The organism is Mesobacillus zeae, from assembly GCF_003570705.1.
In the GTDB taxonomy this organism is placed as follows: domain Bacteria; phylum Bacillota; class Bacilli; order Bacillales; family Cytobacillaceae; genus Mesobacillus_C; species Mesobacillus_C zeae.
In genome coordinates, this window is sequence record NZ_QWVT01000023.1 from 1 (window position 1) to 57,671 (window position 57,671).

The 57,671-nt window shown below is 43.6% G+C and carries 61 protein-coding genes and 1 pseudogene (1 of these 62 running past the window's edge); 10 read left to right on the forward strand and 52 right to left on the reverse strand.

What is annotated here, in order from left to right:
- The first annotated feature begins 385 nt into the window (after nt 1-385).
- Entirely contained in the window at nt 386-520 is a 135-nt protein-coding gene (locus D1970_RS23040) for a hypothetical protein (RefSeq protein WP_259339670.1), read from the forward strand.
- Between the two features lie 40 nt (nt 521-560).
- Here the strand turns inward: D1970_RS23040 and D1970_RS13405 are convergent, their stop codons facing one another.
- From D1970_RS13405 to D1970_RS13455, 11 genes are all read right to left on the reverse strand, one after another.
- The gene (locus D1970_RS13405; protein WP_119113383.1) at nt 561-899 is read right to left on the reverse strand and encodes a hypothetical protein; all 339 of its coding nucleotides are present in this window, start codon (nt 897-899) and stop codon (nt 561-563) included.
- Between the two features lie 179 nt (nt 900-1,078).
- Nucleotides 1,079-1,360: a YokU family protein gene (locus D1970_RS13410; RefSeq protein WP_119113485.1), complete on the reverse strand. Its 282-nt coding sequence runs from the start codon at nt 1,358-1,360 to the stop codon at nt 1,079-1,081.
- A gap of 10 nt (nt 1,361-1,370) precedes the next feature.
- Entirely contained in the window at nt 1,371-2,801 is a 1,431-nt protein-coding gene (gene kamA, locus D1970_RS13415; RefSeq protein ID WP_119113384.1) for a lysine 2,3-aminomutase, read from the reverse strand.
- A 181-nt stretch (nt 2,802-2,982) separates the two neighbouring features.
- Nucleotides 2,983-4,359, reverse strand: a complete 1,377-nt coding sequence (locus D1970_RS13420; protein WP_119113385.1) for a sigma-54 interaction domain-containing protein — start codon at nt 4,357-4,359, stop codon at nt 2,983-2,985.
- 48 nt (nt 4,360-4,407) lie between these two features.
- Nucleotides 4,408-5,280: a putative beta-lysine N-acetyltransferase gene (gene ablB / locus D1970_RS13425; RefSeq protein WP_119113386.1), complete on the reverse strand. Its 873-nt coding sequence runs from the start codon at nt 5,278-5,280 to the stop codon at nt 4,408-4,410.
- A 292-nt stretch (nt 5,281-5,572) separates the two neighbouring features.
- On the reverse strand, nt 5,573-6,844 hold the full coding sequence (locus D1970_RS13430) for a peptidase (protein ID WP_119113387.1): 1,272 nt from the start codon (nt 6,842-6,844) through the stop codon (nt 5,573-5,575).
- A 35-nt stretch (nt 6,845-6,879) separates the two neighbouring features.
- The gene (locus D1970_RS13435) at nt 6,880-7,545 is read right to left on the reverse strand and encodes a 3-oxoacid CoA-transferase subunit B (protein WP_119113388.1); all 666 of its coding nucleotides are present in this window, start codon (nt 7,543-7,545) and stop codon (nt 6,880-6,882) included.
- On the reverse strand, nt 7,530-8,222 hold the full coding sequence (locus tag D1970_RS13440) for a CoA transferase subunit A (protein WP_119113389.1): 693 nt from the start codon (nt 8,220-8,222) through the stop codon (nt 7,530-7,532). Before D1970_RS13440 ends, D1970_RS13435 begins: the two co-directional genes overlap by 16 nt.
- A complete protein-coding gene (locus tag D1970_RS13445) occupies nt 8,215-9,576 on the reverse strand; it encodes an aspartate aminotransferase family protein (protein WP_119113486.1) in 1,362 nt (453 codons plus the stop codon). Before D1970_RS13445 ends, D1970_RS13440 begins: the two co-directional genes overlap by 8 nt.
- A gap of 141 nt (nt 9,577-9,717) precedes the next feature.
- Nucleotides 9,718-10,698, reverse strand: coding sequence for a S66 peptidase family protein (locus D1970_RS13450; RefSeq protein ID WP_119113390.1), 981 nt, complete (start codon nt 10,696-10,698; stop codon nt 9,718-9,720).
- A 96-nt stretch (nt 10,699-10,794) separates the two neighbouring features.
- Nucleotides 10,795-12,261 (reverse strand): NAD(P)/FAD-dependent oxidoreductase, encoded by a 1,467-nt coding sequence (locus D1970_RS13455; protein ID WP_119113391.1) that lies wholly within the window; start codon nt 12,259-12,261, stop codon nt 10,795-10,797.
- A 253-nt stretch (nt 12,262-12,514) separates the two neighbouring features.
- On the opposite strand from D1970_RS13455, the gene D1970_RS13460 reads away from it, so the two are divergent.
- Together D1970_RS13460 and D1970_RS13465 are read left to right on the forward strand one after the other, a co-directional pair.
- Nucleotides 12,515-13,609: an SGNH/GDSL hydrolase family protein gene (locus D1970_RS13460; RefSeq protein ID WP_119113392.1), complete on the forward strand. Its 1,095-nt coding sequence runs from the start codon at nt 12,515-12,517 to the stop codon at nt 13,607-13,609.
- A 56-nt stretch (nt 13,610-13,665) separates the two neighbouring features.
- On the forward strand, nt 13,666-14,262 hold the full coding sequence (locus D1970_RS13465; RefSeq protein ID WP_119113393.1) for a DUF502 domain-containing protein: 597 nt from the start codon (nt 13,666-13,668) through the stop codon (nt 14,260-14,262).
- 40 nt (nt 14,263-14,302) lie between these two features.
- On the opposite strand, the gene D1970_RS13470 is transcribed toward D1970_RS13465, so the two are convergent.
- From D1970_RS13470 to D1970_RS13595, 26 genes are all read right to left on the reverse strand, one after another.
- Nucleotides 14,303-14,803, reverse strand: coding sequence for a PTS sugar transporter subunit IIA (locus tag D1970_RS13470; RefSeq protein ID WP_119113487.1), 501 nt, complete (start codon nt 14,801-14,803; stop codon nt 14,303-14,305).
- Nucleotides 14,804-14,828: 25 nt separating this feature from the next.
- Entirely contained in the window at nt 14,829-15,263 is a 435-nt protein-coding gene (msrB, locus tag D1970_RS13475; protein ID WP_119113394.1) for a peptide-methionine (R)-S-oxide reductase MsrB, read from the reverse strand.
- Nucleotides 15,253-15,798 carry a peptide-methionine (S)-S-oxide reductase MsrA gene (msrA, locus tag D1970_RS13480; protein WP_119113395.1) on the reverse strand — a complete coding sequence of 182 codons (546 nt, stop codon included), beginning with the start codon at nt 15,796-15,798 and terminating at the stop codon, nt 15,253-15,255. The genes msrB and msrA overlap by 11 nt, the downstream gene beginning before the upstream one ends.
- Nucleotides 15,799-16,015: 217 nt before the next feature.
- A complete protein-coding gene (locus D1970_RS13485) occupies nt 16,016-16,612 on the reverse strand; it encodes a YpmS family protein (protein WP_119113396.1) in 597 nt (198 codons plus the stop codon).
- Nucleotides 16,613-16,615: 3 nt separating this feature from the next.
- Complete coding sequence (locus D1970_RS13490) at nt 16,616-17,449, reverse strand: SGNH/GDSL hydrolase family protein (RefSeq protein ID WP_119113397.1); 834 nt, start codon at nt 17,447-17,449, stop codon at nt 16,616-16,618.
- 96 nt (nt 17,450-17,545) lie between these two features.
- On the reverse strand, nt 17,546-18,109 hold the full coding sequence (locus D1970_RS13495; protein WP_119113488.1) for an SCO family protein: 564 nt from the start codon (nt 18,107-18,109) through the stop codon (nt 17,546-17,548).
- 80 nt (nt 18,110-18,189) lie between these two features.
- On the reverse strand, nt 18,190-19,032 hold the full coding sequence (fakB, locus tag D1970_RS13500; RefSeq protein WP_119113398.1) for a fatty acid kinase binding subunit FakB: 843 nt from the start codon (nt 19,030-19,032) through the stop codon (nt 18,190-18,192).
- Between the two features lie 117 nt (nt 19,033-19,149).
- Nucleotides 19,150-19,401 (reverse strand): DUF2535 family protein, encoded by a 252-nt coding sequence (locus tag D1970_RS13505; protein WP_119113399.1) that lies wholly within the window; start codon nt 19,399-19,401, stop codon nt 19,150-19,152.
- A gap of 122 nt (nt 19,402-19,523) precedes the next feature.
- Nucleotides 19,524-20,525: a hydrogenase expression/formation protein HypE gene (hypE, locus tag D1970_RS13510; RefSeq protein WP_119113400.1), complete on the reverse strand. Its 1,002-nt coding sequence runs from the start codon at nt 20,523-20,525 to the stop codon at nt 19,524-19,526.
- Nucleotides 20,525-21,637: a hydrogenase formation protein HypD gene (hypD, locus tag D1970_RS13515; protein WP_119113401.1), complete on the reverse strand. Its 1,113-nt coding sequence runs from the start codon at nt 21,635-21,637 to the stop codon at nt 20,525-20,527. The genes hypE and hypD overlap by 1 nt, the downstream gene beginning before the upstream one ends.
- On the reverse strand, nt 21,621-21,845 hold the full coding sequence (locus D1970_RS13520; protein ID WP_119113402.1) for a HypC/HybG/HupF family hydrogenase formation chaperone: 225 nt from the start codon (nt 21,843-21,845) through the stop codon (nt 21,621-21,623). Before D1970_RS13520 ends, hypD begins: the two co-directional genes overlap by 17 nt.
- A gap of 1 nt (nt 21,846) precedes the next feature.
- Nucleotides 21,847-24,132 (reverse strand): carbamoyltransferase HypF, encoded by a 2,286-nt coding sequence (gene hypF / locus D1970_RS13525; RefSeq protein ID WP_119113403.1) that lies wholly within the window; start codon nt 24,130-24,132, stop codon nt 21,847-21,849.
- The gene (gene hypB, locus D1970_RS13530) at nt 24,117-24,776 is read right to left on the reverse strand and encodes a hydrogenase nickel incorporation protein HypB (RefSeq protein ID WP_119113404.1); all 660 of its coding nucleotides are present in this window, start codon (nt 24,774-24,776) and stop codon (nt 24,117-24,119) included. The genes hypF and hypB overlap by 16 nt, the downstream gene beginning before the upstream one ends.
- 2 nt (nt 24,777-24,778) lie before the next feature.
- Nucleotides 24,779-25,132 carry a hydrogenase maturation nickel metallochaperone HypA/HybF gene (locus tag D1970_RS13535; RefSeq protein ID WP_119113489.1) on the reverse strand — a complete coding sequence of 118 codons (354 nt, stop codon included), beginning with the start codon at nt 25,130-25,132 and terminating at the stop codon, nt 24,779-24,781.
- An 11-nt stretch (nt 25,133-25,143) separates the two neighbouring features.
- Nucleotides 25,144-25,575 (reverse strand): Rieske (2Fe-2S) protein, encoded by a 432-nt coding sequence (locus D1970_RS13540; protein ID WP_119113405.1) that lies wholly within the window; start codon nt 25,573-25,575, stop codon nt 25,144-25,146.
- Nucleotides 25,572-26,066 carry a HyaD/HybD family hydrogenase maturation endopeptidase gene (locus tag D1970_RS13545; protein ID WP_374978555.1) on the reverse strand — a complete coding sequence of 165 codons (495 nt, stop codon included), beginning with the start codon at nt 26,064-26,066 and terminating at the stop codon, nt 25,572-25,574. Before D1970_RS13545 ends, D1970_RS13540 begins: the two co-directional genes overlap by 4 nt.
- Nucleotides 26,053-26,880 carry a Ni/Fe-hydrogenase, b-type cytochrome subunit gene (cybH, locus tag D1970_RS13550; protein ID WP_119113407.1) on the reverse strand — a complete coding sequence of 276 codons (828 nt, stop codon included), beginning with the start codon at nt 26,878-26,880 and terminating at the stop codon, nt 26,053-26,055. Before cybH ends, D1970_RS13545 begins: the two co-directional genes overlap by 14 nt.
- A 12-nt stretch (nt 26,881-26,892) precedes the next feature.
- Nucleotides 26,893-28,617, reverse strand: coding sequence for a nickel-dependent hydrogenase large subunit (locus tag D1970_RS13555; RefSeq protein WP_119113408.1), 1,725 nt, complete (start codon nt 28,615-28,617; stop codon nt 26,893-26,895).
- Nucleotides 28,614-29,696 (reverse strand): hydrogenase small subunit, encoded by a 1,083-nt coding sequence (locus D1970_RS13560; RefSeq protein ID WP_119113409.1) that lies wholly within the window; start codon nt 29,694-29,696, stop codon nt 28,614-28,616. The genes D1970_RS13555 and D1970_RS13560 overlap by 4 nt, the downstream gene beginning before the upstream one ends.
- Nucleotides 29,697-29,986: 290 nt before the next feature.
- Nucleotides 29,987-30,754, reverse strand: a complete 768-nt coding sequence (gene tatC, locus D1970_RS13565; RefSeq protein ID WP_119113410.1) for a twin-arginine translocase subunit TatC — start codon at nt 30,752-30,754, stop codon at nt 29,987-29,989.
- 81 nt (nt 30,755-30,835) lie between these two features.
- Nucleotides 30,836-31,039, reverse strand: a complete 204-nt coding sequence (locus tag D1970_RS13570) for a twin-arginine translocase TatA/TatE family subunit (RefSeq protein WP_119113411.1) — start codon at nt 31,037-31,039, stop codon at nt 30,836-30,838.
- A gap of 166 nt (nt 31,040-31,205) precedes the next feature.
- A complete protein-coding gene (gene ilvA, locus D1970_RS13575) occupies nt 31,206-32,471 on the reverse strand; it encodes a threonine ammonia-lyase IlvA (RefSeq protein ID WP_119113412.1) in 1,266 nt (421 codons plus the stop codon).
- Between the two features lie 130 nt (nt 32,472-32,601).
- Complete coding sequence (locus D1970_RS13580) at nt 32,602-33,330, reverse strand: lysophospholipid acyltransferase family protein (protein WP_119113413.1); 729 nt, start codon at nt 33,328-33,330, stop codon at nt 32,602-32,604.
- A 145-nt stretch (nt 33,331-33,475) separates the two neighbouring features.
- On the reverse strand, nt 33,476-33,964 hold the full coding sequence (locus D1970_RS13585) for a dihydrofolate reductase (protein ID WP_119113414.1): 489 nt from the start codon (nt 33,962-33,964) through the stop codon (nt 33,476-33,478).
- Complete coding sequence (locus tag D1970_RS13590; protein ID WP_119113415.1) at nt 33,961-34,755, reverse strand: thymidylate synthase; 795 nt, start codon at nt 34,753-34,755, stop codon at nt 33,961-33,963. The genes D1970_RS13585 and D1970_RS13590 overlap by 4 nt, the downstream gene beginning before the upstream one ends.
- A gap of 99 nt (nt 34,756-34,854) precedes the next feature.
- The gene (locus D1970_RS13595) at nt 34,855-35,556 is read right to left on the reverse strand and encodes an anthrax toxin lethal factor-related metalloendopeptidase (protein WP_119113416.1); all 702 of its coding nucleotides are present in this window, start codon (nt 35,554-35,556) and stop codon (nt 34,855-34,857) included.
- A 35-nt stretch (nt 35,557-35,591) separates the two neighbouring features.
- Here D1970_RS13595 and D1970_RS13600 point away from each other — a divergent pair, with 35 nt between their 5' ends.
- Entirely contained in the window at nt 35,592-35,984 is a 393-nt protein-coding gene (locus D1970_RS13600) for a GIY-YIG nuclease family protein (RefSeq protein ID WP_119113417.1), read from the forward strand.
- Between the two features lie 81 nt (nt 35,985-36,065).
- Here D1970_RS13600 and D1970_RS13605 read toward each other — a convergent pair whose 3' ends face one another.
- Nucleotides 36,066-36,674: a TerD family protein gene (locus tag D1970_RS13605; protein WP_119113418.1), complete on the reverse strand. Its 609-nt coding sequence runs from the start codon at nt 36,672-36,674 to the stop codon at nt 36,066-36,068.
- A gap of 133 nt (nt 36,675-36,807) precedes the next feature.
- On the opposite strand from D1970_RS13605, the gene D1970_RS13610 reads away from it, so the two are divergent.
- Nucleotides 36,808-37,062, forward strand: a complete 255-nt coding sequence (locus tag D1970_RS13610) for a hypothetical protein (protein ID WP_119113419.1) — start codon at nt 36,808-36,810, stop codon at nt 37,060-37,062.
- A gap of 43 nt (nt 37,063-37,105) precedes the next feature.
- Here D1970_RS13610 and D1970_RS13615 read toward each other — a convergent pair whose 3' ends face one another.
- From D1970_RS13615 to D1970_RS13640, 6 genes are all read right to left on the reverse strand, one after another.
- The gene (locus tag D1970_RS13615) at nt 37,106-37,894 is read right to left on the reverse strand and encodes a MeeY/MeeF family manganese export membrane protein (RefSeq protein ID WP_119113420.1); all 789 of its coding nucleotides are present in this window, start codon (nt 37,892-37,894) and stop codon (nt 37,106-37,108) included.
- A 116-nt stretch (nt 37,895-38,010) separates the two neighbouring features.
- Nucleotides 38,011-38,592 carry a YpjP family protein gene (locus D1970_RS13620; protein ID WP_119113421.1) on the reverse strand — a complete coding sequence of 194 codons (582 nt, stop codon included), beginning with the start codon at nt 38,590-38,592 and terminating at the stop codon, nt 38,011-38,013.
- A gap of 337 nt (nt 38,593-38,929) precedes the next feature.
- Nucleotides 38,930-39,706, reverse strand: coding sequence for a class I SAM-dependent methyltransferase (locus tag D1970_RS13625; protein ID WP_119113422.1), 777 nt, complete (start codon nt 39,704-39,706; stop codon nt 38,930-38,932).
- Between the two features lie 482 nt (nt 39,707-40,188).
- A complete protein-coding gene (locus D1970_RS13630; RefSeq protein WP_119113423.1) occupies nt 40,189-40,623 on the reverse strand; it encodes a BrxA/BrxB family bacilliredoxin in 435 nt (144 codons plus the stop codon).
- A gap of 83 nt (nt 40,624-40,706) precedes the next feature.
- Nucleotides 40,707-42,419, reverse strand: coding sequence for a dihydroxy-acid dehydratase (ilvD, locus tag D1970_RS13635; protein WP_119113424.1), 1,713 nt, complete (start codon nt 42,417-42,419; stop codon nt 40,707-40,709).
- 190 nt (nt 42,420-42,609) lie between these two features.
- Entirely contained in the window at nt 42,610-43,731 is a 1,122-nt protein-coding gene (locus tag D1970_RS13640; RefSeq protein ID WP_119113425.1) for a conserved virulence factor C family protein, read from the reverse strand.
- Between the two features lie 356 nt (nt 43,732-44,087).
- Between D1970_RS13640 and D1970_RS13645 the strand changes: the two genes are divergently transcribed.
- Together D1970_RS13645 and D1970_RS13650 are read left to right on the forward strand one after the other, a co-directional pair.
- Nucleotides 44,088-45,062: an L-lactate dehydrogenase gene (locus D1970_RS13645; protein ID WP_119113426.1), complete on the forward strand. Its 975-nt coding sequence runs from the start codon at nt 44,088-44,090 to the stop codon at nt 45,060-45,062.
- 36 nt (nt 45,063-45,098) lie between these two features.
- Nucleotides 45,099-46,112 (forward strand): PTS sugar transporter subunit IIC, encoded by a 1,014-nt coding sequence (locus D1970_RS13650; RefSeq protein WP_119113427.1) that lies wholly within the window; start codon nt 45,099-45,101, stop codon nt 46,110-46,112.
- Between the two features lie 115 nt (nt 46,113-46,227).
- Here D1970_RS13650 and D1970_RS13655 read toward each other — a convergent pair whose 3' ends face one another.
- The 6 genes and pseudogenes from D1970_RS13655 to D1970_RS13680 all read right to left on the reverse strand — a co-directional run bounded on the left by D1970_RS13655 (nt 46,228) and on the right by D1970_RS13680 (nt 52,572).
- On the reverse strand, nt 46,228-48,111 hold the full coding sequence (locus D1970_RS13655) for an ABC-F family ATP-binding cassette domain-containing protein (protein ID WP_119113428.1): 1,884 nt from the start codon (nt 48,109-48,111) through the stop codon (nt 46,228-46,230).
- Nucleotides 48,108-48,758 (reverse strand): HD domain-containing protein, encoded by a 651-nt coding sequence (locus tag D1970_RS13660; protein ID WP_181213410.1) that lies wholly within the window; start codon nt 48,756-48,758, stop codon nt 48,108-48,110. Before D1970_RS13660 ends, D1970_RS13655 begins: the two co-directional genes overlap by 4 nt.
- A gap of 104 nt (nt 48,759-48,862) precedes the next feature.
- Complete coding sequence (gene fakB, locus D1970_RS13665; RefSeq protein WP_119113429.1) at nt 48,863-49,708, reverse strand: fatty acid kinase binding subunit FakB; 846 nt, start codon at nt 49,706-49,708, stop codon at nt 48,863-48,865.
- Nucleotides 49,709-49,780: 72 nt separating this feature from the next.
- Nucleotides 49,781-50,257, reverse strand: a pseudogene (locus D1970_RS13670) (glutathione peroxidase).
- A 15-nt stretch (nt 50,258-50,272) separates the two neighbouring features.
- Nucleotides 50,273-50,809 (reverse strand): hypothetical protein, encoded by a 537-nt coding sequence (locus D1970_RS13675; protein WP_119113430.1) that lies wholly within the window; start codon nt 50,807-50,809, stop codon nt 50,273-50,275.
- Between the two features lie 74 nt (nt 50,810-50,883).
- On the reverse strand, nt 50,884-52,572 hold the full coding sequence (locus D1970_RS13680) for a formate--tetrahydrofolate ligase (protein WP_119113431.1): 1,689 nt from the start codon (nt 52,570-52,572) through the stop codon (nt 50,884-50,886).
- Between the two features lie 176 nt (nt 52,573-52,748).
- Between D1970_RS13680 and metA the strand changes: the two genes are divergently transcribed.
- The 3 genes from metA to D1970_RS13695 all read left to right on the forward strand — a co-directional run bounded on the left by metA (nt 52,749) and on the right by D1970_RS13695 (nt 56,403).
- A complete protein-coding gene (metA, locus tag D1970_RS13685) occupies nt 52,749-53,657 on the forward strand; it encodes a homoserine O-acetyltransferase MetA (protein ID WP_119113432.1) in 909 nt (302 codons plus the stop codon).
- Nucleotides 53,658-54,470: 813 nt separating this feature from the next.
- Nucleotides 54,471-55,151: a glycosyltransferase family 2 protein gene (locus D1970_RS13690; protein WP_181213411.1), complete on the forward strand. Its 681-nt coding sequence runs from the start codon at nt 54,471-54,473 to the stop codon at nt 55,149-55,151.
- A gap of 16 nt (nt 55,152-55,167) precedes the next feature.
- Nucleotides 55,168-56,403 (forward strand): glycosyltransferase, encoded by a 1,236-nt coding sequence (locus D1970_RS13695; RefSeq protein ID WP_181213412.1) that lies wholly within the window; start codon nt 55,168-55,170, stop codon nt 56,401-56,403.
- 179 nt (nt 56,404-56,582) lie between these two features.
- On the opposite strand, the gene D1970_RS22430 is transcribed toward D1970_RS13695, so the two are convergent.
- Both D1970_RS22430 and D1970_RS13705 read right to left on the reverse strand, forming a co-directional pair.
- Nucleotides 56,583-57,038: a hypothetical protein gene (locus D1970_RS22430; RefSeq protein ID WP_119113435.1), complete on the reverse strand. Its 456-nt coding sequence runs from the start codon at nt 57,036-57,038 to the stop codon at nt 56,583-56,585.
- A gap of 82 nt (nt 57,039-57,120) precedes the next feature.
- Nucleotides 57,121-57,671, reverse strand: partial view of a glycosyltransferase family 4 protein gene (locus D1970_RS13705; protein WP_119113436.1) — the 3' portion only. The gene runs 541 nt beyond the window's last position; the window shows 551 of its 1,092 coding nt (coding positions 542-1,092); its start codon lies off the right edge, out of view; the stop codon is at nt 57,121-57,123.

Here is a 57,671-nt window from a genome sequence, read left to right on the forward strand (position 1 = left end):
ACGTTGGCTGATGTACTTCCTAAAAGGAAGTCATCATAAAATATTGTTTGTTGACGCTTGTTTGTTTAGTTTTCAAAGAGCAAGTGCGCCGCTCATCAGCGGCAACTTTTATATAATAACTCGATTAAAGTTATTTGTCAACTATTAATTTTTCTTTTCAAGTTGATGAATAACTTGTTTATTGATCTTAACATCCATTAGTCCTATAGGCAATGGTAAATAAAGGGGCTTCCATCGAATAAAAAAATTGTATGAAATTCAGGTGTAACCGTAAAACTATAGTGGCAAATAAGCTTGCAACTTCAAGTCACAATAATATAAATGACGTAATGAGGATAACCAGTACGGCAGTTATCGATATAAAACGAATAATGGAGGTTTCATAATGGAAAAGAAAGAACCGAAAAGTTTTCCGAACGTTAGCCTTGGCGGCAAACTGCCGCGAGAGAAGAGTGAAGTTGACTCGGGCCAGCTTAGGTACGGGCAAGAAGAAAAAACAGAATCCATAAACAGAAAATAATACAAGGCAGCGGCAGCTGCCTTGACGGTTTAGATTCCGGCTATTTTATAAACGACAAAGGTTTCATTTCTTCTTTCCCCTGTACCTTGTCAATTTTATCGACAAACATTTGGAACACTTTTTTCTTTTCATCAAGATCCTTTATATTCTCTTTCAACTGATTGAATCTTTCTTCAAAAGGTTTGTGATACATCTCTCGGATGGTTTGAATGATGCCATCATTCACGGTGGACTGGACGACTTGCTTTGTGATGCTGAATTTATAGTTATAAACAAGGAGCTCACTTTTGACATTTTCATATTCTTTGTCAATCTCGGTAAGAAGATCACATATTTCTTCCTTCCATTCGTCCAATGACTTTTTCACATGCGCTTCCATAATCCATCTCCTTAAAATTCGCCTTTATGTATTGAAAGGTTTCCATCTAGTGTAACAGCCAAGCTTTGCACCAAGTTTTCCCTCACATTACATAATCGCGGCAATATATTAAACGTACATTACACAGCATTGCTAAAAAAAAACGTACAGCATTGTCGCTGCACGCCTGAGGGGTCTTTTCATGAGGAGAAATCAAAGTAATTTCTTTTAAGCAAACGAGGCCGGGCCATTAAGTCCTCAAAACTGATTATCTTTCCGATTGGTTTCGTATCAATGAGAAACAACTGGTCCTCGATCTCCTTTGTAACTTCTTCTGTTTGATAAACCATTCCGCAGTCCTTGCAGGAAACTGCAGGTGTATCTGTAATCTCGATTGCGCGCGAGCCATCCGGCAGCTCCCAATAAACAGTGTCAAGAGACTTGTCTGCGGCTTTCCCGCACCATTCACATATAAATTCCATATCCATCCCTCTATTCCTTCGAAACCGGGCTGACAGCCGGAACAGTTTTTTTGGTTTCAGGCTTGTTTTGCTGGGCGATAAATTTCTTTTCTTTCAGCTCATCTCGCTTTTCACGTTTATCTTTCAAAGAAGAATGGGATGGATCTACTTCATAGTTCTGCCTTCTGTCAAGGCGTTGCAGATCTTCAGGTATAAGGTTGAATTTACTGTCATTCATTACTGCTGCAATCCCAACATTCGATTTCTTCTTTTCGTAATCTGGATATACACCCTTGAAGTAATCTTCCGCCCGGCCAGGGACATACGCCTCAGGCTCCGGATATGAAGTGATGACACCTTCAAAGTTCCTGAGGACTACTTTATCAGGGCTCTGGGAGATTAAATAGTTCGGCTGAAGTGAAATCTTGCCGCCTCCGCCAGGTGCATCAACAACAAATGTAGGAACAGCATAACCGGAGGTATGCCCTCTCAATCCTTCAATAATTTCGAGTCCTTTTGACACTGGTGCCCGGAAATGGCCAATCCCTTCCGAAAGGTCGCACTGATAAATGTAATATGGACGAACACGGATTTTCACAAGGTCATGCATTAGTTTTTTCATTATAGGGACACTGTCATTGATGCCCGCAAGGATAACAGACTGATTTCCGACAGGGACGCCGGCATTGGCAAGCATTTCGCATGCTTTCTTTGACTCTTCAGTAATTTCAATTGACGTGTTGAAATGCGTATTCAGCCAGACAGGATGATACTTCTTTAGAATGTTGCAGAGATTTTCAGTGATTCTTTGTGGGAAAACGACTGGAGCTCTCGTACCTATCCGAATAATTTCAACATGGTCGATTTCACGGAGGCTTTTCAAAATAAATTCTACGATGTTGTCATTAATCAAAAGGCCGTCTCCTCCAGAAATGAGGACATCCCTTACCTCCTCGGTTCTCCTGATATAATCGATGGCTCCGTCAAGTTGTTTTTTCGGCACGCCCATCCCAATCTGTCCGGAAAACCTTCTTCTTGTACAATAGCGGCAATACATCGAACACTGGTTAGTCACCAGGAATAGCACTCTGTCAGGGTAACGGTGGGTCAGACCTGGAACAGGAGAATCCTCGTCTTCATGCAAGGGATCTTCAAGATCATACTTTGTTTTGTATATCTCCTTTCCAATCGGGACAGACTGCATGCGGATCGGGCATCTAGGGTCATCAGGATTCATCAATGAAGCGTAATATGGTGTAATATTAAGCGGGATTGTCTTCGTGGAAATCCTGACACCTTCTTCTTCCTCCGGAGTCAAGTTTATGACTTTCCTGAGGTCATCAATCGTCCTGATGGTATTGGTCAACTGCCACAGCCAATCATTCCACTGTTCATCTGTAACGTCTTTCCAAAGCTCAATATCCTTCCAATGCCTCAATGGCTTATATAATGTCTGTTTCATATCATTTCCCCCTTGTACTTGATTGCTAATTTAATATGCAATTCCCATGCCAAAGTTGAAAAAAACAGTAAAAAAAATTAAAATTGCCGCTACGATCCGGTTATGACTCCCCATCCCTCTCAGCACAATACACTTTCTCTCTAAAAAAAGAAATGGCCTGCCGAAAATCAGGCACGCCTCATTACTTCTTCAATTTATATTGTAAGGTTTGTCGCGGAATATCAAGCAAACTTGCTGCTTTTTGGATATTCCCTCCGCTGTGAACGAGCGCTTTCTCAATCAGTTCCTTCTCCAAAACCCTTAGGTTCTCCCTCAAAGAAAGTGACTCCATACTTTTTGGCTTCTCAATCGGCGCGTTCTGCAGAAACGGAGGAAGATGGTCCGATGTCAGAGTTGGCCCCTCGCAAACATTCATCATATATTCAATCGTATGCTTCAGTTCACGTACATTCCCTGGCCATGAGTGGGCATTAAAAACTACCTCTACCATACTGTCAGGCCCCTCAACCCGCTTTGAAAGCTTCTCGTTGAATTTTCCAATGAATACGTTTGCCAGAAACATAATATCTTCTTTACGTTTCCTCAGTGGCGCCAATTCAAACGAAAGGACGTTAAGGCGGTAAAATACATCTTCCCGGATCTTTTTTTCCTCCATGGCTTGCCTTGGATGAATGTTCATGGCTGCAACAACGCGGACATCAACAACCTTTACGGAAGAGCTTCCTATCCTTCTTACAGCACTATCTTCAAGTACCCGGAGTAGCTTGGCCTGAAGCTCAACAGGCATGGCATGCAATTCGTCTAAAAAAAGGGTGCCTCCATTCGCCAATTCAAACAAGCCGGGTCTGTCCACAGCACCCGTGTAACTGCCTTTTGAGGTACCAAAAAGAATGCTCTCGAGAAGCGATTCCGGGATTGCCGCGCAATTCTGGGCCACAAGAGGACCGCCGCTTCGCTGCGATGCATTGTGGATGGCATGGACAAACAATTCCTTGCCTGTCCCGCTTTCCCCGTAAATAAGAAAGGGGGATGCTGATTTCGCTAGCTTCTCCGCTCTATTTTTTATATCTGCAAAGCTGTCATTCAGCGTAAGTAAGTCCTGAAAAGTGTATTTCCCCTGCTGTCCTTCCTCTTTTTTTGCTGGTTTATGGAAGTCTTTTTTCAGATCAAGTAGCTGTTCAGAAAGCTGTTTAAGCCTGGAATAGTCCTTGGCAATTTCAACTGCACCGATTAGTTGCCCTCCCATAAAAATGGGGAGTGTAGTATTGACTGTTTCTATTTTTTTCCCATGAAGGTTTACAAAAATCTGCGTTTTATTATAGAGAGGCTTGTTTGTTTTCAGAACAGTAAGAAGTGTGCTGGATTTTTCACTGAGTGATGGAAACAGCTTCAGTAGCGGCTTGCCGAGCACTTCTTCGCGTTTAAGCCCATCGTGGGATGCAGCAACTTCATTGTAAAAAATGGTAATCCCTTCCGTATCGACAACGTGTATAGCTTCATCTATGCTGCCAAGGATGGCACCCAGAACTTCCCCTGTCATTTTTTCCGTTAAATTCATTGTAATCACCTGCCCATTACCACTATATGCACAGATGCCAGAAAATTGTCATCTTTCTGCCGAAAAATTGGCGGAAGATGATAAATCTTTCACCCACATGTTCATATTTTCAATTTTGTCATAAATATAACAGTTATTTAACAGCCTTCCCCTGTAGCTGTAGCCTAGCTGCCTGAGTGCTGCGTTCATGCCAAACGAAAGTGCACGCGCAATTGAATAGGAACTAAAGATGCCTCTTTCGGAGAGTTCCTCTTCCAGCCTCAAGAGCAGTACCTTCATCAAACCATACTTTCGATGTTCTACAAGCGTTGCACAATCAGTAAGCTCGGCGTTTCTGTAAAAAGAATCAATTTCAGCAGAAGCAGCGCTAACAATTTTTCCTCCATGCTCAAAACCAAAATAGACAGTCCCTTCTCCCATTGTCTTTATTATATAATCCGGATCATTCATGGGTGTCGGGTAGATTTCAAACACCGCACCATATAAATTAGCCAGTTGGGAAGCGTCTTTTTCGCTCAGCTTCTTTAAATGATAGTCAGAAGGGGGCTTAGCAGTGAGTGTCCCTTTTTCGAGTTCACAGACCTTGGAGACAATTTCGTCTTCTGTAATCCAGTTTGCGTTTATTTTTCTCCCCGCTGTATAGAACTTTGAAAAGAACATGCAGTCCGAGCCTAGGAAAAATCCATCAATGCATGCTTCGAACCGAAAGCCTTTTTCAACGAGAAAAGTAAAGTGCTCTTTCCTGGCTTTGAATATCAATTTTTCCGCAACATGCTCCCTGGCAATTTTCTCGCATTGCTCAATGATTTTATCCATATTCCCCAAATAATCATCCACTCTGACTCTATGATTATATGGATCCAGGAAAACCGAAACCATAAAGTCTGGTTTTTGGATTTTGACCGTCTTGCTTTCTTTCATAAATACTCCCCCTTTGTTTTAAGAAAAGCGAAATCAACTAGACAACGAAAAGCGAAATCGCCCGTTTTAGCGAGTCCACTATACGCCGGCGGACTAAAATCGACACACTATTCTTGCGGCAACGTCGGCCTAGGACTTCCTGTCGGTCGAAACTGGACAATGAAAGGTGCAAACGTACTGCTTGGCCCCGGTAAGCGTTGCAGTTGAAAAGTTGGTGAAGCTTCATACTTTCATATCTATTAAAAAAGACCGGCCTGAATGGGCAGGTCTTTCCATCATAGTGTAAACAGCATCACTCTTGCACGTTTTCACACCATTTCATAAGTGCCAATGCGATAATTTCCGCTGATTGGAACATCTGATCCAACTCAATATATTCATTTGTTTCATGGGCAAGCCTTGTTGTTCCAGGTCCAAAAATGAGTACAGGTGTATTGCCCACTTTATCAAGATACCCTCCGTCAGTAGCCCAAGGAGAAGCTTCAATGACAGGGTCTTCATTTCTGATGGCAGCGAAACTTTCCGCGAGGGTTGTAACGAGGGCATCGTCAGTCTCCAGGCTTCCAGGAAACCATTTGGCTCCAAACCACTCTACAGACGGCGGATGCTTGGACAGCCACGCATCACTTTCAGCCAGCCGGGATACCGCTGTTTCCATTGCACTCATTGCATCTTCAAGCGTTTCAGAAGGAGCAACGCCCATCCTGCCTTCGATGATGGCAAGATCAGGAACAGATGATGGCCATTCTCCACTTTGGATTTTGCCAATATTAATCGGTATAGGAATTGGAATTCGGCTAAAAAGAGGATCATTTAATTCTTCATTCCTCTTTTTCTCTAATTCTTGCAGTCCTCCAATGATGAGCATCACTTTCTCTATTGCACTGACACCTTCGTATCTCGTTCCTCCATGTGCCTGCACACCTTCCACCTTGATCCTGAACCACATGGATCCCTGCTGCTTAGGAAAGAATTTCATATTTGTCGGTTCGGGTATCAACGCACCATCGGCACGGTAACCGCGCAGTATGGCCGCTAGCGTCCCCGCCCCTCCGCTCTCTTCCTCAATGACACTTTGGAAAATCAAATCCCCCTTCAGCCTGATGCCGCTTTTGATGAGCGCTTCCATTGCAAGCAAGAGCGCAGCAGTGCCTCCTTTCATATCCGTCGAACCCCGGCCATACAATCTTCCATCTTCTATATGGCCGCTGAAAGGGTCATGCTTCCATGCTGTATTTTCCCCAACAGGCACCACATCAATATGCCCGTTAAGGATGATGGATTTCCCTCCGCCTTCACCTTTTAGTACACCTACGACGTTAGGGTTACCGCTGAAATCTTTACGATCGGAACAGAATGCGGGATGGGAGCGCAGTTCTTCATCGCCAATTTCCCATATATCTAGTTCCAGGCCAAGTTCCCGGCATTTTTCAATGATAACTGCCTGCGCCTTGCTCTCTTTCCCTCTTATGCTCCCTTCCTGCACAAGCCTTTGCAAAAGTCTTGTGCCGCGTTCCTTGTTTTCACGGATGAAATTAATTACATTTTGTTCAGCTATATTCATTCATTTGTCCCCTTTCGAAAATACTCTCCATCATCTTAGTCTTCAATTTTTATTACAGTGTCTTCTATCGCAAACTGGCAGCCGGTTTTTGAAGCAATCTCGTCAAGTGAATATGGAGCAAATACTTCTTTCAAATACAGTTCTTCCTGCTCGACCGTAAAGACTGCCATATCCGTGATGATCATGTCAACACATTGTAAAGCTGTTAAGGGAAGCGTACATTCATCAAGAATTTTCGGACTCCCATTTCGGTCGGTATGACTCATTAGCACGATGAGTTTTCTCGCTTTACCTGCAAGTTCCATCGCGCCGCCCATACCGGGTACTTTCTTTCCCGGAATAATCCAGTTGGCAAGGTCGCCTTTTCGGCTTACCTGAAGCGAACCAAGAATGGAAAGGTCTATTAATCCTTTCCTGATCATCCCGAACGCTACAGCACTGTCAAAATATGAGGACCCTAGGAGGGTAGTTACAGGAAACCCTCCAGCATTGCATAAATTTTCATCTTCCTGCCCGGTTTCCGGAGTCCCTCCCATGCCTACGATGCCATTCTCCGCATGGAACATAACGCCTAGCCCAGTGGCAAGGTGGTCCGGTACAAGCGACGGAATCCCAATTCCTAAATTGACGACCATGCCATTCCTGATTTCCTTTGCAGCACGCTTTGCCATTCTTTGCCTTGTCTCTATTGCCATGCCCATTTCCAATTCACCCCGCTTGAAGGTATTACCATATCAACAAATACACCTGGCGTTATAATTTCCTCCGGGTCAAGAAAGCCAAGGGGCACAATTTCATCTGCCTCTGCTATTGTAAAGTTACCTGCCATTGCGACAAGAGGATTAGTGTTCCTCGCACTCTTATCGAAAACAAGGTTGCCGTATGGGTCTGCTTTTTTTGCATAAACAATGGATACATCTGCTGTCAGCGCAGTCTCAACAAGGTATTCTCTATCATTGAGGATCAGCTGCTTTTTCCCAGAGGCCACACTCTTGTTGTTGATCCCGATATCAGTAAGAATGGCACCAAGGCCCATCCCCCCTGCCCTGATTCGTTCAGCGAGCGTGCCTTGCGGTGAAAATTCAACATCAAGCGACCTTTCATTCATCAACTTTCCTGCAACCGGGTTTGAGCCAATATGCGAGGCAATGATCTTTTTTGCCCGCCCAAGACTTACAATCTTTCCGATTCCGATTTCAGGAAAACCTGCGTCATTGCCAATTAACGTTAAATTTTCGGCGCCCGATGACAACAACGCATCAATAAGGGCGGGCGGAGTTCCGACACCCCCAAATCCGCCATACATTAGTGTCATACCATGATGAAAAAGCTCCATTGCCTGCTCCTGACAAGCTAACTTTCCAAAAGGATTATCCATCACATTCCACCTCCCTAGTATCATTCAGCTGAAGTGATAATTCAGTTAAAGCGCTTTTTAACAGAACGACAAGCTCATCCATTTCCTTCAATGATATGGTAAGAGGAGGAGAAATGATGACAGCATCCCCGCTTATACCGTCAATGCCTGCTCCGGCTGGATAGATGAGGAGGCCAAGTTCCTGAGCGATGTTCACAAGGCGGGCTGTAAAATTGATATCCCGGGAAAACGATTTTTTGGAAACAGCATCTTCAACAAATTCCACGCCAATCATTAAACCTTTTCCGCGGATGTCACCTATGAAAGGAAATTCAATGTTAAGCTGCTCAAGACTCATCATTAAGTAATCACCTTTCCGCTTAACTTCTTTAAGGATTGATTGGTCGTCCATATATTCGAGCACCGCAAGCGATACAGCACACGATTGGGGATTCGCGCTTAAAGTATGGCCGCTCATAATCGATTTTGTCCCATTAAGAATCGGTTCCATCACCCGTTCGCTTGCCAAGGTAGCAGCAATCGGCGCGTAACCAGCTCCCATTCCCTTTCCTAAAGCCACGATATCCGGGATAACACCCCACTGTTCACAGGCAAGCATTGTACCTGTCCGCCCAAAACCGGTCATGACTTCATCGGCGATAAACAAAATATCATGGCGATCACAGATTTCTTTAATTTCAATATAATAACCCGCAGGGGGTGTCAGGGCTCCCCCGGCAGCACCAACGACAGGCTCGGCAATAAATGCAGCAATATTGTCAGCACCTATCCTTCTGATGGCTGTCTCAAGCTCCCGGGCGCATTGCAAGCCGCAGTCTTCCGGTTTCAGTCCTAATGGACAGCGGTAGCAGTACGGAGGAGGAATGACAGGACAATCTTCAAGAAGCGAAGTAAATCTTGCTCTCCTGGCGGGATGCCCTGACATGGACAAGGCTCCCATCGTAATGCCATGATAGCTGACCCAGCGTGATAGTATCCTGTTTTTCGTTGGCTTCCCTTTTTCCTGCCAATGCTGAATGGCGATTTTCATACTTGTTTCTGTTGCCTCTGAACCGCTATTGACAAAAAAGCTCCAGTTTAAATCCCCTGGAACAGAATTAGCAATTTTCTCGGCAAGCTTTTCTGCAGGCTCGCTTGAAAACTGGGCACGATATACAAATGAGACTTTTTCAGCCTGTTTTTTCATGGCCTCCACAATCTCCTCCACACCATGCCCGATGTTAGCAGTAACAGCTCCGGAGGCTCCATCAAGATATCGTTTTCCCTGTAAATCATACAAATAGATACCTTTCCCATAATCGACAACAGGGTAGTCAGCATTAAGTGCTGGCTTGATTAGATAGGTCCTGTCCATCATTTCACATCGCTTTCCTAATATATCCCAAGAATAAAATTGCACTGTTTAATAGATTGTATGAAGAGCTTGGCCAAATCTTTCTTGGGAAAAGAAAAAAAGCACCCGTGAAAGGTGCTTTAAAATTCCCTTGTCTTTTCTTTACTCTTCGTGGAGTACAGTAATTTCCACTTTTCCGTCCGCTGCCTTGACTGTTGCCCTGCATCCTGCGGGAATTGTTGCAATCGGCTGGACGTGTCCGAAGTTAACATTGGCGATAATCGGGATACCTCTGAGCTCCGCCTTTGATGCAATGATACTCATGATAGCTGCTTCCGTTACAACCGAATCTTTTTTAAACCTGCCGATCAGCACGGCACGAATCCCCCCGGCATCCGGCATTTGGAGAAGAGACTGGAGGTCACGGTCAAATGTTCGCACATGCGATTCATCATCATCCTCTATGAACAGAATCGAGTCTTTCAATGACGGCATAAATTCTGTTCCCTTGAGAAGGTTCATAGTGGAGAGATTTCCGCCAACCAGCTTTCCTTCAGCTTCACCCTCCGCGACGACCAGATAGCCCGGATTCTCATGAAAGGTGCGGTTTTCCTGCTCCAAATGCCATGAGTCATCAGACCACTGCTCTGATGGTTCAATATCAAATGGCGCATCATTGGTCACTGCATCAAGAAAGGAATTGAGTGTGTATTCAAATCCATGTTTCGCTCCAAAGCTTGAGAAAAAGGGCCCAGAGTATGTAACGAGGCCAGTTTTTGTATGGATAGCAAGCTGCATTGCCGTAATATCGCTATATCCGCATAGCACTTTTGGGTTTTTGGCAATCAAATCATAGTCAATTCCCTTTAATAACTGGTTTGAGTTATATCCTCCCAGCGCGGCAATGATGCATTTAACATTAGGATCGGCAAATGCATCATGAAGATCCTCAAGCCGCTGGTCAACCGATGTGCTGAAAAATTCATCATGCTCACTCGTATACTTTCCGTATGTAACCGTAAATCCAAGCTGTTCAAGTCTATTCTGAGCTATTTCTAGCTGGGCCTCTTTCAAGATGGCCATGCTCGTAGATGGAGCAACCACCCTGATTTCATCGCCCGGCTTAAGTCTGTCTGGAATCATCTTTATCCCTCCAAAATTCTCTGAAACAAGCTTATTTTACCATAAAAAACCCACCAACCGGCGGGTTTCCAATAGTGTTGATGATCTGTCAATTTTTTAAACGAGCGCGGGTTCTGCAATCTTTCCGCTTTTCATTTTTTCAATGATATCTGTAGCAATCCAAACACCACAGGCGCTTGCCTGTGCAAGCCCCCTTGTAACTCCAGCACCGTCACCGCCTACATAAAGTCCAGAAATTTCTGTTTCGAATTTATCGTTCAGCTTAGGCCTCGCTGAATAGAATTTAGCTTCGATACCATAGAATAGCGTGTGCTCGGAAGCAAGTCCCGGAGTGACATGGTTGAGAGCTTCCGTCATTTCAATCAGGCTCTTCATTGTGTTGTACGGCAGCACCAGGCCAAGGTCGCCAGGCACAGCTTCCTTCATTGTTGGTTCAAGAAATCCTTCCTTGATACGCTTGGCTGTAGATCTGCGCCCCTTCAGTATATCACCGTATTTCTGGACGATGAGGCCCCCGCTGGATAGGCTGTTGGCCAGACGGGAAATTTCATGGGCATACTCATTAGGCTTGTCAAACGGTTCGGAGAAAGTGTGAGAAACGAGCAAGGCAAAATTAGTGTTAGGACTGCCAAGCTCAGGATCCTTATACGCATGACCATTTGCCAGCATGATTCCTGAGTGGTTTTCTACTACAACATGCCCCGACGGGTTGCTGCAGAATGTCCTTACCTGAGTCCCGACAGATGTATTGAAAATGAACTTGCCTTCATAGAGATGTTCGTTAATTTCCTGCATGACGACATTAGATGTTTCAACTCTGACACCAATATCGACCTGATTGTTGATCATTTTTAACCTGCGTGATTTCATAAGGCTGGTTAGCCATTTCGAACCGTCACGGCCAGGAGTAATAACAATTTTGTCCGCATGAAACTCGTCTCCCGACTTCAGCTTGATTCCCCGGACTTTATGTCCGTCAGCCTGCTTTTCGGTAATGAGGTCGTCAACCTCCATCTTGAACTTCATTTCAATCTTTGTTTGCAAATATTCGTAAATGCTTTTTAGTATCGCAAGGTTTTGTTCTGTACCGAGGTGGCGGACCTGCGCACGCAAGAGCTTCAGGCCTGCTGCATATCCCCTTCGCTCGATATCTTTTACCTGGTCGGTTAGTGGGTCCGTAACGCTTTCTGTCGCACCATGGTCAAGATTTATTTTATCAACATACTTAATCAATTCAATTACTTTCGATTCAGACAAATAGTCTGTCATCCATCCGCCAAACTCACTCGTAATATTAAACTTCCCATCAGAATAAGCTCCCGCTCCGCCAAACCCATTTGTAATTGAGCAGGCTGGAAGGCAGCCGGCGAAATCTTTTTTTCCAGCTGGAGGGGGGCATTTCTCTATTTTCTTCTGAAGTATTGGACAATTCCGCTTGTATATATCATGACCTTTATCCACCAAAAGCACTCTTGCCTCAGGCATTTTTAGTGTCATTTCGTAGCAAGTGAAAATTCCAGCCGGACCTGCGCCGACGACGATTACATCATAATTTGTTTTCATAAGCCATCCCCTACCTCTAGCGTTTTTCTTAACCCTTGGTAAATATAACAGACCTCCCGAGCAAGGTCAACACTAAATACGAACTATCTTATACACCTACAGTTAAAATGTTCGTTTTATGTTAATTTGCAAAAAATTCAGTCTAAAACACAAACCGCCTGCTAAAATATTGGGAATCGCTTTTATAATCAATGAAAAAGGGTACATTTGTTTTATACTATATTTAACCTACACCTAAAAGGAAGGATTCAACATGCAAAGGAAGGTTACAATTCTCATCACAGGTGCAGTCGCTCTTTTCTTCATAATTTATTGGCTGGCCAACTTTTCACCTGCCAGAGGCAAAGGTGAAGCAAACGTATATGACAAAATATCCGAAGGCAGCAACATCCGCTATTTGGTAATTGGCGATAGTATCGCCAGGGGTTCAGGTGCCGAAACAATGGATCAGCGATGGTACACCAAGCTTGAAGTTCTTTTAAAGGGAGACATGGGAATTGTAGCGAAGCGACAATCCCTGGTTCAAAGCGGGGCCACTGCATTTGAAGGTATATACAGGCTGCAGAACGCAGCCAGGCTAACTAATGCTGACCTTATCTTTATCTTTTTTGGTGAAAATGACCGCAAATATATGGGGCCGGAGGAGTTTTCTTTTTTCTATGAAAAACTACTTCGTGATGCCAAAATGAAATTTCCTAATGCAGAAATCATTACAATTACTGAAAGTCCGCTAAAACAGCCGCCATTTGCAAAACAGATAGAACGAATTTCCTACCATTATGGCGCCAAAAACATCGATATGCGGAAACACTTTAAAGACACAGGGATGTTGACAGAAAAACTGACTTCCGATACGGTGCATCCCAATGGAAAAGGATATCAGCTTTATGCAAATGCCATTTTCAATTTGCTGAAAAAAAACAGCCGTGAACGAAATGACATCGCCTTACTGAAAAAGCCGCTTACAGGAGAGCATGATTTTGTATTGACAGCAAACAGCATGCCTGAAAAAACAAGAGGCTTTAAAAACAAAAATGGCATGTACATAAGCAATGTTCCAGGTAATTTTCTAGAATTTCAATTCGAAGGACCAATGCTTGGTGTGACACTATCAAGAAGAGAGAACGGCGGGATGATGAACGTATATGTTGACGGGGAGTATGTCCGGACTATGTCTACCTGGTGGCCTTTCCCCAGGGAAAGAAACCTTTATGTCACCAGCGGGCTTGAACAGGGAAAGCATACGGCCCGGTTTGAAGTCATTAACGATGTTTCACCGCACAATTCGCAAGGAATCGGAACCATCCAGATTTCTTCAGTGTTTATGAGCGAGCGAATAAAGGATTGAATAATTTCCCGAAAAAGTGTATCTTACAAGCATAAACACTTGAGGAGTAAAAACAAATGAAAAATCTAGTCAAAAATTTTATCAACGGGATATTGACCATCGTGCCGATCATTCTCGTAATTTATGTCATTTATAAAACCTTTATGTTCCTGGATGGATTGCTTGGTGATGTCCTGAAACCCCACATGAAGGATGACTATCTGCCAGGCTTCGGACTGCTTCTGACAATCATTCTGATTACTGTTTTAGGCTGGCTTTCAACCCGCTTTATTACAGGGAGCATCGTAAAGCTGGCCGACAGACTGCTTGAGAAAATCCCCGTTGTAAAGACGATCTACTCTGTAATAAAGGATACGATCGGCTCATTTCTTGGGGAAAAAAAGTCGTTTTCGAAAGTGGTGCTAGTAACTGTTCCCGGAACAGGAATGAAGAGCATGGGGTTTATCACGACCGAAGAACTTGAGAAATTTCACAGCCCACTGCAGAATTATGCGGCAGTCTATATTCCGCAAACCTTCCAGGTTGCTGGATTCACCTTCCTTGTCCCGAAAAACGAGATTGAAGTGATTGATGTCAAACCTGAAGATGCTATGAAGTTTATCCTCTCAGGCGGGATGACCACAAAAGCAAAAAAAGAAAACTTCCCAGCATAAAAAAGGTACAGGCGATCAATCGCGCCTGTACCTTTTAATATTATTTCATTGTTAATTTCATAATTGGAGAAACGCCCTTTTCAACTTTGCCCAATCCTTCCTTCTCAAGCGATAAGGTACTGTCCGTATTTGTAATAATAACCGGGGTCAATGTACTTTTCGCTTTTGTGCGGATTATTTGAAGGTCAAAGCTCATCAGCCTATCCCCAGCCTTGACCTTGTCCCCTTCCTTCACATGCGCGTCAAATCCTTCTCCTTTTAGCGCTACTGTTTCAAGTCCGATATGAAGAAGTATTTCCGCACCGTTTTCAGCCCTTATTCCAATGGCGTGCTTTGTCGGGAATACCTGGATGATCTCTCCGTCGACAGGTGAGACAGCCATTCCTTCAGACGGATCGATTGCCAGCCCATCCCCCATCATTTTTTCAGCAAATACCGGGTCGGGCACTTTCTCCAGGCTGACGAGACTTCCTGATAGCGGTGCCACAAGCTCTAAAGTTTTACTGCTTTCTTCTTTCTTGCCAAAAAGTTTCTTAAACAATGTTTTCATCCTTTCTTCGTTCTCGCTATTTCGCAAAAAATTGCACAAACTCCTGGTAACCTTCTTCTTCCAGCTTTTCTTTTGGAATAAACCGAAGGGCAGCCGAGTTGATGCAATATCTTAGGCCATCAGGTCCAGGGCCATCATCAAATACGTGGCCAAGATGAGAATCTGCAGCATTGCTCCTGACTTCCTTGCGAACCATGCCATGGGTATAGTCGGCTTTCTCGACTATTTCAGTCCCGTCAACCGGCTTCGTGAAACTTGGCCAGCCGCAGCCGGCATCAAATTTATCCTTTGAACTGAATAACGGCTTACCTGAGACAATGTCGACATACAGACCTTCCCGCTGCTCATTCCAATATTCATTTCTAAATGGAGGCTCAGTTCCATTGTTTTGCGTAACCTTATATTGAATAGGCGACAATTTCAGTTTTAACTGCTCCTTATTATTTTCCACTCTGTTCCCCCCAGTGTTTCCGTATAAAAGAAGCCCGCCCTGATCCTTCCTGATAGGCGAGATATCTTTTCGGATTTTTTTTATAATAGTCCTGATGATAATCTTCAGCCGGATAAAATGTTTTCGCCGGCAGGATTTCCGTAACAATCGGCTTGCTGAAACGGCTACTTTCTTCAAGTTCCTTCCTGTATGCCTCAGCAATCATCTTCTGTTCTTCGTTATGGTAAAATACCGCCTGCTTGTACGAGTGCCCACGGTCATAAAACTGTCCTCCTGCATCAGTTGGATCAACTTGCTGCCAAAAAACTTTAACTAGCTCTTCATACGGGAAAACTTCTGGCTCAAATGTAATCTGGACTGCTTCATAATGGCCTGTCGTATCAGAACAAACTTCCTCATAGCTTGGATTTTCGGCAAATCCCCCAGTATATCCTGAAACAACCTTTACGATTCCAGGAAGCTGGTCAAATGGCTTTACCATGCACCAAAAGCATCCGCCTGCAAAAGTTGCATGTTCTGTCTTGTTCTCACCCATCCTGGACACCTCTCTTCTCATTCTTCTTTTCTATTCCCCATTGTACAGATTTTCATTCGAGGAAACAAAAGATTGACTGTTCTTCCATTATCCGAATATAGGTTCAATGATTGAACACTTAAACCCTAAAATAAAAAGCACCGGAATGATTCCGATGCTTTCTTGCTCTCATTTGCTGAAATACCGCACCAGGCGGATTCGTGTTTCAGCACGCTCACTATCTCTTAAACTCTGTTTTTGCTGGGACTTGCAAAGTGAAGGAAATGTTATCCTTCTGGAGGTCAAAGCGGTCTGCCCTTACCTTTACATCACCTTTCAGTTTAAGTTTTTGGAGCGAGATATAAACCATTTCCTCGTTAGGCTGAATATACACAAATTCGGGAAGATTGTAATTGTTCATCACCATTTTGAGCACATAGGATACTGGAAGATTGAGGCTTCCAACCGATATGTTTTTTTGCCTAAGGACTAGATCCCCGTTTTTCAGCGCTTTTGGCTCAAAGGTCATCTTCATATTAACATTCTCACTAAAAAGCGGCATTGTCCCATAAAGTTCCACTTCTTCCCCTAGGGCAACCCGGTAATCAATGGAACCAGCTTTTGATTCTTCTTCCAAATAATGATTCAGAACTTTATTCATATCACTTTTATTTGTCTTTACCTGCAGCTTGACACTTTCCTTCTTTTCATCAAGTTGACCTTGCCGGTACGCCATATCGTCTGCAGGGGCTGTTATCATAAAAAACAAAACACCGAGAGTTAATGCCACTATGCCCAGTAAAACAAAAAACGAGATTTTCCATTTATTTTTCATCCGTTAATTTTTCTCCCCTTTACCTGCCGTATATGCACGATCAGCAAGAAGTTTGATTGGCTTCCCTTCAAGGCTTGCATATACCCTGTCTGCGATCAGTCTGTAACCTTTATCATTGGGATGGAACTTGTCTGTATACAAAAGGTTTGTCTTGCTTTCCTGAAAAATATCCTGAATTCCGACAAAGTATGCATTGTCATACTTCCTGATCACTGCTTCTCCGGCCTTGTTCCAGCCTTCAACAACTTCATCCATTTCTTTTATATCTGAAAACCATACAAAGAAAGGATTATAAACACCAATCAGAACAATGGCAGCCTCCGGATTCAGCGTGTCTATATGATGAATGATGGATTCTACCCTAGTCTGGTAATCCGCCAGCTCTGCTTTGAAATCGTCCATTTCCAAGCTGTCAATATTCTGCTTGATTACCTTCATTAAATCATTTCCGCCTATTGTGACTAAAACGATATCCGCTTTTTTTATCTCTGCATCTACCTCGGGCTGCCGGAGCCTGCCGAGGAGCTGATCCGTCCGGTTTCCGCTTACCCCATAATTTCTTACCGTTACTTCTTTTACGCTTTGATCTTTCTCAAGCTTAACTGCAAGATACGGTAAATATCCCCCTCTGCGCCGGCTATCGCCAACTCCTTCGGTCAGGGAATCACCTGCCGCTACGACACGGAGTTTCCGGGGAAAAAAGGAAGGAGGAATGGATTTCTTCAGCTCAAGTGCCAATTCCTTCTTTGGGTTTAGCATTACCTTATCGGAACTTCCATATATTGAGCAGGAAGTTAAAAGCAGGAGCATTGCACACAGAAACGGAATTTTCCTCATCACTCCGCCCCCTCTTAGCCTATCAAATTACATTGTTGCTATGTATACTATCCGTTCTAGAACCTTCCAATGTTGAAAAAAGAGCCCTCTGGGCCCCTACTGCAATAATTTAATATCTCTGATGATATCCTCGAACGGAACATCATTCATTCCTGAATATGATTTCATGATTTTACCTTCCTGATCAACCAGGAAAAAATATGATTGGTGGATTACTTGGTCGCCTGTTTCAGGCTTTTTCACAAGAGTTTTGAAGCTTTCCATCGAAAACTTTTCAATTTCCTCTTGAGAATACCCCGTTAAGAAGGTCCAATTTTTCATATCTGCGTTAAACTTTTTCCCATACTCCGTCAACCGTTCCGGGTTATCAACGGTTGGATCAACACTGAAGGAGACAAACTCAACGTTCGTGATGCCTTCTTCTTTTATTTTATCCTGAAGCTTTAGCATATTCGCTGTCATTGGCGGACAGACTGTGTTGCAGTTTGTAAAAATAAAATCCGCAACCCATACCTTTCCTTCGAGGTCCTTCAAACCGTAGGGCTTTCCTTCCTGATTCGTAAACTTAAAATCCTTCACTTCATAGTTCAAAGGATTCTCTATCCCTTTTGAACCGCATCCTGATATGAGAAGAAGGAGGGAAAGAAGCATTACTATCATCCACTTTGCTTTCAACAAAAATCACCTGCTATCATTCTAGTCATTTTTTTGCATTCCGATAGCATTCAGCCCGGTTTGCCCTATTCGAAATAGTACATAAACCCGATAGCACCAATTCCCGTGTGAGTGCTTATAATTGGCGTCGTATCCTCAATGTCCACTTTACTGTATCCAGTCATTTCCATGATGGTGTCTTTAAGCCTGCTGGCAAGCTCAAGCCCCTCAGCATGCGTAAGTCCGACCCCTTTGATGACCTTTCCTTTTACATCCTCAGCAAATTGTTTCGATAAATACTTTACAACCTGGGAATGGCTTCTTGCTTTAGATACAGGATTGTACTCTCCCCCTTCAAGCGAGGCAATGGGTTTGATGTTTAAAAGGGAACCAATCATTGCTTTCCCTTTTCCAATCCTTCCTCCTTTCACCAGGTTTTCCAACGTATCCACGACAACAAAAAGTCTCGTTTGTTCACGAACAACAGCAAGCCTTGCAACAATTTCCTCAATGCTTCTTCCTTTTTTGGCCATTTCCGCGGCTTCTAACACCTGGAAAGCAAGTCCCTTGGAAATGAATCTGGAATCCACGACAGTGACCTTAGTCTGGGACATTTTAGCTGCACTTTCTGCCGAGCGGACAGTTCCACTCATTCCACCGGTCATATGGATAGAAAGAACTTCATAGCCTTCGTCCCCCAGTTCATCATACACCTTAAGAAACTCGCCTGAGGAAGGCTGGGAGCTTTTCGGCAGCTCTTCGGATTTTTTCATTTTCTCCAGAAATTCAATCGGTGTAATATCAACCCTGTCCAAAAAATGTTCACCGTCAATGGTGAGAGAAAGTGGAACAACAGTGATTCCGTACTCCCTGATAATTTCTTCCCCAAGGTCGGCGGTCGAGTCAGTTACAATTTTTATTTTGCTCACTTTATCACACATCCCTATTAAAACACTTCCCTGTCATTATACATGTTATTAGCTTTATTTTAAAAACAATAAGCCCAGGGCGAAAATAAGAGGTGCCGTTTAAACGGCACCCATGATTTAAGCATTATTCTTTAATTCGCTAGTTTTAAACACCTTTTCGTAATCAGGCCACCTTAATGATTTCTTCAAATAGTCCCTAAATGAATAGATCTTCCTAGCGTGTATTTCACTGTAAATGCTGGTAATCAATGTTTGCAAACGGACTTGGATCATAAAAAAATAAGGGCTTTCTTCCTGCAGAACAGGAATCTCAATGACTTTAACCTTCTGTCCAACAACGTTTTTGAACTCTAGGCTTTTGTATAACAAAATATCATCCTCTTTATACCCGTTTGATTATATTATAACCGATTTCCATTGCGAAATGTGTCTGATTATACGCATAATCTAATTTTTTCAATGCCTATCCTGCAGATACAAGGATATAAGAATCAGCAAATTCTAGGGAGCATCATTCCCGCAAGGCGGGTAAGGAGACGCTTTGAACCTAATGGAGTTTCAAGCAAAAGCTGCCCTTTTTCCGTACCAGTGACTTCGCCAATGACGGCAGCATCCTTTCCTTCCGGAAACTGCAACAAAATTTCCATCACTTTGTCCTTGTGTTCATTCGGTACGATTAATATTGCTTTTCCCTCGTTAGCAATATAGAGAGGATCAAAACCAATCAACTCACACATTCCATGGACTTCTTCCCTGACCGGGATACTTGATTCATTAAGAACAATGGTGAGAGAAAAATCCTCAGCAATTTCTACCAGCGTCGTTGCGAGTCCGCCACGTGTCGGATCCCTCATGATACGTACATCGTCAATTTCCTCGCATACTTTTAAAAGCATGGTGTTAAGAGAAGCACAGTCACTGTCAATAGGGACGGAAATCCCCAGTTCTCCCCGTTCCGCAAGGACGGCAATACCATGATCACCGATGGTGCCCGAAATGATGACAGCATCTCCTTCAGTAAATTGAAGGGACGGCTTTCTGCCATTTTCATATATTCCGATTCCAGTCGTATTGATGTACACCCCATCAGCACTTCCGCGCTCAACCACTTTTGTGTCTCCTGCGATGATGGTTACGCCCGTTTTTTTTGCTTCTTTTGCCATATCGGAAACGATAGCACGAAGGTCAGATATCTCAAAACCTTCTTCAATCACAAAACCGCATGTCAAATACAGAGGCTTTGCACCGCTTACCGCCAGATCGTTTACTGTCCCTGCAACTGCAAGTTTGCCAATGCTTCCGCCCGGAAAAAATACAGGCTTAATTACAAATGAATCTGTTGTCACAGCAATATCTCTTACCGGGATAGTGAGTGCCGACGCATCGAACATAGCCTCGTTATTATGGCCAAATGCCTCCACAAAAACACTTTTAATCAATCTGTGGCTGAGCTCACCGCCATCGCCATGCGCCAGGCTTATTCTCTTCTCCATCAGTTGCACTCCCTCATATATTGATAGTAAGCCGCGCAGCTTCCCTCTGCCGATACCATGCATGGCCCCACAGGTTTCATAGGATTACAGGCTTTTCCAAACAGCACACAATCAGTTGGATTAATGAGCCCCCTGATGACTTCCCCGCAGCGGCATTTTGTTTTTTTGGGCTCCCCCGGGTCTACCTTAAATTTTTTCTTCGCATCGAACTGGTCGAATTCCCTGCGTATACTCAAGCCGCTTGAAGGAATGCTACCAATTCCCCTCCACGCTTCATCGCACAAAGAAAAATACTTTTCCATTAATTGTTTGGCTACAACGTTTCCGCTTTTTGTCACAACTGAAGGGTGGTCATTGATGATCCTTGTATCTTTTGTAATGGCAATATCGAGAAGCTTGTATATCCCACTTAATAACTCAGCGGGTTCAAAACCGGAGATAACTCCTCCAATATTGTACTCCTCCGGAAGAAAGCTGTACGCTTCTTCACCAAGGACGATGGAAACATGGCCGGGCAAAAGAAACCCGTCAAGCATGACGTCCCCGCAATTAAGCAAATGCCTTAAAATAGGTTCAACCAGCTTTGTTGTCATCCAGATTGAAAAATTGCCCAGTCCTTTTTTATAGGCTTCTTCAACAAGAATGGCAAGGATGGGAATCGTCGTTTCAAATCCTATGCCAAGGAAAATGACCTCTTTGCCGGGATTTTCTTCAGCAATCCTGATTGAATCAACAGGTGAATAAACTACCCTGATATCCTTGCCGTTAATCTTTGCATCCATCAAGGACTGCCTTGAGCCAGGGACTTTCATCATGTCACCGAAAGTACAGATGATCCGCCCATCTCCTTCAGCAAGCGCAATCATGCTATCAATTGAATGCTGGTCTGTCACGCATACCGGGCATCCTGGACCAGAAATGAGACTGACATCCTCTCTTAACGCTTGTTTGACTCCCGATTTAGCAAGCGCCATTGTATGGGAACCGCAGACTTCCATGAAGGCAGGCTTCCGGCCATACAGGCTGATGAATTCAGCCGCCTTTTCCTTGACTGCCTGAAGTAGGGGCTTTAAAATTTCCGGATTCGAGGATTGTTTAAGAAGTTCTTGCATCAGTCAGCTTCCTCCATTCCTCGACGCTTTCTTTCGCATACTCTTCATCTATGATACTCATAGCCTGACCCGCATGCACAATGACATATTCCCCAACTTCCACCTCCGGGACAAAAATAATCCCTACTGTGGTCCTTGATCCCATAACATCCACAAGCGCTGAAAACTCCTGCTTCTCTATGACTTTGGCAGGCACTCCTACACACATACTATTTCCTCCTCTTTGCAGCAGCTACAATGAGCTGGCCATATGAAAGTCCGCCGTCATTACACGGTATGTTTTGATGGACATAGACTGAAAAACCTTGCTTTGTCAGCTCCTGCTGTAAGCGGACTGACAGATAGCGATTATGGAAGCTTCCTCCTGAAAGGACAACCCGCCTTGAACTGTCTCTGTGTTCAAGGGTCAAGATGTGCATAGCTTCAACAATGCTATTGACAATCGTTTCATGAAACTTCCTGCTGATGATGCTCTTTTCACTGCCGTTAAGGACATCTCTTGCTATCTCTTCCAGCATTCTCGTAAAATCAAAAATAAGCCTACCATCACTATTCCCCAGATAAAAAGGATAGCCAGCATCTGTCCAAATGTCTTCGTCTGCGAGTTCCCCCAGCCTGATCGCAGCTTCGCCATCATAGGTAGATACTGTTCCGATTCCGCACATAGCACTTACCGCATCAAACAGTCTTCCGCATGTTCCTGCTTCAACAGTATTAAATTTCTTTTCAATCATCATTTTCAGTATCGATATTTCTTTCCGCTTTTCAGGGAAAAGTTCCCCTGCCACCTGTTCTCCGTCACACCCAAGAAGGCTGATCAGCATTGCTGCGGCATTTCTCCAGGGTTCTTTTATCGCTTTGTCTCCGCCGGGAAGAGGTGTGTATTTTAAATGGCCTCTTCTTATAAAATCTCTTTCGTTTCCATAAAGGATTTCAAAACCCCAAATTTTTCCGTCCGTCCCCATCCCAGTTCCATCCAAAATGATTCCGTATGAATCTCCTGTGAGCTGGTTGTCAGCCATACAGGCTGCCATATGGGCATGATGATGCTGGACTTCGATGACTTCGCCAAAGCTGTAATCTCCTGCTATCCTTCTGCTGTTATACCCGGGATGGGCATCAATCACCGCTGTTAGCAGCGGGGTATCCACCCACTTACGGAGATGGTCCAGTTCAGTTTGGTAATGTTCGATTGTCTCAATGTTTTCAAGGTCGCCAATATGCGGACCCACAAAGATTTGTTCATTGCGTCCAATTGTAAAAGTTGCTTTCTGCTGCCCACCAAATGCAATAATCCCACTTACGTCGAAAGGAGCAACAAGTGGGTCAGGCACATAGCCTCTTGATCGTCGGATGAATTCCGGCCCAGATTCTGTCAACTGGAGGACGGAATCATCAACCGGATGAAGGATTGTCCTATTGTGTACGAGGATATAATCAGCGATTCCACCTAGATATTGGAATGCCTCTTCATCTTTGTAAAGTATAGGAAGGCTGGATGGATTTGCGCTGGTCATGACAAGGCAGCCTGAGTCCATTTCATCGAACAATAAGTGGTGCAGCGGGGTATATGGGAGCATCACACCGACTGATTTCATTCCTGGGGCAACCTGCTCTGCCAGATTGAATGATTTCCCCTTCCTTAAAATGACAATGGGGGCCTCAGGGCTCCTTAGCAGCGATTCTCCTCTTTCATCCATTTCAGCAAACCCTTTTATTGTCTCAATGCTTCCGGCCATCACTGCTAACGGCTTTATTAGCCGGTTCTTTCGCTTCCTAAGCATGGCAACTGCAGCGTCGTTCCTGGCATCGCAGCAAAGATGGTATCCTCCTAGCCCTTTTACTGCGACAATCAACCCTGTTTTAAGCATCTCGGCAGCCCGTTTGATCGCATTTTTCCCTGGAACTGCACTTCCGTCACTTCCAAACAGACTGACCTTAGGGCCGCATGTTGGACATGCTATTGGCTGGGCATGATGTCTCCTGTTCCTTGGATTATCGTATTCCGATTGGCAATCGGAACACATTGGAAAGACCTCCATTGATGTGAAAGGCCTGTCATATGGAAGTTCACTTATAATTGTATACCTAGGACCGCATTGTGTGCAGTTGATAAACGGATAATGGTAACGAAAATCATTCGGGTTTCTCATTTCTTCCAAACAATCATCGCAAACTGCTGAATCTATTGGAATAACAAGCATCGAGGAACCTTGCCGCAAACTTGGTATAATTTTAAATTCACTTGCACCAGCGGGGGTAGCTGTCTCTACTACTATTTGCTGAATTTTTGACAGCCGAGGAGCATTGGAGCGAATGCTTTCAATAAAGGATTCGATTTTAGCCTTCGACCCTTCCGCACATATATTTACCCCATCCATATTGTTTTGGACAGTTCCCTTGATGCCAAAGCACTCAGCAATCTGAAAAATGAATGGCCGAAAACCAACACCCTGGACCCTTCCCCTTACCTTGATATTTACTGCGGTTTGCATGCTGCCAAGGCTCCCTCAATCCATGTAAACCATGTGTCGAGTCCCTCTTTTGTCCTAGCTGATAGCTGAATCATTTTCGATTCCGGATTAATTCCCTGCAAATCTCCAATTGCTTCCTCCACATTGAAGTCAAGGTATGGTAGAAGGTCAATTTTATTAAGGAGGACGAGCTCTGTCCGCATAAACATTGTTGGATACTTTGGAATTTTGTCATTGCCTTCAGGAACACTCAATACGACAACTTTATGCTTCTGCCCTAAATCGTATCCCGACGGGCACACTAGATTCCCGACATTCTCAATAAACAAAATGTCTGTTTCATCAAGATCAAATTCCGGAAGCGTTGCTGCAACCATTCGGGCGTCGAGATGGCAGCCTCCATGTGTATTGATTTGGACTGCTTTAGCTCCAAGGGCCCTGATTCTGTCAGCATCCCTATCTGTAGCCAAATCTCCTTCGATTACTGCGATTCTGTATTTATCAGATAACCCCCTGACTGTTTCTTCCAAAAGCGTAGTTTTACCTGCACCGGGCGAGCTCATTAAATTGATAACAAGTGTGTTCGTATTTTCGAATAGCTCCCTGTTGTATTCAGCTGCCTTATTATTATTTGTTAATACATCCGTACGCAGAGTCACTTTCATTGTTATTGTCTCCCCTCATATGATAAAATCTGAAAAGTTTCTCCTGAAATAATTTTTCCGGAAGGCATACGGCAGACAGGACAAAAAGCCAGCTTTTGGTCAGGAATATATTCTTTTCCGCAGACGACGCACTCTGCCTTGGCTTCTTCACGGTGGATAACAAGAGCAGCACTATCTTCAAAAAAAACTTTATTTTGCTCTTTGAAAATCTCGAATGCCATATGAAGAGCATCTGGCAGGGCGTTACTGACATCGCCTACAATCAGTTCGACTTTCTGGATTTTCGAAATTCCCTTTTTGCCAGCATCCTCGTGGATCACATTTAATATATCGCCCATTAATGCCATTTCATGCATTTCCATCAGTCCTATTTTTTTAATAGAATCCTTTTGCAGCAAATCTGTAAGGAACCATCCTGTTCACGGACGGGGTATTCCTCAAGATAAAGGCTGCCTTCTCCCGTCAGAAAATTGTAATCTTTCTCGCATATTACACATTTCCCCGATGAGTATAGTGTTGAAAGAATAAGAAGATTGGAACATGCAGGGCATATTCCGCTGAATGCCCGCATGTTCCCTTCAGATTTGATCAATATTACCGGCTTGCCATTGATGAATTTCTGTTCAATAGGACTGCTTAATTCACCAGATGTACAAGCATGATGCCATTGCAGGCCAAGCGCTTTATCAGCAGCCCTTTCCAGTTTTTCCACATCTTCTGCAAGGAAAGGTTCGTAAACAGATCTCACTGTTTTGAATAAGCTGCTTTGCATTTCTCTAATAAAATCGAGCCTTTTCATGAAACCTCTCTCCAGCTTTTCACCTGGTCAACGATTGAGTCAACGAGTAGCGGCAGGTTTCTCCAATTATCTTCTGACATTTCAAGACCCAGCTCCAGTGAACTAGGCTGCATGCCTAACATAGCAATATGGGCTGGAAAGCGTTCCCTCAACTTGGCCGCAAGCAAAACCTCTTGGAAACCAAGCTGGTGAATGGACATTTTAATCCCGTAAAATGCGGGGATTTCGTCACCTTTAAGCGTAATGATTGTACCGCCAGGTTTCCCCGCATTGATTGCATCAATGATTATGAGGTACTCCGAGTCTTCAACCGGGCCCAATAACTTCATGCCATCGGTTGCCCCTTCTATGATTTCAACATCCGGGTCACCATGGAATATTCGTTCCAGAAAAGGTAAAGCGTGGACGCCAACACCCTCATCCTGGAAGAGGGTGTTGCCGATCCCCAATATTGTAATCTTTATATTCTTGCTAGGTTTACTGTTCATCATCTTCACCAACATGCTTCTTCGGTTCCATTTTATAGCCTGTTACAATGGAGGACATTGTGCCATTCCTTTGCAGATAATCTTCACGGAAGGCAAGATACACATGAATTACCGTGAATACCATAAATGCCCATGCAACAAGGTGATGCCATGACCTGACAGTGTAGCTGTCACCGCCAAACAAGAAAGGCACCCATGAAAAAAACATTTTACCGTAAATGGATTCTGGCTGCGGTTCAAAATACAGGAAGAACCCTGTAAAGATGATGACGACCGAACCAAGCCCCATAAAAAAGATGTAGCTTAACTGTGCCAATGGGTTGTGACCAATATAGTGCGGTTTCTTATGCTTAAAGAACAGATAAAACTTAATTGTCTCCCAAGTTTCCTTCCAAAAGATCACTCTTAAAGGGTTTGACATTGCATACCTGTTTCCTTTGAACACCCAGTATTGCCGATAGATCATATTGGCTGTGAAGATAAAGGCGCAAAAGAAATGGATATACCGGGCCCATCCCATAAAATAAGAGTAATAGGCATCTTCAGGTATGGAAGCACTTGCAAAAGGTTTGCCGATATAGATCCCCGTGATCATAAGAGTAAAGATTGCTACGAAATTCACCCAGTGCCAAATCCTGACCGGAAGTTCCCATACATAAATCTTCACATGGGTTTTAGTTACCGTTTCATACTTTGCAGCTCTGTGCTGCAAAAATGATGTTTCGCTATTCTTGCCTGGTTTTGTTCCTGTATCAGACTCTTTGCCGATGTCCGGAATAATGGGATTCTGGCCTGGATTAATATTTAAGTCCGACATGGTTCAGCCCCCCTATCCGATTCGGATTTCTGTCGAGTTTTTCGTTTCAAGGTCTGTTAAATGGACTGCGCATGCAAGGCACGGATCAAATGAGTGGATAATCCGCAGAATCTCAAGCGGCTGTTCCTTATCGAGCATTGGAGTTCCTTTGAGCGCTGCTTCATATGCTCCTATATTGCCGTTGTGGTCTTTTGGAGAAGCGTTCCAGGTCGATGGTACAACAGCCTGATAATTCTTGGTCTTTCCATCCTCGATTTCTATCCAGTGTCCAAGTGCTCCGCGAGGTGCTTCAAGCCAGCCGACACCTTTAGAAGATTTAGGCCATGTTTCAGGTTCCCACTTTGTCTTGTCAAAGGTAATCATATTACCGTTCTTAATATTCTTGAAAAGTTCATCCATATCGTTTCTCATCCAGTCGGTAACCAGGACCGATTCAATTCCGCGGGCCACGGTACGGCCAAGCGCGGATTGGAGACCCTCTATCGGCATTCCGAGTTTCTTAAGTGTATCGTCAACAATATTGACAATGTCCTCTTTTCCTGCCGCATAGCCAACGATCATCCTTGCAAGCGGGCCTGTTTCCATCGGCTTTTCTTTCCAGCGCGGAGCCTTTAGCCAACTGTATTTTGCATCCGTATCCAGCTGTTTAAACGGAGCTTTCGGACCAGTATAGTTGAAAGTCGTTTCGCCTTCCCATGGATGTTTTCCGACTCCGTTCTTTTCTTTCCCATCGTAGGAATACCATGAATGGTCAATAAACTCCTTGACATGGGACGGATCCTTCAAGTCGATATCATGGATTTCGTTCAAGTTTCCGTTAAGGACAATGCCTCTCGGGAATCTATAGTTTTTCGGTTCATAGACATTTGTTGTTGAAAAGTCCCCGTAGCAAAGATAATTATTCAAGCCTCCGCCATATGTCCAGTCCTTATAATAAGAGCCTATCGCAATCAAGTCTGGGATATAGACTTGGTTGACAAACTCCCTAGCCTGGTCGATGATCTGCGAAATATGGAGAAGCCGTTCGGCATGGATGCCGTTATCGCTGTTGATATCAATTGGTGTGGCCATTCCCCCGACAAGATAGTGCGGATGAGGGTTTTTGCCGCCAAGGATGGTATGTACTTTGACGATTTCCTTCTGCCAGTCCAGCGCCTCAAGATAGTGCGCAACCGCCATTAAATTTACTTCAGGAGGAAGCTTGTAAGCTTTGTGGCCCCAATAGCCATTGGCAAAGATGCCAAGCTGGCCGCTTTCAACAAGTTTCTTTATTTTATTTTGAACATCTTTAAAGTATCCTGGTGAAGACTTCGGCCAGCTTGAAATTGACTGGGCAATTTTAGAAGTTTCATTCGTATCTGCTTTAAGGGCACTGATGACATCAACCCAGTCAAGCGCATGCAGGTGATAGAAATGAACCACATGATCATGGAGAAAAACTGCCTGGTTCATAATTTCCCTTATTAAATGTGCATTTCTAGGTATCTTAATATCAAAAGCATCTTCAACGGAACGGACAGCGGCAAGGGCATGTGTCGAAGTACAAACACCACAAATCCTCTGGATATATGCCCATACATCACGTGGGTCCCGGTCCCTGACAATCAATTCAAGTCCGCGGACTGCCGTGCCTGAGCTATATGCCTTCTTGATGACGCCAGAATCATCAACATCCACTTCAACCCTAAGATGGCCTTCTATTCTCGTTATTGGATCAACTACTATTCTTTCACTCATTCGTGCTCACCCCGTTTGTCATCTAGTTTCTTTTTAATTACTGTCCCGGTTGCATGAATGGCGACACCTGCTGCAGTTAATGCAGTGGCAGCAAGTCCGACATTATCGGGGTTAATTGTTGTTTGAGTACCCGGTATCTTCGCTCTGCGGGTATAGAACGGGCCATTGTCCCAAAATCCTGCTTCGGAACAGCCAATACATGGATTACCTGATTGGATTGGATAGCTAATTCCGCCGTTCCAGCGCATTTCAGCACAGCTATTGTAAGTGGTAGGTCCTTTACAGCCTACCTTATAGAGGCAGTAGCCTTGTTTTGATCCCTCATCGTCAAAAGACTCGACAAAAAGGCCTGCGTCAAAATATGCACGCCGGTTACATTTATCATGAATGCGATGGCGATAGAATGCTTTTGGACGCCCCAAATGGTCAAGCTCCGGCAGCTGGCCGAATGTAATAATGTGGCCAATGACACCTGTCATGACTTCAGCAATTGGCGGACAACCAGGCACGAGTATAACCGGTGTATCCTTTACAAAACTTGTGATTGGCTTTGCCCCGGTAGGATTTGGGCCAGCTGCAGGAATTCCGCCCCAAGCGGCACAGCTTCCATAGGCAAGGATCGCTTTTGCACCCTCGGCCATTTCCTTGAAGGTTTCTTTTGCATCAACACCGCCGACAGTCAAATAGCCAGCATCTTCCGGCAGGCTTCCTTCAACAGCAAGAATATATTCACCCTTATAATTTTTAAGGACGTTTTTCATTGCTTCCTCTGCCTGATGCCCTGCTGCTGCCGATAATACCTCTGTGTACTCCAGTGAAATCATGTCTAAGAGAACGCTTTCAGCCTTAGGGTGTGTAGTACGGATAAAAGATTCCGAGCAGCCGGTGCAATCCTGAAGCTGGAGCCAGACTACCGGCACCCTTTCTTTCGTCTCCATTGCCTCAGCTACTTGATTAGACTGAGTAAAATCCAATCCCATTGTGGCTGCCAATGCTGTACACATTTTCAAAAAATCACGGCGAGAAACACCCTGATCAAGTGCAGCCTGCATTATTGTCTTCTTTGTCTTTGTAATCATCTCTCTATTCCCTCCCCCTATGCGGTTTATATATAATTGGTAAGGATTCACAACGAATGTACCATATCATTAAAGTTATCGTCCTGACTTTTTATAAATTGACACAAAGAATCCTTAATTCCATGATCACCCTTCATCTCGGAGTATTCCCATTAGAACAAGCTCTTGCTGTGTCTGCATCTTCCTATTCCTTTTCCTTTCCCTTTTCAGCTTGTTTAGGGGTTCTCCCCTATAAACAACCCAAAAAAAGCCAATAAAAAAACCAGGCTTTTGGCCTGGTTTTCTTATATTTATTCATCTTCTTCAATTATTGTATCATTTGATCCGAACTTTTCTTTCCATTCTTTTTCCTTTTTCAGTTTCCTGCGATAAACAATTTTTGAAAGGTTTATACTTATTTCATACAGGAACAGAAGCGGAATCGTTACAATAAAATCTGACATAAAGTCAGGTGGTGTAATAATAATAGCGATGAATACGAGCACAAAATACGCATATTTCCGAAGCTTCACAAGAACAAACGGATTGATGATGCCAAGTGATGTCAGGAACATGACTACGACAGGGAGCTCGAAAAGCACTCCGAAAGGAATGGTCATATGCATGATAAACCTGAAATACCTGTCGGCGGTGAAGTTCGTAACCATCAATTCTCCGCCTAGCTCGATAAGGAACTTCAGCACAGTCGGGAAAATAACAAAGTAGCCAAAGCAAAGCCCGACAATGAACAGAACAAACAGCGCAGGAATGTAGGAAAGGGAAATCTTTCTTTCGTTCGGTCTCAGCGCCGGCTTTACAAACAGCCATAACTGAATTGCTATAACAGGAATCGTTCCAGCAAAAGCAATGACCGTCGCGAGCATAAAGTAAACCCAAATAATATCGCTGGGCCCAAGGACAATCAGTTTAACATCGAGGTCCCTAACGAAAAAACTGTAAATTTCCTCGACATAAGCAAACCCCGCAATGAAAAAAACGAGAAAAGCGGCGACTGATATGATCAGCCTTTTTCTAAGTTCATCAAGATGGTCTATAATATTCAGCTCTTTATCTTCCATACATCTCCCCTGCCAAACATGGAAAAGCCAAGGCTTTCCTTTTTTCAAAAAAAAAGGTGTAAGACAAAGTCATCTCACACCTTATTTGGTAATTTTCGCAGCTTCTTTCTTTTCATCTTCAAATTCTTCCATTACGTCACTCGTAAGTTCACGCGTTGATTTTTTGAATTCGCGAAGTGTCTGTCCGAATGCACGCCCGATTTCTGGCAATTTCTTTGGCCCGAAAATAATCAAGGCAAGTACGAGGATCAGAATCAATCCAGGAACGCCGATGTTTGATAACATAGATCAACATCTCCTTCTCATTTTTGTAAATCTACCATGATTATATTGTATTTCTTTCTTCTTAGGTAGATATGCTGTGAATGTTCATAAGAAATTCACATTCTACCATGTCGACTGCTGATTTTATTATTCCGATACAATGATGATTCTAACGCTAAACACGAATTTACACAAGTAAATTAAACAATTGGTTATCTTTGTTTAATTCAATGTACGAGAAGCCCTTAATGGCCATCCTCTCTATTAGTCCATGGTAGTCCGTTTTTTCCCGAAGTTCAATTCCAACCAGTGCAGGGCCGCTGTCCTTGTTGTTTTTCTTCGTATATTCAAACCTTGTAATATCATCAGCAGGTCCAAGGACATAATCCAGGAATTCTCTGAGAGCGCCCGCCCGCTGGGGGAAGTTCACAATAAAGTAATAGAGCAGACCTTCATGGAGAAGCGACCTCTCCTTGATCTCCTGCATGCGTCCGATATCGTTGTTTCCTCCGCTGACCACACAAACGACTGTCTTTCCTTTAATCTCATCCTTAAGGCTGCCGAGGGCGGCAATCGGCAGGGCTCCGGCAGGCTCGGCAACAATTGCGTGTTCATTGTACAACTGAAGAATGGTTGTACATACTTTTCCTTCTGGAATAACAATAATGTCATCTACCAGCTCTTTGCAGATTTCGAATGTTTTCGTACCAACGCATTTAACGGCTGCTCCGTCAACAAATGTATCTATTTGTGACAGAAGACTGACATGCCCGTTTTGCATCGATAACTTCATGGATGCTGCTCCTGCCGGCTCTACTCCAATTATCTTTGTTTGCGGCGATACACTATTAATATATGTGCTGACTCCTGCCATCAGCCCGCCCCCGCCAATTGATCCAAGAATGAAATCTACGGGCTCTTCACAATCATTAAGGATTTCAACCGCAACAGTCCCCTGTCCGGCAATCACCTTTTCGTCATCAAAAGGGTGAATAAAGGTCCGTGATTCTTCTTGCGAACATACAACTGCCATATTATAGGAATCGTCAAATGAATCGCCTGTAAGGATAATTTCTACATAGCCTCTGCCAAACATTTCAACCTGGCTGACTTTTTGCACCGGAGTTGTGGCAGGCATGAAAATTTTCCCTTGGACTCCCATCTGCCTGCAGGCATATGCCACTCCCTGCGCATGATTACCCGCACTAGCACACACAATCCCGCTTTCAAGCTCTTTGCCAAGGAGCTTCATAGAATAGTAGGCTCCTCTTAGCTTAAATGAACGAACGTGCTGCAGATCTTCACGCTTCAAGTAAATATTGCATTCGTATTTTTCTGACAAGCGTTCATTTTTCTGGAGCGGGGTATGCGCGACAATCTCCTTCAGATGCCTGTATGCTATCAAAATATCCTCTACCTGCACCAACTTTTTCGTAACGGTTCCTGATTCCATACAGCACCTCGCCTTTCCTGTTTTTATTAATTCGTACATTATAACATGAAAGGTGATCGTCCGTTTAAATTTTTAAAATATTTAAAAAGCAAGATGGATTCATCCTGCCTACACGCTAAAGGGGGATATATTACGAAGCTGCAGCTTGCTCGTTTCGGGATTTAATGATTGTTTCCTTTATTTCGGCTGCCAGTTCCTTAAGGTCCTGATTCTTGTAATTATCAAACAAAATTGGCTCGCAAATAGTTAGACTGATGTTTGCAGGTTTAATCAGCCTTCCGTTTTTCTCAAACAAGTCCGATGTTCCCTCGATCGATATAGGAATAATTGGCACTCCTGCGTCTTTTGCAAGTCTGAGGCTTCCTGATTTAAATTCACCGAGAGCCCCCCCTTTACTCCTTGTCCCTTCCGGGAAGATGACAAGCGAATGGCCATTTTTGAGGAATTCGCTTCCTTCCCTGATGGATTTGATTGCCTGCCGCCTGTCTTTTCGGTCAAGAAACACACAATTCATGATTTCCATCCATGAGGAAAGAATTGGCACCTTTTTCACTTCGATTTTAGAAATAAATCCAAACGGCTTTTCTATAAAACCAAGGAGGACCGGTACATCAAAATCGCCTTCATGATTACTAACAAATAAAACGGGACCATCAATAAGAAATTCACTGCCCCTGACATTTACTTTTGCACCTGTTAACTTCATGATATTGCGTGACCAGCGGTAGGGTACTGCATGAATAATCCTGTCCTTTTTTGACGCAGTCATTTCGGGAAGGGACTGCATCCTTTTAAGATTCGGAATACTATAAATTAGGTACCCAGCTATATAAATAAAACAAACGATTAATCTGAGCATACTTTTCCTCCTTCTTTTCGACCCAAACTATTATAACTGAATTCAGGCCCGGCAGCTTACGGTTCTTTGACTTTTTCGTTACGGAAACCCTTCGAAATAAAAAATAGCCCCTCCCTGACTGGCGTACATCAGGATGGGGCCAACCTTAAAATTTCCGGGTGTATATCAGGAATTCATAGTCATACGGATTTTTATCATCCCTGATCCCTTCTTCTCTAGACATGAGTTCCCATTGGGAAAGGTCAAATTCAGGGAAATATGTATCTCCCTCGAATGTATCGTGGATCATCGTTATAATCAACTTGTCAGCATAAGGGAGAATTTCACAGAAGATTTCCGCCCCACCAATGACAAATACTTCCCCATCGGTTCCAGCCGCTGAATCCAGCAGCTCATCTACGGAATGCAGGACAGTGCAGTTTTCACTGGCGTACTCCATATTTCTGGTAATAATAATATTTTCTCTGTTGGGAAGCGGCCTTCCAATCGATTCATGCGTTTTCCGGCCCATTGCCACAGGATGCCCTGTTGTTATCCTTTTAAAAAATTTCAAATCCTCCGGAAGATGCCAGGGAAGCTGGTTATCCTTCCCGATAACCCTATTTTCATCCATTGCCCACATTAATGAAATCAAACGCTAACCACTCCTTTTATATGAGGATGAGGGTCATATCCTTCAAGTGTGAAATCTTCAAATTTAAATCCAAAAATATCCTTAATATCAGGATTTAACTTTATAATCGGCAGCGCGCGTGGTTCCCTGCCCATTTGAAGTTTGACTTGATCAAGATGGTTCGTGTAGATATGGGCATCTCCAAGTGTGTGAATGAATTCGCCAGGCTCATAGCCAGCTGCCTGTGCCACCATCATCGTGAGCAGGGCGTAGGATGCAATATTAAATGGAACACCGAGGAAAATGTCTGCTGACCGTTGATAGAGCTGACAAGATAATTTCCCATCCGCCACATAAAATTGGAAGAGGCAGTGGCAAGGAGGTAAAGCCATATTCTCTACATCCGACACATTCCAGGCACTTACAATCATTCTTCGTGAATCAGGGGTGTTACAAAGCTGATCCATAAGACTAGTGATTTGGTCGATACTTCCCCCATCTTCGGTTGGCCAGGACCGCCATTGATGGCCGTAAACCGGGCCCAGTTCGCCATTCTCATCAGCCCACTCGTTCCATATTCTCACACCATTTTCCTGAAGGTAGCCAATATTTGTATCGCCCTTGAGGAACCACAGCAACTCATGGATAATACTCTTCAGGTGAAGTTTTTTTGTTGTAAGAAGAGGAAAACCCTCGCTTAAATCAAATCTCATCTGGTATCCAAAAGTACTGATAGTGCCTGTCCCAGTTCGGTCTTCTTTGTGCGCACCTTTTTCAAGTACATGCCTGCATAAATCTAAATACTGTTTCAACCAAAGACCTCCTTAAAATAAAAACATCTTTTCTTATTCTACAACAGCATACAGTCAAACGAAATATGTGTTTTATACGCTGATCTTCCGCAAAAAAAACTATTGTAATTCATATATATAATCATAAGTATGGGGAGCCGCAGCTTTTAACAGCTGCCGAGCATTGGGACTGGAATAATACATGGCGAATGCTTCGGCGAAATATTCCTCCTGATAGTTAAGGAAATAGCTTCTTCCCGGGAAGAGCCGATTTTTTTCCTGTTCCCAGAGCGCAATAAACTCACGATCTGATCTGATTCCATTGTACACGTGCTGATCAATCGTATGAGCCAGTTCATGCAGTTCAAGATTTACCGACCCATGGCTTTTCCCTTTATCGCTGCTGCCGATTTTTGCAAGCACCAGTTTGGAGCCGCCCATTCCTGGCACGTCATCCCATGTTTTTCCTGATACGTAACCACGAGGACTGGTCCCATCAAGCTTCCTCGCTGAAGGATTCTCTGTCAGCTTTCCTTGGAACAGCTTTAATTTAATTCCTTTTTTCACCATTTTATCCAACAAAGGTTCCGGCAAACCTCCGATTCTTGAGGCCATTTGGGCTGCTTCTTTTTGGTCGAATGAGCCTTCCGGCAAAAGAATCACTTCCCCAAGAAGATGGATGGACTTGCCATCAAGAGAATTGTACAATACCGAATGACTGGGAAAATCTTTTAATAAAATCCCATTAACATCTGCGTGCAGGCTGCCCGGAAGCATAAAAGCGAGTACAGCAACAAGGAGCAAAATTTTCATCATGCGCATCCTGTCATCAACCTACCTTTCAGAGAGGTCTCACAATGGAAATACAATTCAATGAATCTCATATTCTATACAGCATCCACTTGTACGTTGAGAACAACCAAAAAATTATAATTGGCAAAAAAGGAAGCTATAGCTTCAATCGGGGGCTCTATATTTATGTGGGAAGCGCCAAACGCAATATCCTAGCAAGAATCAACCGGCATATGAAAAGAGAAAAGCCTTTCCGCTGGCACTTTGATTACCTTCGCCCACACGGGAATATCGTCAAAATTATAACATATGATTCCTCATATAAAGAATGTGAGTTAGCTGAAAAAATCAGGAAAGAAACAGGCGGACTCCTCCCTGTCCCGGAATTTGGGTCTTCGGACTGCCGCTGCCCCTCGCATCTCATTTATATTGCCGATCCGCCCATTTCAAAGCATTAAATGCTAAACAAATAATCACGGAAATTTAAGTCGATCTACCCTTGGTTTCTTATTTCGGATTGCCCTAAACGGCATTTGCCATTACTTGATATAGGTGGCTGCTATATCATTTAGACTGACAGCGTCTGTTCCCTCGCCAATAGCGGTAAACCGCCATCCTAACTGCTGCCTGGACATTTCTCCGACAACCAGGCTAGTCTTCCCTGTATAATCTTCTGTCAGATGGTATCTGAGTAATTCTTCTGTTTCATTTTCTTTGGTAACCCTTAAATACGCGTTCTGGATCATTCCAAAATGGTGTTTCCTATTTTTAGAGTCATATATATTGACCACAAAGACTAGCTTGCGGATATGGTCTGGTATCCTATTTACTTCCACGACGATTTGTTCGTCATCCCCGCTGCCATCCCCGCTTAGATTATCTCCTGTATGGGTGATGCTCCCATCACGGCTTTGCAAGTTGCCAAAATGAATGACATCAGAATTGCTTTGCAGCTTTCCATCCCTGTCAAGCATGAGGACTGAAGCATCGCAATCTATGTCAGAAACAACTGTGCCAAGGAATTTTTCCATGAGCGCAGTCCTCCAATTTTTAACAGGGTCCCAGCCAAGGCCAACGACCATTCGACCCGATGAGTTTCCATCCGTTACAATATCAAAATAACCGCCTTTTTGAAGCTGTATAGCCAATGTACTCACCTCGCAGTGTCTTAGTATCTAGTTTTTTTAATGATAATCCCTTCCTTTGCCCGAGTTTCCTTTATTCACATTTCCCCCTTATCTGCATATAGTAGATTAACATGCAAAAGTAGGTGAAATTGTTATGCGCTTTGAGAGGAAACTGCGTGATGAACTGACAGACAAAGATATCGAGATGGTTATACGGACAATGAATTCAGGAAAGCTTATTATTATAGACATGCTATTTCTGTCAGCTGTTTTTCTCTTTATGCTCATGCCCCCCCGCTCTCCATTTTATTACTATCCTATTGTTTTTGCTCTGTTGTTTTTTGCCACAGCCGGATTTTTCGCTTTTCTGCATTGGCTGTTTGTCAACTTTCCCAAAAAAAAGGCATAGCTGCTGTCTGCCAAGCATCTATGCCTTCCATCTCTCCATTACATTAAAGGACGTCTTTTTCTTTATACCTGTGCGGGTCTTTCCTCTTCCTGTAGAAATGGACAAGGAAAGTCGCCCCAAATGTGATCAAAAGTAAAATAAAGAAATCACGGTGTTCAATATGGACCCCAAAAACTCCCGCAAACATTTTTGCGGAAATGATTGCAATTAATATATAAGCGCTTGTTTCAAGTTCGGGGATCCTCTCAATCAGTTTGAGGAAAACACCTGCAACGCCCCTCATCATTAAAACTCCAATCATTCCGCCCAAAAGCAGCACCCAGGGCTCCTGGCTGATGCCAAAGGCCGCTAGCACACTATCGACGGAAAAAGCAATATCCATCAATTCTACAGCCGCTACAGTTCCCCAAAAAGTACCGAACATACGTATCAGGACTCCGCTTTTGTCCATTTTCTCTGTATCTTCAGCATCATGATTTACATTATTTCGTTTATCCAGGAAATACTTAGTAGACAGCCAGGCGAGATAGGCCGAGCCAAGGACCTTAACCCACCATAATTTAATTAAGAAAACACCCACTCCGATAGCAATAAATCTGAATATATATGCTCCAATAAGGCCGTAGAACAAAGCCTTTTTCCGTTTTTTTTCGGGAAGATTCTTCACCATTACCGCGAGCACAAGTGCGTTATCGGCAGATAAGAGCCCTTCCATGATGACGAGTGAACCAATCAGGCCCCAGGCAACCGGGTCCTGAAGCACTTTAAGCCACATTTCCCAGTCAAAAAATTGTGCATACGTATCTATGATACCTTGTAAAATATCGGGCATTAAAAATTTCCTCCTGCTTCTTAATCCTCTTCAGAAAGGCCCGGCAAAGCCGGGCCAACCGTTAACCACATTATTATATTATAATGATTTGCCTTGTAAAGGAAAAGCCGAACCTCTTAACTTCTCCATTTAGGAGGGGTGTTCTTATTCCAATAGATTGACCCAAGCTCATGGTGTTCCTGAAACTGATCATGATGAGTGTGATAATGAAAATTAAACCGGAAGCCCTCTTTTGGAGGCTGTTCCCTTCTAACATGGAAACGGATAAGGTCTTGATGGTCTTCTCCGGTGATGTGGAATATTTTTTCTGAGTATCCGCCCCCCGGCTCCTCGGAAATGGCCAAGCTGTCCAGTTTTTCCTCAGGATACTGCTCGGCAATTTCGGCAATAGCCGCCTCGATATTCGGGAGAATCAACTGGCGGAATTCATCTTCTATAACCGGCCCTATTTTCTGCCCGAATTTCTCAAATGACTTTTGCTCCGCTTCACGGATAGCCATGTCCAAAAACCTTTCCCTTGTTTCTTGTTCTTCAAACACACTTTCTTTTTGCTGGACGACTGCAGCCCGTGTTGGAATGGAAGAGTCATCTTCCCTAGAAGGAGGATATAAGAGCACATTGGCCTGTGCGGGTGTAACAATTCCAAGCGTAATCACGGAAATCAATGCTACTAACGATTGTCTGATCCATTTTGGCATAGCTTCTACCTCGCTGTCTAATAGGGATGACCGCCTGCAAAACGGCTTTTTCTTTCACTTATCATTATTATACTTCTTATCTACGGAAAAAGAGGGCAGGAGGTTTCATTTTTTAATAGTTTGGGTAAAAGTTTTCTTAGATGATCTATTACGTTTTAAGTGGATAAATGTACAGCTTTTACATTCTGAAATAATGAGGGGGAAATGTAGTGGACTTGTCCATGGTAACCGTCATACTAAGTTTGGTCATGATGTTATATTTCATTTATCTGGCAATTACCGATTAAGCATGAGCCTATCTTTCGCATTTTATACAGACTGAAAGGGTAATTTCCTTTCAGTCTTTTTCAATTACACCGAAATGGAATTTTGCTGATTTCCGTTTAAACACCTTGAATGCAAATTCGCTGAATCTCTCGCTTCTAAAGTGATCCTTCAGAAGCACTCTTTTCTTTGCAACTCGATAAGCTTCCTCAAGCACACGGCTGCTTAGCCCGCTGTAATCAGCGAATCTTGCAAGGCCCCTGATTCCATCAGACTCAAGGATAGTTTCTTCAAACATTGGATCAAAATAGACGCAGTCAATGCTATTGTCTCCCATCCCTTTTAATAAAGTAAGAGAATTAGATTGAAAGACCCGAATGGCATTCATCGCTGAGTCCATTTCTGCCAAGCCCGACTTCCAGTGAATTAATCCATCCCTTACTATATAAGCGAGATACGGATTGCTTTCCACGCCGATGACCTGGCCGGTGGGACCTGCTGCGAATGCGGCAACAATACTATCGGAACCAAGTCCCAGTGTACAATCAAGGAAAGACATGCCCGGCTCCAGCCTTGCAGCCTCGGTCAACGGATCACACTCTCCTTTAATGAGCCTTTTGATCCTGAACATCGCTGAATTTGGGTGAAAGAAAAATGGCTTACTCTCGCCAAAAGGGTAAAGCTCAATCCTTGCCCTTCCTCTCACAATGCAGTCATCATTTTCGGATTGCATTAAATCCAGAACTGATCGTTTTCGCCTGGATACATACTTTGCATTCAGGATTGCTGCAGTTTCTTTTGCCAAAAGCACCGTTTCATCATCTGTACGGCCTCCTGTAGTTACAATCATGAAATCACCACCTTTTATAAGAAAAGCGAAAGCGCCCGTTCAGCGCCGTATGGACTGGAGCACACTGACTGAGATAAAGGAAACACGATGAGCTTTGCGAATCAATGTTGACTTATAACGCTAAGGGCGCGCACGTCCTGTGCGCAACGCCTTACTCGCACATCCTGTGCTTCGTCGCAGGGAAGTGGGCGAAGTCCACTAGGTGCTGGGCGCTGTAGCTGGACAAAGAAAAGCGAAAGCGCCTGTTCAGCGCCGTATGGACTGGAGCACACCCGAATCTAGCTGCGTCTACTAGCCCCTCGAGGTCATAAGCTGTACTGCTCTGTGGCAAACTGCGCCACGCCGCAGTCCATCTTATGCTTCGCGGGGCTGGACAGTCGCCTCGCCTTTTAATGACTGAGATAAAGGAAAACAATATACGTGCCATCAAAAAAACCAAAAGAATGTCTTAATGCATCCTTTTGGCAGACTATCATGTATAACTAGCAATTCTCATTGAATGAAGTTATCAGGTTTTCCATAATTTCTTCCATGCTTCGGCCTTCAATTTCATGCCGTGGAATGAAATGGACGACCTCTTTGTCCTTCAAAAGCGCCATAGAAGGAGAAGATGGTTCAATTCCTGTAAAGTACTCACGCATCTTGGCTGTTGCTTCCTTCTCTTGGCCAGCAAAAACGGTTACGAGATGATCAGGTTTCTTTTCCGAACGAAGAAGTGCCTGCGTTGCGGATGGGCGTGCCAGTCCAGCTGCACATCCGCATACGGAGTTAACGACAACAAGCGTCGTACCGGAGACATTATCCACAAAATCCGCCACTTCGTCAGCTGTTAAAAGTTCTTTAAAGCCCGCGTTGACAAGTTCCTGACGCATTGGCTTAACCATTTGCCTCATGTATTCCTCATATGCCATTGACATCTTAATCCCTCCACTCATTGGTTGCAGTGATAGCATACTATTGTTTTGCTTCTAATGCAATAAAGATGGGCAGGGTAAGAGACTTAAACATTTTGAGGAGAAAGCTGCTTCACCGGCTCGAATTGGTCAGTCACTGCTCCCCTTGAGGCACACGAAACAAGTCGGGAATACTTGGCAAGCGCCCCCCTTATAAGAAGCGGTTTAGGTTTCCAGCTATTCTTCCGCTCTGCCAATTCTTCGACCGTCAAATCAACTTCCAGGATTTTTTCATCACTATTGATTGTAACCATGTCACCATTTTGAATCAATGCAATTGGGCCCCCATCCTGGGCTTCCGGTGCAATATGACCGATAACAAATCCGTGAGATCCTCCCGAGAATCTTCCATCTGTAAGCAAAGCTACATTATCTCCAAGCCCCTTGCCGACAAGGATACCTGAAAGCGAGAGCATTTCTGGCATTCCCGGCCCGCCTTTTGGACCCTCATAACGTATCACCAGAACATCCCCCGGATGGATCTCACCAGCCAAAACAGCTTTTGTTGCCGATTCCTCATCTTCAAATACCTTAGCCGGCCCCGTTATCTTAGTCACCTTCAAGCCGGAAACTTTGGCAACCGCGCCCTCCGGAGCAAGGTTTCCTTTTAGTACGATAAGCGGCCCGTCTTTCCTTAATGGATTGCTAATAGAGTGGATGACATTCTGCCCGGGCTTAAGGCCTTTACATTCCTCAAGGTTTTCAGCAAGTGTTTTTCCTGTGACAGTCATGCAATCACCATTCAAATAACCTTCTTCAAGCAAATATTTCATGACACCCTGTACTCCTCCGGCTTCGTGGAGGTCCTGCATGACATATTTTCCGCTCGGCTTCAAATCGGCAATATGCGGCACACGGCTCTGAATTCGATTGAAGTCTTCGAGCTTAAGATCGACCTCTGCTGAATGAGCAATGGCCATTAAATGAAGGATGGCATTTGTTGAACCGCCTAGAGCCATGACTACAGTTATGGCGTTTTCAAAAGCGGCTTTCGTCAGAATATCCCGCGGGCGCAAATCCATTTCAAGAAGCTTGTATATTGCCTGTCCCGCTTTACGGCAGTCATCGGTTTTCTCAGGGGTCTCGGCAGGGTGCGATGAACTTCCTGGAAGGCTCATTCCAAGTGCCTCGATCGCGCTTGCCATCGTATTGGCCGTATACATCCCGCCGCAGGAGCCTGCGCCCGGGCATGCATTACATTCGATTTTATGGAGGCTTTCCTGTTCAATGGTCCCTTTATTATATTGTCCAACTCCCTCAAATACAGAGACAATATCAAGGTCCTCATCTTTGTATTTCCCAGGTTTGATCGTGCCCCCATAGACAAAGATGGACGGCAGATTCATTCTTGCAATTGACATCATGCAGCCTGGCATATTTTTATCACATCCGCCAATGGCCACAAACCCATCCAGGTTCTCGGCGCCAACTACAGTTTCGATAGAGTCCGCAATCAAATCCCGGCTTGGAAGAGAGTAGCGCATCCCTTCCGTTCCCATCGAAATCCCATCCGAGACAGTGATCGTGTTGAAAATAAGCGGGGCACCGCCAGCTTCTCTTGCACCTTCCTTTGCATTGAATGCCAAATCGTTGATATGGATATTACATGGGGTCACCTCGCTCCATGTACTTGCAATGCCTATCATCGGCTTTTCGAAATCTTCATTTTCAAAGCCAACAGCACGGAGCATTGCCCTGTTTGGTGCGCGAAGGGCACTATCTGAAAAAACATGGCTGCGAATTCTCAAATCCTTTGACATGGTTCATCCCCCTATTTTGATATTCATTAAAATATAGTCCTTTTTTTATATTATTTCAACAATTTTCCGAAATATTATATGATTCTATTTATTCCATCTATTATGATTGCGCTTCCATTAAGAAATGGTAGAAAATCATCTCCTTTAAAATAAAAAAGCCTGATTCCAATATTGGAATCAGGCTCTATTATTAGTTTTTCCTTGCTTCGGTCATTTGCTTCCAGACCGACCCTTTTGCTTCTTCTCCATGTTCAATCCTTGCTGCTGCCAGACTTGCCTGCATGCTAACCTCGAATTCCGGATCTTGCTGTGCCTCTTTCAGGGCAGGCAAGGCTGTTTCATCACCTGCTTCATACAAAAACATGGCCGCTCTCCAGCGCACAAGCTTGCTGACATCCTTTAGGGCTTCTGCCATATAGGGTGCTGCTTCAGGAAAGCCCAAGTCAGACAGGCAGTCGCCCGCTGTCCTCCGCACCGTTACGGTCTTATCTTTTAAGGCCTTGTATAGAAGCGGCAAAACTTTTTTGTCTTCAATCATCCCCAGGTATACTGCCGCAAGACGCCGAATGGACGCCTTTTCATCATCTAGTGCTTTTTCGAGAAGCGAGAGATCGTCCAGCGAAGGGTCTTCCATCTGTTCCATCAGCTGATAGCGCACTTTCCAGTCGTCATTGCTTAAATCCTCAAGTGTTACAGACCTTTTTGCTTTTGCAGTTCTGCCGTCCTGCGGCGCTTGTTCCGGACACCCCATTCTGGCAAGCCGATCGGGCGAATAGGCCGCAACCAGCTCTTCGGTTACTTCGTTCCCGACTTGCTCCAAGTCTCCATATCGGACTCCAAGATCTTTCCAACGCCTGACCATGACAATATTATCATCAGGACTCTGCACCAACACAACAGTCCTGGAAAAAATTTCAGGAAGACCAAACCGACGCTCCTCATTCCCATCCGTCAATTTCACTTGCATGGGGACACCTTTATAAACTTGGACCTGGACCTTGACTTCGCCGAAATGCTCATCAAGTTTCGCCTGGCCATTATTTTCTTCATCTGTATCCTGTCCGAATGCACTCCTTACTTCAGCAAGTATCGCTTTCCAATCAAAGCGGGCATTCCGTTCCACTGCGAGAAAGTCGGCCACATGGTAGACTCCCTTCACTCCAACAATTTCAAGGATTCTCTGAATCACCTCGGGTGCGCCATCTTTGGTTCCTTTTTTATAGTTTTGGCTCTTCCCCATTGGAAGTTCCTCATCGAGATTGATTTTCATTGTATTCGGGCTTGGTGTCGGTTCAATAGAAATAATTCTCAAAATCCCACCCCCTGGTAGCAAAATTAGATTACTTTATTGTAGCATAGACACCTTTTACGGTCATTTGATGCGCTTTATGTATCGGTAGGTAAACTGTCCCCAGAGACTAACCCAGAAAATTCAAATACCTATAATGTTATTTCAAAAAACAAAATATTCTATTTACGTTTGGTTTTCCGTCACATTCCCGTCATTCTTTCTTCACATTGAAAGCGCTATCTGACATTGCACCATTAACAACTTAGTTATACGATATACCTGTTATATAACTCACAATTTATTATTTAAGAAAACTTTTTTAGTAATATCACAAAGTACCACACGGTATTTACTACTGACTTTAGGAGATGACACAAATGGGAAAACACGTTAGGAAAGTTGCCATTATCGGAACAGGGCTTGTAGGATCCAGTGCAGCCTATTCAATCGTAAACCAGGGAATTTGCGATGAATTATTAATGGTTGATATTAATTCGGAAAGAGCAATCGGTGAATCTCTAGACCTCTCACATTGCATTGATTTCACACCATCTAGGACAAAAGTTCATGCTGGTTCATATAAAGACATGGGTGATGTGGAAGTGATTATCATTACAGCCGGCCCCCCTCCAAAACCAGGTCAAACACGTCTCGACACACTAGGGATTGGCGCAAAGATTATGGGAGAAATGATCCCTCAAATAATGGCCAGCGGGTTTAATGGCATATTCCTTATTGCTTCTAATCCTGTAGATATCATTACCTACCATGTTTGGAAACTTTCAGGACTGCCACGAAACAGAGTTATTGGAACAGGAACATCCCTAGATTCTTCCAGACTTAAAACCTATCTTTCCGAGATGTTGAGTGTTGATCCGCGAAGCATTCATGGTTATACAATGGGCGAACACGGTGATTCTCAATTTGCAGCGTGGTCACATGTTACCGTCGGTGGAAAACCCTTTTGCCAAATCCTTGAGGAGCATAAGGATGAATTGGGTGAAGTCGATTTAGACCAAATCGTGGAAGATGTTAAAAAGGTAGGATTTGAGATCCTTAAGCGAAAAGGCACTACGTATTATGGAATTGGAAATGCCTTGGCCTTTATCACAAAATCCATCTTTAACGATGATCATAGCATTATTGCCTTGTCTTGTATTTTGGATGGAGAATACGGGGAAACAAATCTTTGCACAGGTGTTCCTGCCATTATTACCCGAGAAGGTGTTAAAGAAGTTGTTGAACTTAACCTTTCAGAAGATGAACAGTTAAAGTTCGCTAAATCCAACGCAGTATTAAGGGAATATATGGACAGTATTGGCTACACAAGCGAAGTATCAGTAACACGTTAATACATCACCCATCTTTAAGAGAGAAGGCGTTACAAAATGAAAGAATATATTATGCCGAGAATTTTCAAAGCATCCACAGGAATAGCCCAGGGTATCTTTGTGACACTTGGAATCGGCCTCCTGATAAAAAATATTGGTACTAACTTTGGAATTGATGCGCTTGTACAAATCGGTACCATTGCCACTTCTTTAATGGCACCTGCAGTTGGTGCGGGGATTGCGCTTATGCTGGGAGCAAATGCACTAGTTATTTTCTCCGCCATGATTGCAGCCGCAGTCGGAGCTGGTGCTTTGAGCATAACTGAAGCTGGTGTCCTGATTAAAGCAGGTGAACCGATTGGTGCTTTGCTCACAGCGACTCTTGCCACATATATCGGAAAGAGGCTAAGCGGGAAAACATCTCTCGATATGATGATCGTGCCTGCCGGGACAATTTTGGCTGCGGGGTTTGCAGGACTATGGCTATCAACGGTCATTGCCCCTGTATTAACATCAGTAGGTGAAATCATCAAATTATCAACATCCGGCAACCCTTTGCTCTCTTCTGTCATATTGGCTGTCGTATGGGGACTGTTCCTGATATCACCAGCCTCATCTGTAGCTCTAGCTATGGCTCTTGATTTAAGCGGAATCGCAGGAGGGGCTGCATTGGCCGGCTGTGCAGCACATTTCGTGGGATTTTCTGTAATTTCCTGGAAAGAAAATCAACTGGGAGGTGTTTTGGCTCAAGGAATATGCACACCAAAAATCCAGCTCCCAAACATTACGAAGAACCCTTATATTCTTGTTCCAACACTGATTGCCAGCGCAATCGTCGGACCCATTTCGGCGTTGGTTTTTAAAATTGAGGCAGGAAAAGAAATCGCCGGCATGGGGCTAAGTTCCTTTGTAGCGCCACTGCAGCTTTTGACCTCCTACAGCCCTGGTTTTATCATCCCGGCGATGCTTGTCACATATGTTGCAGTCCCCGCAGCCATTTCATTCGGGATATATTACTTGCTTAAAAGATTCGGCAAAATTAAGGATAACGATTTAAGGCTGCCAAACTAATATACAAAAAAACCCGGGAGCATTGCTCTCTGGTTTTTTTGTATCAGACTGTTGAAAAGCCTTCGAATAACCTCCTTGTATCAAGGGCAGTATTCTATTATTATAGGCTAATGGGTTAATTTCCGCCCACCAGCTCTTCAAGGTAACTCCATCTTTCAATGAGATGTTCAAGTTCTTGATTCAGGCATTCTTCTTCCTTCATCAAGCTTTGGGCTTTTTCAAAATCGCTTCCGGTATTCCCCATCTCGAGGCTGATTTCCTCAAGCCTTGCCTCTGCAGCAGTAATTTTTCCCTCCATTTCTTCCCATTCACGCTTTTCATTATATGTCAGCTTCTTTTTCTTCGGCCTTTCTTCGGGAGCAGCCTTTTCTTTTTTGGCTGCAGGCTCTTCCGGCATTTTTCCGGCCTCTTTTTCAAGGAATTCTGTATAATTGCCAAAAACTAGTGAAATTTCCCCCTCTCCTTCGACGACAAGAAGCTGGTCAACCGCCTTATCAAGGAAATAGCGGTCATGGGAAACTGTAATGACGACTCCCGGGAAGTCTTCGAGATAATCTTCAAGGACAGTAAGTGTTTGTGTATCAAGGTCATTTGTCGGCTCATCGAGCAAAAGGACATTCGGTTCCTCTAGGAGAAGCTTGAGAAGGTATAATCTCCGTTTCTCTCCTCCCGAAAGCTTCCTAATTAGTGAACCATGCGTAAAAGGAGGAAATAGGAATCTTTCAAGCATTTGTGCGACTGAAATCACTTTCCCGTCCGTCGTATGGACGACCTGAGCGGTTTCCTTTAAATATTCGATCATTCGCTTGCTTTCATCCAGATCCTCATTTTCCTGGGTGTAGTAGGCGATTTTTACAGTCTGACCTGTTTCAAGTTCTCCAGAGTCAAGCGGGATTCTTCCAGCGAGAATATTAAGCAAGGTTGTTTTGCCCGTTCCATTTCTGCCGATAATGCCAAGCCGGTCTCCGGGCTTGATCAGCATATTGAAATCATTGAGTATAACCTTGTCCGCAAACTTTTTGGAAGCATGCTTTAATTCAAGCACTTGTTTTCCAAGCCTGCTGCCGCCAAGAGCCATATCCAGCTTCTCTCCTGCCTTGCCGGATGAAACATGATTCTCGAGTTCTTCAAACCGCTGAATCCTAGCTTTTTGTTTCGTTGATCTCGCTTTGGCTCCCCGTCTGATCCATTCTAGCTCTCGACGGAATAAATTTTTCTTTTTTTCAAGCGTCGCTGACTCGTTTTCTTCACGAACCGCTTTTGCCTCCAGAAAGCTGGCATAGTTTCCCTTATAGCTGTACAGCGAGCCGGCATCTAGTTCAAAAATACGGTTAGTAACCCGGTCAAGGAAATAACGGTCATGGGTCACGAGAAGGACACTGCCCATATAACGGCCCAAATAGTCCTCAAGCCACTTGATCGTTTCATGGTCTAAATGGTTCGTCGGTTCATCAAGGATCAGCAAATCAGGCGCCTGAATCAAAACACGGGCGAGCGCGACACGTTTTTTCTGGCCGCCGGAAAGCTCACCAGTCCGTTTGCCAAAATCGTTGATGCCAAGCTTTGTCAGAATCGTTTTGGCAGCAGTATTGACATCCCAGCCATCCGCAATGTCCATTTCCTGCTGAAGCTTGAACAAATTGTCATGTACGAGGGTATTGTCGGGGTCTTCCTCGAGTTTTAAAAGCGTGGTTTCATACTCCTTCATCAGCTGCAGAATAGGGGCATCTCCAAAAAACACCTGCTCAAGAACAGTCAATTCCGGATCAAGCTCCGGTTCCTGCGAAAGATATGAAATTCTGTAATCCTTGGCGCAGACAATATCTCCTGAATCGGACAAATCCACACCTGCGACGATTTTAAGTAATGAGGATTTTCCTGTTCCGTTTACACCAATAAGCCCTGCTCGTTCCCGTTCTCCAATCGTAAAGGAAATATCATGGAAAAGTACTTTTTCTCCATAAGATTTTGTCATATTTTCAACTGAAATCATTTTCATGCTTTACCATTCCATTCACTGTAAAATTGTTCAAGAAAGTCCTCCATGACATGATGGCGCTTTTCGGCAAGGAGTCTTGCTGAATCTGTATTCATCCTGTCTTTCAGCTTTAGCAGTTTCTCATAAAAATGATGGATGGACGAACTGTTCCCTGAGCGATATTCGGCAGCAGTCATACTTTCACGAACAGGCAGTCCTGGATCATAAATCGCCCGGCTTTTTTTCCCTCCATAGGCAAAAGTCCTCGCGATTCCAATCGCACCCATTGCATCAAGGCGGTCTGCGTCCTGCACTATTTTTGCCTCGATTGTCTCCGGTTCTTTATTGGTTCCGCCCTTGAAAGAAACTGTATCTATACAATCAATAATCCGGCTTGAAATCTCGGCGGGAAGCATCAGCGAATCTATATAACATTTCAGCCTCTTCCACCCTGTTTCTTCCGAATCATTCAGCTTTTCATCGGGAATATCATGCAGGAGGGCAGCCATTTCAATGATAAACCGATTTCCGTCGTTTTCAAGCTTACAAATGGACAGCGCATTTTTCCTGACCCTGTCAATGTGATACCAATCATGCCCTGATGTATCTTTTCCCAATACTTTCCTGACAAAGTCTTCTGTGTTCCTGATGATTTCCTCCATCAGCAAACACCTCCTCATCCTTCTGTGCTATTTTACCACGAAGGGGGAGATATTCCACACCCGGGGAATGGCCTTCCATAAAAAAAGCGCTGCTATTGAAGCAGCACTTTTTAAATCTTCGTGTTCCAGCTCAATCCAAGAGTATGTTCTCCAGCATGCACTCCGATAACAGCTGCCAGCGGATAGCTCTCAAACCTGGTTTCCGGAAAGTCTTTCTCAAGCTCCCTTTTCCACTCTTCAGCAACTTCACGGTGAAGACCATAAAGAAGCCAAACTTCCTCTAGAGGACGGTCTTCGTTCGCAGCTTTCAAAAGATTGGCTATTTTTTCCTTCGCTTTCTTTTCGCTTCGAGCCTTCTCTTTAATATCAAGCACGCCATCTTTAATAGAGATGATCGGCTTAATATTCAGCATGCTACCAAGGAAGAATTTTGCCCCTGTCATCCTCCCGCTCCTATGAAGCTGTTCCAGGCTACCGATCAGAACATATGTATCCGTTGCATCCCTAATCTCTTCTAGCCTTAAGCGAATTTCTTCGGGTGACTGGCCTTTCGCTGCAAGCTCCATTCCCTTCTTGATCAACACTGTCAACGGGTATGACATGATCTTGGAATCGATGGTTAAAACCGGGATCTCAAGCAGCTGTGCCGCCTGGCGGCTGGACTCTACCGTTCCGCTTAGCTTTGCTGACACCAGAATTGAAATCACCTGATCGTACTCCTCGCCAAGCTTTTCATAAAGTTCCCTGAAAGCTCCTATCGCAGGCTGTGACGTAGTAGGGGGCGAGTCCAGGGTTTTGAGCCGCGAATACAGCTCTTCAGGACCAAGGTCAATTCCATCCATATATTCTTTTCCATCCATTATGATGGACATTGGTACTTGGTAAACATCAGGGTGACTTTTCATGGACTCATCCAAATAGGCTGTACTGTCCGTCACCCAGGCAATCTTTTTCATATATGCGCCTCCTTCTAATCATATGATTCCCAATTACTTGACAAAACCTCTGCCAACATGGCAGAGATTCGCTTATAGCCATTTTTCAATCTTCGCGGAAAGATCTGCTGGCTTTGCGGCAGGTGCATGCCTGCTGACCACATCTCCGGACCGGTCGTTGATGAATTTTGTAAAGTTTTATTTTACTGATTTTGTTCCAAGCATTCCCGGTGCATGTTCGGTTAAGTAATAAAACAACGGGTGGGCTTCAGTCCCTTTAACATCTATTTTTGCAAACATTGGAAAAGAAACGCCATAATTCAGCTGGCAAAAATCAGAAATCTGCCCTTCATCACCCGGTTCCTGATAACCAAATTGATTGCAGGGGAAGCCCAAAACTTCAAAACCCTTATCTCTGTATCGTTCATATAATTCCTGAAGCTCGCGGTACTGAGGAGTGAAGCCACATTTACTTGCAGTATTGACGATCAGCAGCACCTTGCCCTCGAATTGATCGAGACTTACCAGGGCTCCTTCAAGCGTTTTTGCTTCAAAATCGTATACGCCCATTTTCATTTCCCCCGGTTATGAATGATTTAGTATCAGTTCTCCCAGCTTTTTTAATGAAGTGACCATATACTCGACCATATCAGAAAGATCCTCAATGTGGTCTTCAAGCACCAAACGATTAAACGATACAAATGCCGTGTTTGCAACCGTTTCTTCTTCCACGAATGGATCTGCTTCAATCCGCTGAGTCACTGTTCTTTCACTTCCCCAAATACTTGTCAGTATATGATGGATGCCAGCGAATGTCTTTTCATCATTCTTATTCCTAAAGTGAAAAGATATATCTACAGCACATCCCGCGAGATGCTGTGGCTGATTTTCCAAAAGCTCTGCCGCAAGGTTTTCCAATTCAGAGTTTATCGAAATAACAGCAAAAATCCCTTGGCTTCCGGACTGTCGTAAATGGAAAGAAACTGTGTACTTCCGGGACATCTTTGAAAGATTGACAATGTCATTCCGATCTATCACTAGAATTTCCCCGTCAAGGTCTCTGTCATAAATAGCGCCTTCCACTACGACTTTAATATTTTCAAAAGCAGTTGGGTCAAACATGGAATCACCACACTTTTCCTTAAAGAAAGTGCAAGGCCAGCCTTTGGAAGGCTGGCCGGCACTTCTAATATTTATTAAAACAAGCCGGAAGCATTTCCCTGTTCATCAATATCCATTTTCAAGGCAGCTGGCTGCTTTGGCAAACCAGGCATTGTCATGACGTCACCGGTCAATGCCACGATAAAACCGGCACCAATTGAAGGCTTAAGCTCACGGACTGTGATTGTAAAGCCTTCTGGCCTGCCCAGTTTTTGCGGGTCATCGGACAGGGAATATTGCGTTTTCGCCATGCAGACAGGTAAAACTCCCCAGCCATGATGTTCAAATTCTGCGAGCTGCTTTTTTGCTTTTGTTGAAAAGTCGACAGTAGTTGCGCCATATACCTTGAAGGCAATGCTTGCGATTTTTTCTTCGATGGAATCTGAAAGGTCATAAAGCGGAGCAAAATTAGCTTTTTTGTCATCGATTGCTTTTAATACTTGCCCGGCAAGCTCTGCGCCGCCTTCACCGCCTTTTTCCCAAACCTCTGTCACAGCGGCTGGAATGCTTTCAGATTTACACATCTCGAGCAGCGTTTTTGTTTCTTCTTCTGTGTCATGAATAAAGCGATTAATAGCTACAACGTATGGGAGTCCGAATTGTTCAATGGTCTCAGTATGCTTTTTAAGGTTGGCAAAGCCTTTTTTCAGCGCTGAGATGTTCTCAGCGGCCAATTCCTTTTTCGGCACGCCGCCATGCATCTTTAAAGCCCTTATAGTGGCAACGATGACCACAGCTGCTGGCGCAATACCTGCCGCACGCGTCTTGATATTCAGGAACTTCTCGGCTCCAAGGTCTGCACCAAATCCAGCTTCCGTAACAACAAAGTCAGCAAGCTTTGAGGCAGCTCTTGTTGCAATAACGCTATTGCAGCCATGGGCGATATTCGCAAACGGGCCGCCGTGGATAAGTGCAGGTGTATGCTCGATCGTCTGGACAAGGTTAGGCTTCGCCGCGTCCCTGAGCAGTAAAGCAAGCGCGCCTTCCACTCCAAGGTCCTCGACTGTGACCGGCTGCCTGTCCGTGTTATAGGCGATGACCATACGGGAAAGCCTCTTTTTCAAATCCTGAAGATCTGAGGCAAGACAGAGAACTGCCATGATTTCTGATGCGACGGTAATATCGAATCCATCCTCACGAGGTACGCCTTGTACCGGTCCGCCCAGGCCAATCACCACTTTCCTTAGAGCACGGTCATTCATGTCAAGTGCACGCTTCCAAACAATTCGGCGCTGATCGATCCGAAGCTCATTTCCCTGCTGGAGATGGTTATCGATTAAAGCCGCCAATGCATTGTTGGCGGTTGTAATGGCATGTAAATCGCCGGTGAAATGAAGGTTGATATCCTCCATTGGCAATACTTGTGCATATCCTCCGCCCGTCGCTCCTCCTTTTATTCCCATTGTAGGGCCAAGGGAAGGTTCACGCATGGCAACCATTGTTTTCTTTCCGACCCTGTTAAGTGCGTCGGCGAGTCCTACTGTCACAGTAGATTTACCTTCGCCCGCTGGAGTTGGACTGATTGCAGTGACGAGGATAACTTTTCCTTCAGTTTTAGTTTTTAGCTTTTCAAGGGTATCAAAAGAGATTTTTGCTTTGTATTTTCCGTAGAGCTCAAGATCATCTGGAGACAGGCCGATTCCGGCCGCCACATCCACGATTGGCTTTATCACGCTCTCCCGGGCAATTTCCAAGTCGGACTTGACTATTGTGCTTGTTTCCATTTCCCTTCCCCCGCTTCTGACTATGCTATTTTGTACAAACTTATTGTACCATCAGGCGCGTAGTTTACGCGTCCCTTTTATTATTATTAAAAAATTCTCAATTCTTGAATTGCCTGCAACTTCTTTCAAGATTATAATTAGTGTTATTGAAAATCGCCAGAAAGGGGGCAGACATTTTGCCAATCAATATACCAAAGCTTTTACCTGCAAGAAGTATCCTTGAAGAGGAAAATATTTTCATCATGGACAATGACCGGGCAGAACACCAGGATATCCGGCCATTGAATATTTTGATTCTGAATCTGATGCCTGAAAAAGAGAAAGCTGAAGCCCAGTTTCTCCGTCTCCTTGGCAATACGCCGCTCCAAGTTAATATCACTTTTTTAAAAACGGCTACATATGTACCAAAGCATACCAGCAGACTGCACCTCGAACAATTTTACACGACCTTTGAAGACATTCGGGATAAAAAATTTGATGGTATGATCATTACAGGAGCGCCTGTCGAGCTGCTTAAGTTTGAACAAGTACAGTATTGGGAGGAATTAAAACAAATTCTCGATTGGACAAAGCGGAATGTTACTTCAACACTCCATATATGCTGGGGCGCGCAGGCTGCACTCTATCATCATTTCAATATTGGAAAAGAAGAACTGCCGAAAAAGTGCTCCGGAGTTTATTCCCACCAGGTATTGGACAGGCATGAAAAACTGCTTCAAGGTTTTGATGATATCTTCTTCGCACCGCACTCCCGCTACACTGATGTTCCAGAAAGTGAAATCAGCGGGCATCCTGGTTTAAAGTTATTGGCAGCATCCGGCGAAGCAGGGGCGTTCATCATCTCTTCTGCTGACGGCAAACAAATAATGGTCACAGGCCATCTCGAGTATGAAACGGACACACTGGCTGAAGAATACGCTAGAGACAGGGAAAAGGGTCTTGATATTCATGTGCCCCAGTATTATTTCCCTGGAGACAACCCCGTCAAGCCTCCTGTCAACAGGTGGCGTTCCCATGCCCATTTATTCTTTTCAAATTGGCTGAACTATTATGTGTACCAGCAAACCCCTTATGAATGGCGCTAAAAAAGGCGGCTGCCATTGCAGCCGCCCAGGCTGTTGAGAAACTCTCGACAGCCTTTATTTTTATTTATTTACTTCAATAATTCACCGCGTTAATTTGATATAATTATATAGAATAAACTTAGGATGGTGGATTGGATGTTCAAACCAAAAATTGTGAGGTTATTTTTTTAGTAATTGTTCGATGCCTCTTTAGAGGCCGGTCAACTATGTGATTAAAATGTATAATTATTTCTGGAGGTTGGAAAATTTTTCAGAAAACGTAATCTATTCTTTAGCATACCCAAATGTAATGTATAAACTTCAACTTTTGACCATTCATTTCGAACACATCATCACTTATACAGACTTGTTTAAAACCATTTTTTTAAAACCTTTTGGAATGCATATTATTTATTGTTGTTTTTCTTTTTTCTTTTTTAAATTGAATTAGTTTTTTAATAATAGATGGGCTTTAGTTCCTTCCCACATATTCTTTACCTACTCTAAAACCAACTTCCGCCACATTATCGGTTGTATCAATATCAACTAAACTAATTCTTCCAACAATATTGCCTGAGTTATCCCTTATTATATAGAATTCGATTTTTTTCTTTTTGTTCTGCTAATAATAATCTTCCCCTCGACCAGGTACCATTTATAGCCATTTAATCAATTCCTTATAAAAAAGTGAAAAACTAGATCAATTCCCATCACCACTTCCATGAATTTCCTTGTTTCATACATTGTTCAAATATTTGGCATGTATTGAAAGCATTTTTCATTCACCTATTTCATAAAAATAAAAGGATATGTAAACGTCCAGGGGGGAATAGTGTGGTATCAATCATCACATCCACGAATAGACCATGTTTTCTTCAAAATATCATCCGCAATTTTGAAAATCAAGATATTGAAGAAAAAGAACTAGTCCTTGTCTTGCATGGCTTTACTGATAATGCGAGCGATGGAGTGGTTGATAACCCGCTTATAAAACTATTATATTCTCCAAAGGAAGAGTCCCTTGGTACTTGTTTGAATGAAGCGATCCGGCACGCAAAATACAATATTATTGCCAAATTTGATGACGACGATTATTATGGTCCCCGCTACCTTTCCGAAGCGCTTAAAACAATGGAAGAAAAGGATGCAGACATAATCGGGAAACAATCTCTCTTTATCTATTTTATGGAGGATCAGCTACTGTCATTGCTGTTTCCGGGGAAGGAAAACAAATTTATCCAAAGCCAATCCGACACACTGGCTGGTTCAACTCTGATTTTTAAAAAGACGGTAGCAGAGAGAGTGAAGTTCCAACCTGTTTCATTAGGGGAAGATACTGCTTTTTTGGATAATTGTAAAAAACTCGGCATACGGATGTATGCTTCTACTCCTAATCATTATGTATATATCCGTTACCCACATCCCCACCATACTTCTGATTCTGATAACAGGCGATTAAAAAATCACTGTTTCCCACTAATACAAACAAATTGTTTTCATGACTATGTCGATTGATTGGGGGTGCTTGGTAATGGATAAACGGTATTCAGAACTAGAACGGCTAAGAGAGAATCTGGAGTGCAGAAAAAAAATTGATAAGTGGGGAACTTATAACTCCACTTCACCTATTAAAAAAGAAATCCTAAAAAAATTGGAAACAATCCTCGAAAGTCAACCAGAAAAAACTATTTTCGTATTCCCTTCCCTGCTTGATTGGAATATTCCCCTTTTTCAACGCCCTCAGCATATCGCCTTAAATCTTGCCAAGGAAGGTGTATTGTACCTTTTTGGAACGGCGAATGTTTATGATCAAGTTGATACAATTGAAGAAATTTCTCCCCATTGTTTTTTGGTTAATATGAAAGATCCTGTAATTGAGGATGCTGTCTTTTCCTTTTTGCAAGATCTGAGCAACAGGGTAATTGTCCATTTATATTCAGGGGATTTAACTAGGGGAAATGAGTTTGTCAGAGAATGTATTGAGCGAGGCTTTGAGCTGCTATATGAATACATTGATGAACTGTCGCCGGCAATATCCGGTATCCCAATTTCCCGGCGCATTATGGAAAGGCATTCGTGTATCCTTTCCGATCCATCCTGTTACGTTATCGCGACTGCAGATAAGCTTTACAAAGACATTTTAGATACTAGGGAACCTATTCGCAGCGCCCTCATTACCAATGGAGTAGATTATCTCCACTTCAGCGAAAAAGCAAAGGATAGCCGTACTCCTTTAATGGATCATATCATCAATGAGAAAAAGCCGATTATCGGGTATTTCGGAGCGCTGGCAAGTTGGTTCGATTATGATCTCATGGAAAAGCTTGCACAAAGCAAAGTAGATTATCAACTTGTCCTGATTGGCTTGGATTATGATCAAAGCATTAACAAAAGCCGATTGTTAGCTTATCCTAATGTTCATTACCTAGGAGCCGTTCCCTATGACCAACTGCCTTTCTACGCCCAAAAGTTTGATATTTCGGTTATTCCGTTCCTGATTAATGAGGTAACGATTTCCACCTCTCCAATCAAGCTATTTGAGTATATGGCTGTGGGCCGCCCGATTGTGACAACCGCCTTGCCAGAATGCCTCAAATATAAGACCGTTTTCGTCGCTAATAACCATACTGATTTTTTGGAAAAAGTGGAATATGCTTTATCTGCAAAGAGCGACGTGCATCTTAAGGATGCGCTCCAGAAAGAGGCTCGGAAAAACACTTGGAATGATAAGGCTAAAGCAATTTTAAAACTGCTTATAATAGAGTAACCCAGCATTTTTCCGGCAAAGAACCATTTTGAAAATTAAAAAAGGAACCTCATTGTTTTTTGGTACGGTGATCAGTAAGATTACACCACAATAACAAAGAGGCCCTCCTTTGGATAACTGGACTGCCCAGTTATCCAAAGGCTTATTTGCCAATCTCATTCTGCAAAATCTAGTTTAAATTAACGCCTATTTTTTTCGACCTCAAAAGAAATACTTTCAATATCCCGGCAAGAAATGATAACCGCTACGGCTGGGAGTTTTGGGGATTTCATTTCAGGCCGGATAATGACTATACATCCTGTACATTTATCAAAACACTTAATAGTACCAATTATTTCGTCTCCGGTTTTTGTTCTGAATCGAAGAGTTTTATGTGCTTTTACTAAATCCGGAAGTATACAGCATATACAATTGCTTGAATGCTTGCAATGGCAGTCTTTGTCGCAAGGACAGTCCTTATCGCAATGGCAGTCTTTATCGCAATGGCAGTCTTTATCGCAATTGCTTTTTTCTCCCTTTCTTAGAAGTTCATCTTTTTCTTTATGGGAAATCAAGCCGATTTTTGCAAATTTGTTTATTTCCTTTACATCGCTTTCTCGCTGACCCCACATGTTTCTAATATGGTCTAGATTCATAGTTAAGCTCCTTTCTCCTGAGATACCAGGTGGGTTACCCTATAATATTCTTCTTTAGAAATGGGGGTGTTAGGCTATTTGATCAATTTGATTCGTTTGGATGATTATTTACCTTGCTATATTGTTCATATATACGTACCAATTGGTTCACAACTACTTTACAATCATAATGCCTGCGGACTACTTCAAAACCTTCTTGTGCAGCCTGATTTAGCACCTTTGGATTCTTGATCAGTTTGGCTACGCTGGACAGTAGTTCGAAGTCGTGTACTTGTTTAAAAGTACTTCCCATCATTACAGCATCATGGTTGTTATTGCCTATAAGCTCCCCAAATCCTTCCCACATCGCATAGACTGGCGCCTTACATGATAGCGCTTCCAACGCAACCCGACCGCTTCCAAAAACTAAATCTGAAATATTATAAATATCTTCTATTTTTTCCTCCCAGCCTATTAACTTGATTTGGACACCTTGCCGTATTCTTTTTGGAAAGGCGTTTTGGACTTCTTTCAACTTTCCTCCATCACCAACAATAAGGATATTCAAATTACCCGAGCTTTTTGATAATTCGGGAATGCACCTTAAGAATTGGATGATTGGTTTTTCCTTCTCATCATCAAATCGGCTGATGA

Excerpts from the sequence above, each read along its gene's own strand:
- D1970_RS23040 (WP_259339670.1), top strand. The coding sequence starts at position 386 with ATGGAAAAGAAAGAACCGAAAAGTTTTCCGAACGTTAGCCTTGGCGGC.
- D1970_RS13405 (WP_119113383.1), bottom strand. The coding sequence starts at position 899 with ATGGAAGCGCATGTGAAAAAGTCATTGGACGAATGGAAGGAAGAAATA.
- D1970_RS13410 (WP_119113485.1), bottom strand. The coding sequence starts at position 1,360 with ATGGAATTTATATGTGAATGGTGCGGGAAAGCCGCAGACAAGTCTCTT.
- kamA (WP_119113384.1), bottom strand. The coding sequence starts at position 2,801 with ATGAAACAGACATTATATAAGCCATTGAGGCATTGGAAGGATATTGAG.
- D1970_RS13420 (WP_119113385.1), bottom strand. The coding sequence starts at position 4,359 with ATGAATTTAACGGAAAAAATGACAGGGGAAGTTCTGGGTGCCATCCTT.
- ablB (WP_119113386.1), bottom strand. The coding sequence starts at position 5,280 with ATGAAAGAAAGCAAGACGGTCAAAATCCAAAAACCAGACTTTATGGTT.
- D1970_RS13430 (WP_119113387.1), bottom strand. The coding sequence starts at position 6,844 with ATGAATATAGCTGAACAAAATGTAATTAATTTCATCCGTGAAAACAAG.
- D1970_RS13435 (WP_119113388.1), bottom strand. The coding sequence starts at position 7,545 with ATGGGCATGGCAATAGAGACAAGGCAAAGAATGGCAAAGCGTGCTGCA.
- D1970_RS13440 (WP_119113389.1), bottom strand. The coding sequence starts at position 8,222 with ATGGATAATCCTTTTGGAAAGTTAGCTTGTCAGGAGCAGGCAATGGAG.
- D1970_RS13445 (WP_119113486.1), bottom strand. The coding sequence starts at position 9,576 with ATGGACAGGACCTATCTAATCAAGCCAGCACTTAATGCTGACTACCCT.
- D1970_RS13450 (WP_119113390.1), bottom strand. The coding sequence starts at position 10,698 with ATGATTCCAGACAGACTTAAGCCGGGCGATGAAATCAGGGTGGTTGCT.
- D1970_RS13455 (WP_119113391.1), bottom strand. The coding sequence starts at position 12,261 with ATGAAAACAAATTATGATGTAATCGTCGTCGGCGCAGGTCCGGCTGGA.
- D1970_RS13460 (WP_119113392.1), top strand. The coding sequence starts at position 12,515 with ATGCAAAGGAAGGTTACAATTCTCATCACAGGTGCAGTCGCTCTTTTC.
- D1970_RS13465 (WP_119113393.1), top strand. The coding sequence starts at position 13,666 with ATGAAAAATCTAGTCAAAAATTTTATCAACGGGATATTGACCATCGTG.
- msrA (WP_119113395.1), bottom strand. The coding sequence starts at position 15,798 with ATGGGTGAGAACAAGACAGAACATGCAACTTTTGCAGGCGGATGCTTT.
- D1970_RS13485 (WP_119113396.1), bottom strand. The coding sequence starts at position 16,612 with ATGAAAAATAAATGGAAAATCTCGTTTTTTGTTTTACTGGGCATAGTG.
- D1970_RS13490 (WP_119113397.1), bottom strand. The coding sequence starts at position 17,449 with ATGAGGAAAATTCCGTTTCTGTGTGCAATGCTCCTGCTTTTAACTTCC.
- D1970_RS13495 (WP_119113488.1), bottom strand. The coding sequence starts at position 18,109 with ATGATAGTAATGCTTCTTTCCCTCCTTCTTCTCATATCAGGATGCGGT.
- hypE (WP_119113400.1), bottom strand. The coding sequence starts at position 20,525 with ATGGAGAAGAGAATAAGCCTGGCGCATGGCGATGGCGGTGAGCTCAGC.
- hypD (WP_119113401.1), bottom strand. The coding sequence starts at position 21,637 with ATGCAAGAACTTCTTAAACAATCCTCGAATCCGGAAATTTTAAAGCCC.
- D1970_RS13520 (WP_119113402.1), bottom strand. The coding sequence starts at position 21,845 with ATGTGTGTAGGAGTGCCTGCCAAAGTCATAGAGAAGCAGGAGTTTTCA.
- hypF (WP_119113403.1), bottom strand. The coding sequence starts at position 24,132 with ATGCAAACCGCAGTAAATATCAAGGTAAGGGGAAGGGTCCAGGGTGTT.
- hypB (WP_119113404.1), bottom strand. The coding sequence starts at position 24,776 with ATGAAAGTGACTCTGCGTACGGATGTATTAACAAATAATAATAAGGCA.
- D1970_RS13535 (WP_119113489.1), bottom strand. The coding sequence starts at position 25,132 with ATGCATGAAATGGCATTAATGGGCGATATATTAAATGTGATCCACGAG.
- D1970_RS13540 (WP_119113405.1), bottom strand. The coding sequence starts at position 25,575 with ATGAAAAGGCTCGATTTTATTAGAGAAATGCAAAGCAGCTTATTCAAA.
- D1970_RS13545 (WP_374978555.1), bottom strand. The coding sequence starts at position 26,066 with ATGATGAACAGTAAACCTAGCAAGAATATAAAGATTACAATATTGGGG.
- cybH (WP_119113407.1), bottom strand. The coding sequence starts at position 26,880 with ATGTCGGACTTAAATATTAATCCAGGCCAGAATCCCATTATTCCGGAC.
- D1970_RS13555 (WP_119113408.1), bottom strand. The coding sequence starts at position 28,617 with ATGAGTGAAAGAATAGTAGTTGATCCAATAACGAGAATAGAAGGCCAT.
- D1970_RS13560 (WP_119113409.1), bottom strand. The coding sequence starts at position 29,696 with ATGATTACAAAGACAAAGAAGACAATAATGCAGGCTGCACTTGATCAG.
- tatC (WP_119113410.1), bottom strand. The coding sequence starts at position 30,754 with ATGGAAGATAAAGAGCTGAATATTATAGACCATCTTGATGAACTTAGA.
- D1970_RS13570 (WP_119113411.1), bottom strand. The coding sequence starts at position 31,039 with ATGTTATCAAACATCGGCGTTCCTGGATTGATTCTGATCCTCGTACTT.
- ilvA (WP_119113412.1), bottom strand. The coding sequence starts at position 32,471 with ATGGAATCAGGAACCGTTACGAAAAAGTTGGTGCAGGTAGAGGATATT.
- D1970_RS13580 (WP_119113413.1), bottom strand. The coding sequence starts at position 33,330 with ATGCTCAGATTAATCGTTTGTTTTATTTATATAGCTGGGTACCTAATT.
- D1970_RS13595 (WP_119113416.1), bottom strand. The coding sequence starts at position 35,556 with ATGCGCATGATGAAAATTTTGCTCCTTGTTGCTGTACTCGCTTTTATG.
- D1970_RS13600 (WP_119113417.1), top strand. The coding sequence starts at position 35,592 with ATGGAAATACAATTCAATGAATCTCATATTCTATACAGCATCCACTTG.
- D1970_RS13610 (WP_119113419.1), top strand. The coding sequence starts at position 36,808 with ATGCGCTTTGAGAGGAAACTGCGTGATGAACTGACAGACAAAGATATC.
- D1970_RS13615 (WP_119113420.1), bottom strand. The coding sequence starts at position 37,894 with ATGCCCGATATTTTACAAGGTATCATAGATACGTATGCACAATTTTTT.
- D1970_RS13620 (WP_119113421.1), bottom strand. The coding sequence starts at position 38,592 with ATGCCAAAATGGATCAGACAATCGTTAGTAGCATTGATTTCCGTGATT.
- D1970_RS13625 (WP_119113422.1), bottom strand. The coding sequence starts at position 39,706 with ATGATTGTAACTACAGGAGGCCGTACAGATGATGAAACGGTGCTTTTG.
- D1970_RS13630 (WP_119113423.1), bottom strand. The coding sequence starts at position 40,623 with ATGTCAATGGCATATGAGGAATACATGAGGCAAATGGTTAAGCCAATG.
- ilvD (WP_119113424.1), bottom strand. The coding sequence starts at position 42,419 with ATGTCAAAGGATTTGAGAATTCGCAGCCATGTTTTTTCAGATAGTGCC.
- D1970_RS13645 (WP_119113426.1), top strand. The coding sequence starts at position 44,088 with ATGGGAAAACACGTTAGGAAAGTTGCCATTATCGGAACAGGGCTTGTA.
- D1970_RS13650 (WP_119113427.1), top strand. The coding sequence starts at position 45,099 with ATGAAAGAATATATTATGCCGAGAATTTTCAAAGCATCCACAGGAATA.
- D1970_RS13655 (WP_119113428.1), bottom strand. The coding sequence starts at position 48,111 with ATGAAAATGATTTCAGTTGAAAATATGACAAAATCTTATGGAGAAAAA.
- fakB (WP_119113429.1), bottom strand. The coding sequence starts at position 49,708 with ATGAAAAAGATTGCCTGGGTGACGGACAGTACAGCCTATTTGGATGAG.
- D1970_RS13675 (WP_119113430.1), bottom strand. The coding sequence starts at position 50,809 with ATGTTTGACCCAACTGCTTTTGAAAATATTAAAGTCGTAGTGGAAGGC.
- D1970_RS13680 (WP_119113431.1), bottom strand. The coding sequence starts at position 52,572 with ATGGAAACAAGCACAATAGTCAAGTCCGACTTGGAAATTGCCCGGGAG.
- D1970_RS13695 (WP_181213412.1), top strand. The coding sequence starts at position 55,168 with ATGGATAAACGGTATTCAGAACTAGAACGGCTAAGAGAGAATCTGGAG.
- D1970_RS22430 (WP_119113435.1), bottom strand. The coding sequence starts at position 57,038 with ATGAATCTAGACCATATTAGAAACATGTGGGGTCAGCGAGAAAGCGAT.